This is a genomic window from Nonomuraea sp. NPDC049400 (assembly GCF_044466425.1).
Classification (GTDB): domain Bacteria; phylum Actinomycetota; class Actinomycetes; order Streptosporangiales; family Streptosporangiaceae; genus Nonomuraea.
The window spans coordinates 114,103-156,620 of record NZ_JBITMP010000026.1 but is presented as its reverse complement, the minus strand read 5'-3'; the positions used below and the strand labels follow the sequence as shown (position 1 = coordinate 156,620).

The window sequence follows — 42,518 nt, the reverse complement described above, 5'->3', positions numbered from 1 at the left end:
GCAGGACTCGAAGTCCAGGACGCACAAGTGCTCACCTGCCGGACGGCTACCAACCACCGAGTCTGCCGCAAGGCGACTCGCTAACACTGATTAGGACGACAACGATGAGCCCTGTAGTCGTGGGCGTGGACGACTCCGAGGAAAGCCTGCGAGCTGTGGAGTGGGCCGCCGGCGAGGCCGGGCGCCGCCGGCGGCCGCTGCGGATCCTGCACGCCTTCATCTGGCCCCTCCTGGGAGCACCCCTCGGACCGGCGCCGGGAGCGCCCCCCGAAGGTGGCCTCCGGCACGCCGCCGAACGCGTCCTGGCCACCGCGGTGGATCGTGCGCGGGCGGTCGTACCCGGCATCGAGGTGACCACCGGACTGCCGGAGAGCGAGCCCGCCACCGCGCTGCTGCACCACTCTCACCAAGCGGAACTTCTCGTCGTGGGCAGCCGCGGGCTGGGCGAAATGGGCGGCCTGCTCCTGGGATCGGTGGGCGCCCGGCTCGGCACCGAGGCCGCCTGCCCTGTGGTCGTCGTACGCGGGTCTGTCACGCCGCGCGGACCTGTCGTGGTGGGCATCGCCGACCACGGCGAGAGCGAGGCGTTGCTGCCCTTCGCGTTCGCGCACGCCGCCCGGACGGCGAATACCCTCATGCTGGCGCACGTCAGCGCCGGGGGACCGGCCGATCCGAGCCGCGCGGCCCTGCCGGAGCACTTCCTGGACCGGTGGCAGGAGCGCTTCCCCGCGGTCACGATCGTCCAGGAGCCGCTCACCGGCCGCCCGGGCAAGGCACTGATGCACGCCGCGGCCCAGGCATCCCTGCTCGTTGTCGGCTCGCACCACCGCCACGAGCTCGGCGCGCTGCTGCACGGCTCAGTCAGCCAGAGCGTCCTGCACCATGCCACCTGCCCCGTGGCGATCATCCAGGTCCGGCAGCCGACGGAATCATCGCGATCTTGAGGATCGTCGGCGAGCGGTGAGATGTCCGGGCTGAGCAAAATCTTCACGGCAGCCGTCACGGGACCGGAGCCCGGTCTGTCCCAGCTGGTGGATCGGTTGGCACATGGGTGCCCCGGCGGACAGAAAGGGTTCTGCCATGAAGGTCGTCGTGGTCGGCGGGACGGGCCTGATCGGGTCGAAGCTGGTGGCGAAGCTGGGCGAGCACGGTCACGAGGTGGTGGCGGCGGCGCCGAGCACCGGTGTCAACACCCTCACAGGGGAAGGGCTGGCGGAGGTGCTGGCGGGCGCGCAAGTGGTGATCGACGTGTCGAACTCGCCGTCGTTCGAGCCCGCCGCGGTGATGGAGTTCTTCACGACCTCCACGCGCAATCTGCTGGCGGCGGAGGCGGCGGCGGGGGTCGGTCACCATGTCGCGCTGTCGGTAGTGGGAACGGAGCGGATGCCGGAGAACGGCTACTTCGCGGCGAAGATCGCTCAGGAGCAGCTGATCGAGAAGTCGTCGATCCCGTTCTCGCTCGTGCACGCCACGCAGTTCTTCGAGTTCACCCGCGGCATCGCCGATGCGGCCACGGACGGCGACGCGGTGCGGATCGCGCCCGTGCTCTTCCAGCCCATCGCGGGCGAGGAGGTCGCCCAGGCGGTCGGGCGGGTCGCGGAGGGGCAGCCGCTGAACGGCCGGGTCGAGGTGGCCGGGCCAGAGCAGTCCCGGATGGACGAGTTCTTCCGCGATGCCCTGGCCGCCTGGGGTGACCCGCGCGAGGTGGTCACCGACCCGCAGGCGCGCTACTACGGCAGCGTGCCTGCCGAGCGGACGCTGGTGCCGGGTGAGGGCGCGATCATCGGCAAGATCCGTTACCGCGACTGGCTCGAGCGGAACGCCGCCAAGTGACCGCGCATGTCCCGCGTCAGTGACGGTGGGCCGGCGGCTGGAGCCGGGCGTCGGTTTCGGCCAGGAAGACGTCCAGCACCCCGTCGCCGACCTGGGGCTGGGCCGAGCCCCAGCGGTTGCGCGGCGGGCTGACCCGGATGGCGCGGGCCTGCCGCTGCAGGTCACGCGACTCGGCGAGCAACGCGCCGGCCGTGGCGTCGTCTCCGGCCTCCCGGGCGCGGAGCGCGTCGAGCATCGCCACCATCGCCCGGCCCCACAACGCGGTGGCGTCCAGCCAGGATGCGGCGTCGTCGGTGAAGCCCTTCTGCACCGATCCGCCGCGGATGGTGGCCGGCGCCGTGGCGATGGCCTTCGCGTACGGGCGCATCGCAGCGATCGCGTCGGCGCGCCGCCCGCCGTCCCAGGCCTGCCAGAACGCGGCCACCCGCTTGGCGAGCTCGGGTGCCTGGGGTTGCCAGGGGGTGCCGCCGAAGGTCGGCGCCATGTGCTCCAGGTCGCCGAAGATCAGCAGGGCCTCGGTGGCCGCCTTGTCGCCGCCCGCGAGATAGGCCATCGCGCGCGGCCAGCTCTTCCGCGCGTCGTACGCCTTGTCGTTCCAGGCGAAGTCCGCGGCGCCGAAAACCGCGACCTTGCTCGCGTACGGCTGGTTCATCGGGTTGGCCACGATGCCGGACAGGTGCGCGGCCAGGCCGCCCTCACGCTTGTCGTAGGGCGCCAGCAGCAGCCGGCCGCTGGTCTCGCCGTAGTCGTTGACCGGGTAGTTGTCCCAGACGAAGACCTTGCGCCCGAACAGCTCCGCCGCCTTCTCGGCCTGCGCGTTGGTGATCTCCGGAGGCACGGTGTCGGTGCCGGTCCACATCACCTCGATCGCGGGATCGAGGGATTGCCGCATGGTCTGCTTGTACGTGGTGTCGGTCAGATCGCCGTACTCGGTGGGCACCATCTGCAGCGGCCGGGCGCCTTCGTGGGTGGCGATGAAGTTCCGCTGCAGGTCGTTGAGCAGATCGACCTGGGCCTTCGCCGCGGCGGTGCGTCCCGCCGGGCCGTACGCGGCCTCGTCCGCCGCGCAGTTCCAGCGGGTGTAGCTGATGTCGTCCAGCGGGATGGAGAACGCCCTGGCGCCCAGGTCGTAGAGCGCCTGCAGCTTCCGCGTGAGGCTGTCGCGGTCCGCGCGGTCGGAGTAGCAGATCGACACCCCCGGGGAGAGCGCGGAGGTGAAGCGGACATGGTTCGCGCCGGCCCGTGCCACCAGCTCGCCCAGCTCGGCGAGCTTGTCCGCCGGGTAGGGGTCGCGCCACTTGTCGCGGTGGTAGGGATCGTCCTTGGGCGCGTAGATGTAGGTGTTGGCCTTGACGTCGCCGTAGAAGTCCATCTGGTCGAGGCGTTCGGCGTGCGTCCACGGCGCACCGTAGAAGCCCTCGATGGTTCCGCGCAGCGGCATGGACGGGAAGTCGCTGACCCGTACCCCCGCGACCTTCCAGCCGTCACCGGACGGGACGAACAACTGGCGCAGCGTCTGCACGGCATAGAACTGGCCTGCGGCGTCCGCACCGCCGAGAGCGATCTGGCGCGGCTTGCCGCCCGAGACCCGTAACGCGTACCCCTCGGCCCTGCCCGGCACTGCCGTGTCGCCGAGCGCCTGCGCGATGTCCGGGCGTGCCGCGGGTCCGAGGCGCACCATGAGCCGGTCGGGCGCGGCCGGGGGGATCCTGTCAGGGGCGACTATGTCCACCCGGTCGGCGCCATGCGCCTTGAGCTCCCGTACGAGGCGGTCGCGCGCGGCGGGGTCGGTCCGGTCGTCGGCGATCACGAGCACCCGGCGGGTGACGGCGGCGGCGGCGCCGATGCCGTCCAGGGACTGCGGAGCCGGCGACACCGAGGGTAAGGAGCCGCCCGGGACAGGAGCGGAATGGGCGGCGGGGACGGGCAGGAGCGCCCCGGCACACAGGGTCGCGGCCAGCGCAAGGCAGGTGGTGGCGGTGATCTTGCGTCTTCTCACGAAACTCTCCACTGGATGAGAGGAGGACCTGAAGGGGAGGAGAAGGAGATCTTTACTCTTAAGAGTTGCATTACGGCACTTGCGCAGCAAACTCCAGATTCACCACCACCGGCCTTTTCGATGGTTCGGACGGTGTTACGTCACCAGGTGACCGGCAGCTCGTGCATGCCGTAAACGGTGGCGTCGTCCTTGAACTCGAGCTGCTCGGCGGGGACGGCCAGCCGCAGGCCCGGGATCCGCCGGAACAGGGAGTTGAAGACGATCTCCAGCTCCACGCGGGCGAGGTTCTGGCCCAGGCACTGGTGCGGGCCGTAGCCGAACGCCAGGTGGCTGCGGGCGTCGCGCTCGATGTCGAAGCTCTCGGCGTCCGCGAACACCTCCGGATCGCGGTTGCCGGCGTTCGCGAGCGTGAGCACGCCTTCTCCCGCGGGGATGAGCGTGCCGCCGAGCTCCACGTCCTCGACGGCCACCCGCATGATGGCGAACTCGGCGATGGTGAAGTGCCGCAGGAGCTCCTCGACCGCGCCCGGCGTCTTGCCCGGGTCCTCGCGCAGCGCGGCGAGCGCGTCGGGGTGCCGCAGCAGCATGTACGTGCCCAGCGAGATCATGTTGGCCGTGGTCTCGTGCCCGGCGATCAGCAGCAGGAACGCCAGGCTGAGCAGGGCGCCGTGGTCCAGCTCGCCGCTCTCGCGCTGCTTGAGTATCTGGCGGCCGAGCAGGTCGTCGGTCGGGTCCTCCGCCTTGGCCTTGATCAGCTTGTCCAGGTAAATGGCCAGCTCGAGGGAGGCGTGCTGCCGTTCCTGCGCCGTGACGGTGTGGTTGAGCAACTGCGCCGAGTGCGTCTGGAAGAAGTCGTGCTCCTCGTACGGCACGCCGAGCAACTCGCAGATCACCAGCGAGGGCACCGGAAGGGCCAGCGCCCGCACCAGATCGACCGGGCGCGGGCCGTCCAGCATGGCGTCGAGATGCTCGTCCACGATCTGCTGGATGCGCGGCCGCAGGGCAGCCATGCGCCTGACGGTGAACTCCCCGATCACGGCGCGACGTGCGTGACCGTGCTCGGGCGGGTCCATCTCCAGCATCATCTTGGGCAGCGGCGACTGGCCAGGCTCCATCTCGCCGTTCAGCCTGGGGGCGTTGGGATGGCGGCGGTCGGCGCTGAAGCGCGGGTCGCTCAGGACCGTGCGGATGTCCTGGTAGCGCGCGGCGACCCAGGCGGCCGAGCCACCCGGCAGCCGGACCTTGGCGACCGGCTGCTCGCGCAGGAAGCGAAGGTGCTGTGCGGGCGGCGCGTACGGGCAGGTGCGGGTGATCTGGAGCGTCTCAGCGGAGTCAGCGGTCACGGTTGTCCCCAATCGGCATGCCATTCCAACTTCCCTACACCTGTAGGCTAACCTACGGATGTAGGGCACAGTACACTGAGGCGTGGCCCTCCCCAGAGACAGAAACGGCGAGCTGAGCGATCCGCGGGTGCGCCGCACACAGGCGGCCCTGCAACGCACGCTGATCGACCTCGTCCAGGACCGCGACCTCTCCCGGATCAGCGTCGCCGATGTCGCAGAACGCGCCGGGGTGAGCCGCTCCACGTTCTACGACCACTACCGTGACGTGCACGAACTGGCCGAGGCGGCGTGCACCGCGATGATCGACGACCTGATCGAGGCCATACCCGACCCCGGCGCCCGGGACGTCCCGGACGGGACCACCGACACCCTGCTGACCTTCTTCGCCCACCTCGACGAGCACGCCGGCCTCTACCGCAGCCTGCTCGGACCCCAGGGAAGCGCGCGCGTCATCGACCACGTACGCCGCCGTGCCACCGTCGCGGCCTACGTCGGCGCGCGCCGGGCCGCCACAGGCAAGGACACCCCATCGCCCGCCGACTACACGGCCCAGGTCCCGCATGATGTGCCCGCCGCGTTCACCGCGGGAGCGCTCATCGGCGTCGCCGCCGACTGGCTGCAGCGCGGATGCCCGCGCTCGCCCGCCGAGATGGCCGCCCTGACCTGGCCGCTGCTGACGGCTCCTTACCGTGGGGACGGCCGCGCGCAGGCCTGAAGCCGTGCCCCCTCACACCGGCAAGCCGTGCCCCCTCACACCCGCGCCGGCCACCGGCCGCCGGACGATCAGGTCCGCCCGGAGCAGCGAGAGGTGCTGGACAGACTGGATGATTGCGGGGCTTCGGCGCCGTCCATCGGCGAGCTCATGCGAGCGGACCTGCCTGGATGATCCGCCAGCGGGAGCCGGAGCACGAAACGGGCTCCGCCGCTGGCGGACCTGCCCGCCTCGATGGTGCCGCGATGGGCGTGGGCGATCTCACGGGTGATCGCGAGGCCGAGTCCGGTGCCGTCGCGGTCACGCTTGCAGGAGGCGTCAAGCCGGACGAACCGCTCGAAGATCCGTTTCTGGTCCGCCTCGGCGATCCCGTCGCCGTCGTCGGAGACGATCAGCTCGGCGCCGGCTCCATTGCGGCGAACCTCGATCTCCACCTCGCTCATCGCATGCCGCTGGGCGTTGTCCAGCAGGTTGGCGAGCACCCGGGTGAGCTCGTTGCGGATGCCCATGACCATCACCCCGGGCTCGAGCCGCAGCTTGTTGCTGAGCCGGTCCACCCGTCGGAAGGTCTCCGAGGCCACCAGCTCCGCCAGGTCGACCGCCTCCGGTTTCCTGGCGCCGTTGTGCCTGCTCTCGCTCCCCGTCGCCTCGATCCGTGACAGCAGCAGCAGGTCGGTGACGATCGCCTCCAGCCGGTGGACATCGTCCAGCGCATGCTCGATGAGATCCTCCACGCAGGTCTGGCCCGGGTGCAGTTGCGCCTCCTCCAGGCGGACGCGCAACCCGGCGATGGGGTTGCGCAGCTCATGTGAGACTTCGGCGGCGAACCGGCGCTGCTGCTGGAGCGCCTGTTCCAGCCGCCCCATGCAACGGGTGACGGACCGGGTGAGCCGGGTGACATCGTCCTCGCCGGGAAACGTCAGGAGTTCGTCGTGCACAGGCCATCTGTTCTCGTCGCCGTCCGCGGTTCCCGGGGTGCCGAGTGCGTCGACGTAGTGGCGCAGCTTCATTAGGCGATCCATTTTCGGGGCATCCTCACGTGGCCCAAGCTCTGCTGGTGCCGGAGCTGAGGTACAGGTGCGAGTTCGATTCTTCATCGACGCCCCTGGACTGCACATCACACATCCGTGCAGGTCGTGTGTAGGAATCCGCCCTGGGCCTGCACGCTGACCTCTGGAGTCACAGGAGAGGTGTTGAGCCGCTCTGGGGTGCAGGTCCGGTTCGCCGGGTGGCTACTCTTCGGCGCCGTTCGCATCCAGAAGGTCGCGGGCGATGCCCAGGAGGAGACTGACGTCGGCGGGTTTCTGCACGTACTCGTTGGCGCCGGCCCCTAGCGCCTTTTCCCGCTCACCGGCGATGACCTTGGCGGTCAGGGCGATGATCGGGAGATCGGCGTGACGGGGATCGCTACGGATCGCCCGCATGGCCTCGTAACCATCCACCACCGGCATCATGAGGTCCATCAGGACGAGCGACACCTGCGGGTGGCGGGCGAGCGCCTCGATGCCCTCCTCGCCGTTCGCGGCGTGCAGCACCGACATGCCCACCCGTCCGAGGACATGAGTGAGCGCCGTGACGAGGCGGGTGTCGTCGTCGACGATGAGGACCTGGGCGCCCGACAGCACCTCCGCCGCGCGGTCGGCCTTCCGCTCATCCGCCCGGTCCGGCCGGGTCGCACGGTCTGCGAGCCCGCGATGCACGGACAGGTCGACCGCTGGGCCGCCGGACGCGGCGGCGGGCCGGGGCTCCTCGGGCGCGGGCTGCGGGGGTCCGGGTTCCACCTCCACGGGGGTGAGTGCCGCCGCCTCCCTGTGGTCCGCAGGCAGTTCTCCCAGATCGTCCGTGGGCGGGACCACGGGTACGTACAGCGTGAACTTGCTGCCGCGGCCCAGCGCGCTCTCGGCCACGATCTTGCCGCCGAGCAGGCCGGCGAGCTCGCGGCTGATGGACAGGCCGAGGCCGGTGCCGCTGGTGTGGCCGCCGGGGCCGTGCACCTGCTCGAACGCCTCGAAGATCGTGTTGAGCTTCTCCTGCGGGATGCCGATGCCTGTGTCCTCGACGGTGAAGGCGATGACGTCCTCAGCCGAGCCCAGAACCTCGTCGTCGATGTCGGCGGCTCGCTCCACGCGCAGTTTGACATGGCCTTCGGAGGTGAACTTGAACGCGTTGGAGAGCAGGTTGCGCAGGATCTGCTGGAGCCGCTGCCCGTCGGAGTAAAGGTCGTGCGGCGCGTCCTCGGACACCTCGATGTCGAAGTCGAGCCCGTGATCCGTGGCGATGGGCCGGAAAGTGGTGTTGACGTAGTCGAGCAGCTTGGCCAGCGGCAGGTACTTCGGCCGGATGTCCATCCGGCCCGCCTCGACCTTCGACAGGTCGAGGATGTCATTGATCAGCTGCAGCAGATCGGATCCCGACCAGTAGATGTTGTGCGCGAACTGCTCCTCTTCGGCGGAGAGATGGCGCTCGGCGTTGTCGGACAGCAGCCGGGCGTAGATGAGCAGCGAGCTCAGCGGGGAGCGCAGCTCGTGCGACATGTTCGCCAGGAACTCCGATTTGTACTGCGAGGCGGATGACAGCAGCGCCGCCTTCTCCGCGAGCTGCTCGTTGGAGCGCTGCAACTCGGCCTGCTGCCTCTGCAGCTCCTCGGAGCGTTCCTGGAGCTGGGTCGTCAGCCGTTGCGACTCGCTGAGCAGCGCCTCCGTACGCGAGTTGGCGATGATGGTGTTGATCGCGACCCCGATGGTGTCGACGAACTGGTCGAAGAAGGCCAGGTGCACGTCGGAGAAGCGGCTGAACGAGGCCAGCTCGATGACGCCGAGCACCTTGTCCTCGAAGGGGATCGGGATGATGACGACGCTGGTCGGCGTGCCCTTCCCGAGGCCCGAGCGGATCGTGATGTAGTCGGGCGGGGCGTCCGCCACGAGGATGCGCTTCTTCTCCAGGACGGCCTGCTGCACGAGGCCGTGGCCGGGCATCCCGGTGGTGACGGTCCGGCCCTCCGAGCCGTACCCGGCGATGTAGGCGAGCCCCCTCCCGGGTCCGTCCTCGCAGTCCGTGTCGGCCAGGAAGAACGCGCCGTACTGCGCGTTGACCAGCGGGGTGAGCTCGCGCAGCACCAGGTCGGCGACCTCCGTGAGGTCGCGGTGGCCCTGCATCAGCCCGGCCAGGCGGGTGAGGTTGGACTCCAGCCAGTCCTTGGCCCTGGTGGTCTCCCGGAGGTTGGACACCATCTGGTTGATGTTGTCCTTCAGCTCGGAGACCTCACCGCGGGTCTCAACGGTGATAAGTCGGGACATGTCGCCCTGCGTGACGGCAGAGGTCACCTCGGCGATGGCGCGTACCTGGGTGGTGAGGTTGAGTGCGAGTTCGTTGACGTTGTCGGTGAGGTCTTTCCAGACGCCGGATACGCCGCGGACTTGTGCTTGGCCGCCGAGGTTGCCTTCGGTGCCGACTTCGCGGGCCACGCGGGTGACTTCGGAGGAGAACGAGGAAAGTGTGTCGACCATGGTGTTGATCGTCGACTTCAATTCGAGGATTTCGCCGCGTGCGTCGACGTCGATTTTCTTGCCGAGGTCTCCTTGGGCGACGGCGGTGGCGACTTGGGCGATGTTGCGTACCTGGGAGGTGAGGTTGTCGGCCATGAAGTTGACGTTGTCGGTGAGGTCTTTCCAGACTCCGGATACGCCGCGGACGTGGGCGCGTCCGCCGAGTCGTCCGTCTGTGCCGACTTCGCGGGCCACTCGGGTCACCTCGTCGGCGAATGCCGACAGTTGGTCGACCATGGTGTTGACGGTGTTCTTGAGCTGCAGGATCTCGCCTTGTGCGTCAACGGTGATCTGTTTCGACAGATCGCCGTTGGCCACAGATGTGGTCACCTCGGCGATGTTGCGCACCTGGGTGGTGAGGTTGAGTGCGAGTTCGTTGACGTTGTCGGTGAGGTCTTTCCAGACGCCGGATACGCCGCGGACTTGTGCTTGGCCGCCGAGGTTGCCTTCGGTGCCGACTTCGCGGGCCACGCGGGTGACTTCGGAGGAGAACGAGGAAAGTGTGTCGACCATGGTGTTGATCGTCGACTTCAATTCGAGGATTTCGCCGCGTGCGTCGACGTCGATTTTCTTGCCGAGGTCTCCTTGGGCGACGGCGGTGGCGACTTGGGCGATGTTGCGTACCTGGGAGGTGAGGTTGTCGGCCATGAAGTTGACGTTGTCGGTGAGGTCTTTCCAGACTCCGGATACGCCGCGGACGTGGGCGCGTCCGCCGAGTCGTCCGTCTGTGCCGACTTCGCGGGCCACTCGGGTCACCTCGTCGGCGAATGCCGACAGTTGGTCGACCATGGTGTTGACGGTGTTCTTGAGCTGCAGGATCTCGCCTTGTGCGTCAACGGTGATCTGTTTCGACAGATCGCCGTTGGCCACGGACGTCGTCACCTCGGCGATGTTGCGCACCTGGGTGGTGAGGTTCAGTGCCATGAAGTTGACGTTGTCGGTGAGGTCCTTCCACACTCCGGAAACGCCGCGGACCTGCGCCTGGCCACCCAGTTGTCCTTCGGTGCCGACCTCGCGGGCCACCCGGGTCACCTCGTCGGCGAACGCCGACAGCTGATCGACCATCGTGTTGACGGTGAGCTTCAGCTCCAGCAGCTCACCCGTCGCCTCGACGGTTACCGACCGGGTCAGATCGCCACGGGCCACAGCCGTCGTCACCACCGCGATGTCGCGCACCTGGGCGGTGAGCCTGCTGGCCATCGTGTTGACGGCCTCCGTCACGTCCCGCCAGCTGCCGGACAGCCCGTTCACCTTGGCGCGACCGCCGAGGCGTCCTTCCGCGCCGACCTCGCGGGCCACCCGGGTGACCTCTCCCGTGAACAGCGACAGCTGGTCGACCATCTGGTTGACCGTCTGCCCGAGCCGGCGCAGGCTGCCGCACAGCGGCCGGCTGTCGTCATGCAGGTCCACCCGCTGGGTGAGGTCGCCCCCCGCGACCGCCTCAAGGACGCGCGTCGCGTTGGCGGTCGGTACGACCAGCACGTCGACAAGGGAGTTCGCCGCACCGACCGTCGCCGCCCAGGCACCCTGGCCAGGGCTGGGCGACAGCCGCTCGTCGAGCCGGCCGTGGCGTACGACCTCGCGGCGGACCCGGCTCAGCTCGTCCACGAAGTGCCGGTTGCGGTCGGCGATCTGGTTGAAGACGGCGGCGAGCTCGGCGGGCATGCCGTCATGGTCGGTCGGCAACCGGACCCCGAAATCCCCGTCGCGCAGGGCCTCCATCGCTGCCAGCAGCGGGCGCAACTCGACTGAACGAATCGCATGGGTCGAACCGGTGGCGCTCTGGACACCCATCGACGTGTCCCCCTTCGTCGGTGTCCGGCTATCTGTCGAAGTTCTCCACGTTATCCGTATATCGACGTCTTTTGTCATTCTTTTGTGTTATTTTGGGTTTAAATGACATTGGCCAATATCGATCACCTCATTCTGGTTTTTAGGTGAACCCCGTATATCCCGCAGTCAAGTAATGTGGCGTCGTATGTTTTACGCAGATCGTCGGTCACCGCGGTCACGTGGCGGGCAAATCCGGGAATGTTGCGCGCATACGCGGGCCCGTTGTGTGATGTGCCTATGGGGGTGAACCGGGGGGAAAACGGCTCGTACGCCATCGGCGCGGGCACCGAGCCACCCTTGTCCCGGCCCGGCTGGCGTGGCCGGGGTCGCGAATGGCGCCCCGTCGCCGAGCTGCTGCGGGCCGTCGAGACCGGCCAGGGCGGCATGGTGCTCGTCGAGGGCCCGTCGGGGATGGGCAAGACCCAGTTGCTCCTCAAGGCCTCCGAAGCCGCAGCCCGGACCGAGATCACGGTCGCCCACGGTTCAGCCGACGAGCTCGGACGCCTGGCGCCCCTGGCACCGCTGGCGACGGCGTTCGACGAGCCGGCGCTCGTGCCGCCGGAGCCCACGCCGGTGCCGCCAGCCGATGCGGCTGATCTGCGGCTGTCGCTGGTGGAGCGGCTGCGCGCCCTCCTGGAGGAGCGGGCGGGGCGGGGCCCGATGCTGATCACCCTGGACGACCTGCACTGGGCCGATCCGACCACCCAGCTGGTGCTCCGGTCTCTGCTGCCGGAGCTCGCCTCGTATCCGCTCGGGTGGATTCTGGCCCGCACCAGCGGGATCGGCGATCCCGGCGTGGACGGGCTGTACGAACTGCTGGAGCGGGAGGGCGCCGACCGGGTCGTCCTCGGGCCGCTGGACGACCTGGCGGTGGCCGAGATCGCCGCCGACACCTTCGGCGCGCCGCCCGGGCCGGACATGCTGGAGCTGGCGGCGACCGCGAAGGGCAACCCGTTCCTGCTCGTCGAGCTGCTCAGAACGTGCAAGATCGACGGCGTGGTCGAGATCGCCGCGGGCAGCGCGCGGCTGACCTCGGCAGGCGTTCAGGTGAGCGCGCGAAGCCCCCTGGCCGGCCTGTCCCCGTCGACCCGGCAGTTGCTCCAGGTGGCCGGGATCCTGGGCCGCTCGTTCTCCGTGGACGATCTGGCCGAGATGCTCGGCGAGCCGGTCGACGGACTGCTGCCGGGGCTCGCCGAGGCGGTCCGCGCGGGTATCGTCGTGCCCGCGGTGGACCGGCTGACGTTCCGGCACGATCTGCTGTGGCATGTCGTGACGGACATGATCTCCGAGCCCGTCCGCACGGTGCTGCAGCGACAGGCCGGATGCATGCTGCTGCAGCGCGGCGCGGTCGTGCCCGCCGCCGCCCAGTTCATGCGCTGCGCCAGGGCCGGCGACACGCGGGCGCTCGACGGGCTGGACCGGGCCGCACGCGCGGTGCTGCCCTACTCGCCGCCGTCCGCGGTGGACCTCGCCGTCCGGGCACTCGAGCTCACCGGCCCTGCTGATGCCGAGCTTCTCGCCCGTACGGCGACCGCGGTGGAGGCGCTGACGGCCGCGGGACGGCTCGCTGAGGCGATCGAATCCGCGCGGGCGGCGCTGCGGCGGGCGCCGCCCGGGCCGTGGACCGATCGCATGCGGTGCGAGCTGGCGTCCGTCCTGCTGCAGAGCGGCCGAGCGGCCGAGGCCGTGGCCGAGGCCGAGGGCCTGCTCAAGCAGCGCGACCTCGACGACGAGCTGCGCGGCGCCGCTGAGCTCGCGGTGTTCCACGGGCTGCTGGCGCTGCACGACTTCGGGCGCGGCCGGGCGCGGGCGAACGCGGTCCTCGCGGACCGGGCAGCGCACCAGGACACCGCGCTGGTCGGGGCGCTGCTGCTCAGCGCGCACATCGCCTGGGAGGAGGCACGCGCCGCCGACGCCTTCCGCCACGTCCACGAGGCCATCCGCATCGCGAGCAGCGGATCCGTCGCCGCCCGGCGCGCCCACCCACGGCTGTTCCTGGTCCGCTGCCTCTTCGGGGTGGGACGGCACGCCGAGGCCGAGAGCGTCATCCGGGCCGCCGCCGCGGACTTCGAGGCCTACGGGCCGACCAGCCACGTCGCCAGCCCGGCGTTCTTCCGGGCCTGCCTGTCGCTGGCCACCGGCCGCCCCGACGATGCCGCCGCGGAGGCCGAGGTGGGGTTGAAGGCCGCCGAAGAGGTGGGCGCGTACGCGTACGCGCTGCTCGGGCTGGCCGTGCTGGCCATCGTCGAGTTGCGCCGCGGCAACGTGGAGACGGCCGCGCGGCACGTCGAGCGCATCGAGACCAAGCAGCAGGCGGCGCACGGCCCCATGTACGGGTCGGTCTGGAGCGCCTGGGCCGGCGCGCTGGTCCGTGAGGCCCAGGGCGGCCCGGAGCGGGGGATGGAAGCGCTCGGCAGCTGCTACGCGGACGTCAGGAACCGGCGCTGGATGCTCATGCTCGAACCGAACGCGGCGGCCTGGATGACCCGCACCGCCCTGGCCGCCGGACGCCGCTCGGCCGCCGCGGACATCGTGGAGACGGCCCGGCAGATCGCGCACGACAACCCCGGCTTCCCCGCGCTGGCCGCCGCGGCCGCCCACGCGCACGGCATCCTGCACGGGGACGCCACGGCGCTGGCCCAGGCGACAGCACACTACAGCGACCCGTGGGGCGCCGCCTCCGCCGCGGAGGACCTGGGAGTCCTGCTGATCGCCCCGGACGGTGCCGGCGGCGGTGACAGAAAGGCGGCGATCGCCAGGTTCGAGGAGGCGGCCGACGCCTACCTGAAGATCGGCGCACCGCGGGACGCGGCCAGGACGCGTGCCCGGCTGCGGAACCTGGGTGTACGCCGCCGCCACTGGACCTACGCCGAGCGGCCCGGCACCGGATGGGACAGCCTCACCGACACCGAACGCAGCGTCGCGGACCTCGTCGCCCAAGGGCTCACCAACCGCCAGGTGGCCGGCCAGATGTTCCTGTCCCCGCACACGGTCTCGTTCCACCTGCGCCAGGTCTTCCGCAAACTCGGCATCGCCTCCCGGGTGGAACTGGCCCGCCACGCCGCCGGGCAACCGTCTCAAGAGTCGTCACCGAGCGACGACCTTCGCGACTGACTGATCCGGATATAAGCGGTTCAGGAGCCTTTGCTGGGATTGGCCGTGAAGAAAGGCGTGAGGTCCAGCTCCTCCGGGACCTCCATGAGCTTGCGCACCAGCCTGCCGTCGAACGCCACGACCTGAACCTCGCTGTGCGCGGCGTGGTTGTCCAGCTCCCAGCAGTAGAGGCGCGACTCGTCGTACCAGCCGAGCACCTTGTCGCAGTCGGAGGAGAACCTGCGGACCTGCTTGCCGGTGCCGGTGTCCCAGACGCAGTGGTCGCCGTCGGTGTCGCCCGGGCAGTCGGTCACGAACATCTTGCCCGAGGGTGAGAACATACGACGGGTCCCGGCCTTCAGCACCCCGACATCGGGCAGGTCGCGCGTACGCCTGCCGGAGCTGTCGAAGAAGCGCAGTCCCTTGTCCTCGCCGTAGGCGATGACCACGCCTTGCCCGTCGCCGTCCCAGCCGAAGGAACTGGCCCGGATCGAGGCGTCGGGCACGTCGACCACGCTGGCCTTGGCCTGGGCCACGTCGACGATGGCGAAGCCCAGGGTGATCCAGTCGTCGCCGTTCTTGGCCTTCACCTTCTTCTCGATGTTGAGCAGCACCTTCGAGCCGTCCTTGGACCAGGCGCGGATGGTGCTGATCAGCGGCTTGCGTACGGTCTTGACCCGGAAACTGGAGCCCGCCTCCCTGTCGGTGATGAGCACCGAGTCGTAGTCGTCCGAGGTGTAGTACTGCGGCCTGCCGGCGAGGTGGCGGCCGTCGGGGGAGACCAGCGACTCCCAGTTGGCGGAATGCTTCTCGAACGCGCCGCGCAGCGATTGCCTGGCGTAGTCGACGTCTTCGTCGAGGTTCTTGTTGTAGATCTCGTACGCCGTCAGCGTGACCGGGTCGGACGGGTGCTCGTGGAGGGTGATCGGCCCCCCGGGAAGGGTGGTCTTCGAGGGCGCGGCCGGGGTCGCCGGCTGCGGCGCCTGGATCGTCTCCTTCGGCGCCGGGGTCGCCGGTCCCGCCGCGGGCGGGGTGCTCCGCAGCACCGCGGTCGCGACGGCCCCGGCCAGCACGAGCACCAGAGCGGCCGCGGCCGCGCCGCCGATGACGAGCGGCCGCCTGCCCGTCGTCCGGGTGGCGCCAGGGCGGCCGGCGGGCGAGGCTTCCTTGGCTCCCCACACGAGGAGGCTGGAGTCGGGCACCGGGTACCCCAGCAGCCGCTTGATCACCTGCTCGGCCGTCAGCCGCTGGGCCGGATCCTTGGAAAGACACCTCACCACCACCTCGCGCAGCGGCCCGTCGAGCCGGCCCAGATCGGGCGGGGCATTGAGCACCCGTTCGATCACCAGCTGCAGCGCGTCGTTGTTGAACGGCGCCCGTCCGCTGGACGCGAAGACCATCGTGCCGGCCCAGGAGAACATGTCGGCCGCCGGTCCGACCGTGTGCCCCATGATCTGCTCGGGAGACATGTACGCGGGCGTGCCCACCGGCGTGTTGCTGAACGTCGAGGTGGCGTTGAGCGTACGGGCGATGCCGAAGTCGATCACGCGCGGCCCGTCCGCGGCGAGGATGACGTTGGCCGGCTTGAAATCCCGGTGCACGATCCCGGACTGGTGGATCGCGGCCAGCGCGGTGGCGGTGCCGATGGCCAGCCGATCCAGCGCCGGGCCGGTTCGCGGGCCTTCCTCCTGCACGATCTGCTGCAGGGACGGGCCCTCGACGAACTCGCTGACGATGTACGGCCGGTCCTGCTCGACGCCCGTGCCCAGCACGGCCGCGGTGCAGAACGGCGCCACGCTCTGGGCGACTTCCGCCTCGCGCAGGAAGCGCCCCACGCTGACCGCGTCGCCCGACTGGTCCTGCTGCAGCCACTTGACGGCCACGTGCGCGCCCGCGGGGGTTCTGGCCAGATAGACGACGCCCTGCCCGCCCTCGCCCAGCCTGCCGAGCAGCTCCAGTTCCCCGAACCGCTGAGGGTCGCCGGACGTGAGAGGTGCGGAAGGTGGCAGTTCGCGTTTCTTGGCTCCACGGAGCGGATCCATGGAATTTTCCGGGTGGTCTTTCATGGGGGAACCATGCATTTCTGCTCAAGCGCCGCCAGGGGCCGTCGGAAGGTCGTTGCCTGCGGCACGGTAGCCCCGGCCACGGGGGACCGGTCCCGGGCGGCAGCCGTGGCGGCGTGCGCCTGCCCCGCCGCCAAGGCATACCCCTTGGCGGGCAGGTGGCAGGCGCGTCCGGCGCCTCACTCGCCGGTCATCGCGGCATGCAGGCGCAGGTACGGCTCGGCGTCCTTCGGCCTGTTCTGGCGCTGCAGCGTACGACCGAGCAGCAGGCAGGCGTACCCCTCCGCCGGGTCGCGCTCCAGGACCAGCCGGAGCTCTGCCTCGGCTCGGCGGAGCTGGGCCGAGTGGTAGTAGGCGCGGGCCAGCAGCAGCCGGGCCGCCAGGTTGTCCGGCGCCGCGGCCACCACCCGGGCCAGGATGCGAGCGGCCCCGATGTAGTCCTCCGAGTCGAAGAACAGGCGGCCGCGCTCGTACTCCTCGGCCAGCCTCTCGATCTGCATGTCACTCCTCTCCGGTGTGCGGGACGCGTCCGGCGGGGACGACGCCCAGGCGGCCGGCCTGGTAGTCCTCCATCGCCTGCAGGATCTCGGCGCGGGTGTTCATCACGAAGGGGCCGTAGTGCACGACCGGCTCGCGGATCGGCTGCCCGCCGAGCAGCAGCACCTCCAGGTTCGGCTCGGCCTGGGGCTGAGCCGGGTCGGCGGCGACGGTGAGCGCCCCGCCCGCGCCGAAGACGGCCAGCTGCCCCTTGCGTACCGGCTTGCGCTCGTCACCGGCGTAGCCCTGTCCGGCCAGCACGTAGGCGAGGGCGTTGAAGGCGGGGTTCCACGGCAACTCCAGCCGCGCGCCGGGGCTCACCGTCGCGTGCACCATCGTGATCGGGGTGAACGTGACGCCGGGACCGGGGTGCCCGTCCAGGTCTCCAGCGATCACCCGCAGCAGCGCGCCGCCGTCGGCCGAGGCGAGCAGCGCCGTCTGGCGGCCGCGGATGTCCTGGTAGCGGGGCACGTGGAACTTGTGCGCCCGGGGCAGGTTGACCCAGAGCTGGACGCCGTGGAACAGCCCGCCCGAGACCACCAGGTGCTCCGGCGGCTTCTCGATGTGCAGCAGGCCCGATCCCGCGGTCATCCACTGGGTGTCGCCGTTGGTGATCGTGCCACCGCCGCCGTTGGAGTCCTGGTGCTCGAAGATGCCGTCGATGATGTAGGTGACGGTCTCGAAGCCGCGGTGCGGGTGCCAGGGGGTGCCCTTGGGCTCGCCGGGCGCGTACTCGACCTCACCCATCTGGTCCATGTGGATGAACGGGTCCAGCAGGGACTGCGGCACGCCGGCGAACGCGCGCCGTACCGGGAATCCCTCGCCTTCGAACCCGCTGGGCGCGGTCGTCACGGACCTCACGGGCCGCCGGGTGACGGAGGCCGGATCGGGCACGGCGACGCGCGGCAGCGTGAGGGTATCGGCGGTGATGGCGGGCATGGCCCCTCCAACGTGGTTGAATTTTCAACTTGTGCCCGCCTTAACGCGTGGCCGCCGCCGGGCATTCCCGGGCAGCTGCGGCGCGCCCGGGCGGTCTTGCTCTTTCCTTGATCGCAACTGCAAGACATCCCAACTGTCACGCTGGTAGCTTTTTGTCCTGTCTGTTGATGCATAGTGGGGGTCCAGCGTGAACCAGCCGTTGCTGGAGGACGATCCGCGGCGGTTGGGTCCGTACGACATCGTCGCTCGCATCGGGGAGGGCGGCCAGGGTGTGGTCTACCTCGGGCGGGCGGAGACCGGCGAGCTGGTCGCCGTCAAGCTGCTCCATCGCGGCCTGCTGACCGACCCCGGCGCGCGGAGCAGGTTCCTCCGCGAGGTGGAGATCGCCCGGCGCGTGGCCAGGTTCTCCACCGCGCCCGTGCTCCACGCCGACGTCGAGGGGCAGCGGCCGTACATCGTCAGCGAGTACGTGCCCGGCTCCTCGCTGCAGGACCTCGTCACCGTCGAGGGGCCGCGGCGCGGCGCCGCGCTCGACCGGCTGGCCATCAGCACCGCGACCGCGCTGGCCGCCATCCACCGCGCCGGGATCCGGCACGGGGACTTCAAGCCCGGCAACATCCTGCTGGGACCTGAGGGTCCCGTTGTGATCGACTTCGGGGTCGCCCGCGCTCTGGACGCGCCGGGCACCACCTCGAGCGGATCGGTGATGGGGACGCCGTCCTATCTCGCGCCGGAGCAGCTCGGCGGGGTGCCGGTGACGGTGGCGGCCGACATCTTCGCGTGGGGCGGGACCATGGTGTTCGCCGCCTCGGGCCGGTCCGCGTTCGGCGGCGACTCCACCGCGGCGGTGATCAACCGCATACTCAACCACGAGCCGGAGATCTCCGGGCTCAGCGGAACGCTGCTCGAACTCGTCACCGCCAGCCTGTCCAAGGATCCGGCCGCGCGGCCGAGCGCCGAGGACCTGGTCGTCCGGCTGACCTCGATGGCCACGCAGCCCCCGCCTCCTCCGCCGCGCAGGCGGCGCCGTGCGCTGATCCTGACACTCGCCGGCGGCGCGGCGGCGGCGCTGCTCGTGGCGGGCGGCTTGCTGATCAACTCGACCGGCCAGCCGGTGGGATCACCCCCCGAGGGGAGCTCGACGTCTCAGCCGCTGGTGCAATCCACCACGACCCAGCCCACGCAGCCGTCGAAGACCAAAATCACGGAACGGCGCACGATACCCCCGGCGCCCAGGCAGACGCCCCGCCCCAAGACGTCGGCGCCCACCACCAAGCCGACCCGCGCCAAGGTGCCCCCGAAGACGCCGGTGGGCAACGCGTCGAGGGTGGGCTCCACGCCCGAGCCGAGCTCCGGACCCACCCCGGAACCGACTCCCGAGACCAAGACCAAGACCACCCCTCCGTTCAGTCCGACGTGGTCGCAGCCCACCCTGTCGAACCCCTTCACCTGCTGGCCCCAGACGTGTTGACGGCTACGGTTCACGCCCCGCGCCGCAGACCGCGCTGATCATCGCCGACGGCCGCAGCGTGCAGGGGAAGGCGGCCCGCTACGATGATCACCCGCCGCGCTTTCCCGGCGAGATGGAGAGCAGCGCCTTCCCCTTCTCGATCGACACCAGGCTCACCTCCACCGGAGTGCGCGAGCGGAACCCGAAGCTGGAACGCGAGCCCTCGCCCATCACCTGCTGTGCGCCGCCCCCGTGCGGGTACTCCACCCAGTACGTGAGCGTTTTCGACTTGACGGACACGATCTCGAACTTCGGGTAGTAGAACTTCTTGGCGTTGAGCGGGATCGTGACCGGTCTTGACACCTTCAGCAGGCAGTCTCCGTCGAAGCAGTCCTTGATCCTGGAGGTGGGCTTGCGGGACGGGGTCGCCTCGGGCGTGGGCGTGGGCGTCGATGTCGGCGTGGTCGTGGGAGGCGCGCTCGTGGCGGGAGCGCTCGACGGGGCGGCGCTGGTCGAGGCGGCGGCGCTGGGGGAGGCCGCTCGTGGCGTGGCCTCCGGCGAGCCGCAACCCGCCAGGGCGCACAGGGCGATCACGGGAAGGGCAACCGCGGGGAGCCGGCGCATAGTCGTGTCCCTCCAATCGCTAGGGGAGCCGGCGTCGGGTCAGCGCCGGTGCCACAGGATTACCCCACCGGTCCGGGGAGGGGTCCCAGCGACGCGAAGCGCGCACAGAAAGGACGGAAGATGGCCGCTGGTGAAGTTTCCGAACGTGGTGAGGCCGATCGCGGCATGCCGCCGGCGACCGGAGGGCGGCGCATCCTTTGGGCCGACGTGCCCGCCCAGGTGAGGAGCTCGATCGAGGAACTGCTCGGCAGCAAGGTGATCAGCGCCGCCAGCCAGCCGGGCGGCTTCTCCGAGGGCGTGGCCGCCCGGCTGCGGCTTGCCGGCGGCGGAGGCGCGTTCGTCAAGGCGGTGAGCTCTCCGGTGGCTCCCGGGGTGGCGCAGTTCCACCGCCGGGAGATCGAGATCTCCCGGCGGCTTCCCGACGGGGTGCCGGTGCCTCGCCTGCTCGACGCCTATGACGACGGCACCTGGGTGGCCCTGGTGTTCGAGGACATCGATGGGCGGCTGCCGGCTCAGCCATGGCGGCGTGCGGAGTTCGACCGGGTGCTCGCCGCGGCTTCGGATCTGGCGCAGGCGCTGACCCCGTCCCCGATCGACTCGACGTCGCTGGGGCCACCGCGGCTGGGCGGGTGGCGCGCGCTGGCGGACGAGGGCTTCCTCGGAAAGCCGGCAGGCGGGGGCTCCCTTGGAGAGCTGGCGCCCTGGGCGGCCGATCACATGGAACGGCTGATCGCCCTTGAGGAGGCGGCCCCTTCGACTCTCACCGGCGGGACGCTCCTGCACGGAGATCTCTATCCGTTCAACGTCATGCTCACCCCGGATCGGGTCCTCGTCGTCGACTGGCCGCACGCATGGGTCGGGCCCGCGCACTGCGATGTGCTCACGCTGCTGTCGAGCGCCTCGCTCAGCGGGCTGGACCCGCAGCCGTTCGCCGAGCGGCATCCGCTGACCCGCGACCTCGGCCCGGAACCGGTCAACGTCTTCCTGGCCGTGCACGCCGGCTTCCTGCTGCGGCTGGCCACGAACGCCGGGCCGGACCGCAACCTGGTCGGCATGGCGAACGCGCTCGGGAAGGCGTCGCTGTGCTGGCTGCGGCAGCGCATATGAGCCGCCCGCGCCCCGATGGGCCGGGGCACGGGCGGGTTCGCCTGGATCAGCCGCTGTAAGGAGCGACCGTGATCTTGTCGATCACGGGGGCGTACTGCGAGCGGAGCAGCACTCCAGGGAAGGTCTCCGAGGCGTAGGTGGTGCCGTCGAAGTTGGGCAGTTCCGCCGCGGAGAACTGCACGGTGTTCTCACCCTGCTTCAGCCTGACCGGGACCGTCAGCTCCCAGAAGTTGTTCTCGTGGAACGTGTGGGGGAACATGACGCGCTGCGGGGCGGCGCCGTTCACCGAGATGTCGGCGTGCCTGGCGAGCGGGTCCGGGTTGTAGTGCGTGGCGGCCGACTGCTCCGGGTTGGAGTAGCGGACGCGCATGGCGTACGTGCCGGGGGCGGCCGCCCGCACGTGGAAGGTGAGCGTGTTGGCGTTGCCGGGGGCGCCGCCGACGCCGGTGACCGCGGCCTTGCCGCCGGCCAGGGAGAGCTGCGCCGCCTTGGCCGTCCCGGCGAGCTGCGCGGACTCCGCCTCGTAGGCGGTGGCGGGGAGCGCGCCGGCGACCTGCCGCACCTCGAGGCGGTCGACCAGCGGCGTCCCGTACCTGCCGGTGACCGTGACCTTGTTGATGCCGCCGGACAGCGACACCGTCGCGGCCGAGGCGCCACGCCCCGCGTCCGCCACCGGCACGCCGTTGACGGCCACCGACGCCTTGCCGGAGCCGAGCAGCTTCAGGTCGAGACGGGCGGCGGCGTCCTGGGCGGAGTAGACCCAGAACGTGGCCGACTGGCCGCGGTCGACCGGGACGACCCCGGAGCCCGAGATGCCGCGTTCGTGCCGGTCCTCGTACGACGGGCGGGTTCCGCGCAGGTCGGCCAGCTCCGCCTCGTAGACGGAGGTGGCCGCTGCCGGGTTCGGCAGCGAGAGCCGGATCCGGTCGACGATCGCGTCGCCCTTGGTGGCTTTCGCGCCGTCCAGGCTGCGCGCGGCCAGGGAGATGACGTGCTTGCCCGCCGGCAGCTCCACCGTGGTGTCCGCGTGGTCCCAGACCACCCACTTGTAGCCCAGCGGCAGGAACAGCTCCTGCTCCGCGCCCCCGTCGACGCGGACGAAGACGTTGGTCGGCCCCTGCTCGCGCACCCGGTCGAAGGTGTTGAGCGAGTTGGCGAACACGCTCAGGTCGTACCGGCCGGCCTGCGGGACCTCGACGGTGAAGTCGAGCACGCCGTCCGAGCCGGTACGCAGCCCGCCCACGTCGTAGCGGCCGGAGGTGTAGAACTTCGACACGTCCGCGGGGGAGCCCTCGGGGCCGTTGCGGCTGTAGCCGCCGCCGGTGTACTTCGCGTCCTCCGCCTCGTACGACCGCTCCCACAGCTTGGGCGAGGGCGCCGTCACGGTGCCCGCGCCCCCGGGGGTGAGGACGATCTCGTACGCCGACGACTCCTTGAGCTTCTGCAGGTCGATGACCACGGTGCCGTCCTGGACCGCGATGTCCCGCTCGGCGACGATCTCCGGCTGCGCCGAGTCGCCGATCTGGCCGGTCCATGGGATCTCCCGTACCCAGGCGTGCACCTTGCGGCCGAACACGCCCGCCGGGACGTTCTCGAAGCGGATGTGCCCGGCGGTGTCGGCGCCGCCGAAGATCGCGCGGGCCTGCTTCTTGCCGGGGTCGAGCGTCGCGACGCCCTGCAGGGTGTAGTTCTGCCCCGGGTACGGCGGCGTGACCTGCACGGTGTGCCCGCTCATGCTGCCGTAGGCGTTGAACAGCCACCACTGGCCGTTGCCCCGGTTGGCCTGCACCGCGGAGTCGGACAGGTTGCCGTCGATGTTCCAGTACGCGATGTCCGCGTCGACCTTCGACTCCTCGATGGCCGACACCCATTGGATCATCTGGCCGGGCACCGAGGTGTGGTAGTTGAAGGCGTACTCGTTGACGTTGATGGGCAACTGCCTGCCCGCGTACTTCGTGCCCGCGAAGACCTCGGCCTCCATCTGGCGGTAGCGCCTGACGCTCTCCCTGACCTGCTCGGGGTGGCTGAGCTCGTGCCAGGTCATCACGTCGGGGACGGTGTCCGCCTGGACGACGTGCTGGAGGTAGCCCTTCACCTGGGCGTACAGCACGCTCGTGTTGGGCCCGGCGATCCGGGCGTCCGGCATCCTGGCCTTGATGAGCGCGTGGACGTCGTCCCACGCCTTGAAGTAGTCGCGCGGGTCACTGAGCCAGCTGACCCGGTTGTAGCTCCACTCGCCGGTGCCGAACATGTTGCCCTCGGGCTCGTTGAACGGCACGAAGACGATGTTGTCCCGATATTTCGGGTCTAGCTGGAGGACCTGGGCCACCTGCTTGGCGATCTTCTGCTTGAACAGGTCGAGCTTCTCCTGCGGGGTGCTCCCGGGCCACTGGTACGGGAAGCCGCGGTGGATGTCGGTCATGTAGATGTACACGTCGCCGTCGGTGCTGTCGGCGAGCGGCTTGACCACCTCCAGCGCGTCGGCGCCGGGGTGCTGCGGGCCGTCCTGGGCCTTGGTCGAGACCGTGCGCAGCCGCATGCCCTCGATCAGGTTGTTCGTCGGCAATCCCGGCCCATAGAGGCCGTAGAGCGTGCCGGACGCGCCGCCGTGGAAGGCTCCGGTGTCCTTGGCCAGGTCGATGATGAGCTGGCCCTCGCGGATCACGGTGACGGTGGCGGTGACGGGGCGGTCGCCGGCCGTGCCCCGCACGGTGAAGGTGCCGGCGGCGGCGTAGTCCTCGGGGGCCACAGGCGACCAGGTGATGGGCAGGTCGCGGTCGTAGCCGTCGGTGAAGGTGGCGCGGACCGCGCCCGGCAGAGCCGGCGCGGTGCCGATGGTCGTGCGTACGGCGAAGGCGTCCTGGGCCAGGCCCGTCGGCGTGGGCGTCGTCCCTCCGGCGACGGCGGCCACCTGCTCCGCCGACAGCGCGGCGCCGTAGATGCGGAAATCGTCGATCGCGCCGTCGAACAGCGGATCCTGGTAGAACGAGCGCCCGATGAAGCCGGCGGACGTCGTGGCGGCGTCGATCAGCTGCGCGGCGGTCACCGTGGTGGCGGCGGAGGCGACGGCCGCTCCGTCGAGGTAGGTGGTGACGCGCTTGGCGGCGGTGTCGAGGGTGACCGTCAGTGTCTTCCAGGCGCCGGCCGGCAGCGGGGCATAGCCCGTCACCTTGGCCTCGCCCCCGCCGCCCGAGGTGGTGACCGCCGTGCGCAGGCGGCCGTCACCGTTGTACGGCGTGCTGAACAGGTAGCGGCTGGTGTCCTTGCCGAGGGCGTAGATCCACTGCCAGGAGGAGGCGGTGCCGTCCCACTTCACCCGGGCCGACACCGTCAGGTCGGTCCTGTCCTTGATCGCGGCCAGTGGCAGCCGCACGTAGGCGCCGTCGGAGGTCGGCGCGCCGCCGGGCAGGTTCAGGGCGTGGCCTGCGCCCGCGCCGTCCACTAGTGCGGCGGTGGACCCGTTGACCAGCGTCCCGTCCAGGCCGTTGCCGGAGGAGTCGCTGATCGTGCCGGTGGACAGGTCGTCGGTGTCGAACGCGTAGACGAGCACGGGAGCGGGCGGGTCCGCGGTCGCCGCGTCGGCGACGCTGGTGGTTAACGTCATGGTGAGGGCGGCCGGGAGCAGCCCGGCGCGCATGGCCTTGGTGATGCTCGGGAATGTCATCACGGTCCCTGGGAGGTGTGAGCGTTAACAATTCTCAGGGAGGGCTGGGCAACGCAACTGAGGGTTTCGCGTAGGTTACGTAGCCGCGCCCCGCACGTCAATGGGTCGATCATTTGTGTTTCCGGCATGTCACGATTCGGTATCGCCGACAACCCTCGCTCTTGACGCCTGCTGCCTGCCGGCGCGACAGTCGAGCCACATCGTTGAACCGGTTCGCCGATCCCGGTGACCACAGGTTGAGACCGCCCGGCCCCGGGCCGGATCAATCCTGCCGATTCCCAGGACAAGGCACCATCGGATCGACGATGTGAGGGCATTCGCAACGCAACTGTCGAACCGGTTCAACTACAGGAGGTGAGTGTGGCGACGATCGGAGACGTGGCCCGGGAGGCCGGGGTGAGCCGCAGCACGGCGTCGTACGCGTTGTCGGGCAAGCGGCCCATCTCGGAGGAGGTCCGCCGCCGCGTGCTGGCGGCCGCCGAGGCGCTCGCGTACACGCCGAACGCAGGCGCTCGCGCGCTGGCCACATCCCAGACCAAGGTCCTCGGTCTGCTCGCCCAGTTCCACGAAGACGAGTTCGCGCCCGCGATGATGCAGTACATCCTGGGCGTCACCGACACCGCCCGTGACCTGGGCTACGACACGCTGCTGGTCACCGAGGCCGACGGCGCCCGGGCGCTGCGGCGCATCACCGACTCGCGCATGGTGGACGGCGTCGTCCTCATGAACATCGCGCAGGACGACCCGAGGCTGCCCATCCTGCGGGCGGCCCCGCAGCCGGGCGCCCTGGTCGGCCTGCCGGGTGACTGCTCGGGGCTGGATGTGTTCGACCTCGACTTCGAGGAGGCGGGCCGGGTGATGGTGGACCACCTCCACCGCCTCGGCCACCGCGAGCTCATCCTGATCTCGCAGCCCGAGCACGTGGTCGAGCGGGGCGGCGCGTACGTGTGGCGGCTGCGCGACGCCGCGCTCGAACGAGCCCGCCAGCTCGGCGTCACCCTGCACGCGGTGTACGGCGAGTCCCGGCAGCCGGCCGTCGGCCGCCTGCTCAACGCGCTGCTCGACGCCTACCCGTCGGCGACCGGCCTGATGGTCAACAACGAGGCGGCCACGGCGGCGCTGCCCTCCGTCGCCCACGAACGAGGGCTGCGCGTGCCCGAGGACCTGTCGGTCATCGGGCGCTACTCCGCCGAGTTCGCCGCGACCTTCTCCCTGCCCTATTCGTTCATCGAGAGCGCGCCCGACCGCCTCGGGTCCATGGCGGTGCGCCAGCTCGTACGCCGCGTGGAGTCCCCGGCGGCGCGCGACGAGCCGTTCGTGGTGCGCTTCATCTCTCCCGAACTGGTCTCCCGGGGCAGCACCGCACCCCCGAGAGCACCTCTCCCCAACGCCCGCTAGCGCGCGGGCCCGACCCTCGAACCCTTCTGGCCGCGCTCGTTGTGAGCGCTAACATTGGAGTAGTCGATGAACCGTCCGTCGATGTCCACGAGGGCGACGGTCTTCGGAACCGCCGTCCTGGCGCTGTCCGCTCTGACCGCCTGCGCGTCCGCCCCCCAGGGCGGCGCCACCGCCACCGCCTCCGCAGATGGCGGCGCGGGCGGGAGCGCGTACACGTGGTGGGACCCCTATCCGCAGCACGACGCGTCCTCCGCCTGGGCGAAGCGGGTGGACTCCTGCGGGCAGCAGGCCGGCGTCACCATCAAGCGCACGGCCTACGACACGACCGCGCTGACCAACCAGGCCCTGCTCGCCGGCCAGGAGGGCAACGCGCCGGACGTCATCCTCCTCGACAACCCCGCCGTCTCGACGCTCGCGGACGCCGGGATGCTCAGCACGATGTCCGACTTCGGCCTGGACACGGCCAGGTTCGACAAGAACCTCATCGCCGCCGGCGAGCTGGACGGCAAGACGTACGGCATCCCGATCGGGGCGAACACCCTCGCGCTCTACTACAACAAGAAGATCCTCGACGCGGCCGGTGTCGACCCGAAGTCGATCAAGGACTGGGCCTCGCTCGACGCGGCGCTGAAGAAGGTCAAGGCCGCGGGCAAGAAGCCGATCACCTTCTCGGCCATCGGCACGGAGGAGGGCTCGTTCCAGTTCCTCCCGTGGTTCTGGGGCTCCGGCGCGCAGCTCACCCAGCTCGACTCGCCCCAGGCCGTGGCGGCCCTCGACCTGTGGACGAAGTGGGTCAAGGACAGCACCGCCCCCAACTCGGTCATCAGCAACTCCCAGAACACCACCTGGGAGGAGTTCCTGACCGGGCAGTTCGCGTTCGCCGAGAACGGCACCTGGCAGATCGACAGCGCCAAGAAGGCGGGCTTCCCCACCGGGATCGTGCAGATCCCCGGCAAGGACGGAGGCATCGCCCCAACGCCCACGGGCGGCGAGTTCATCACGGTCCCGGTGCAGAAGGACACCAAGCGCTACGCCGCCACCAAGAAGATCCTCGAGTGCATGACGACGCCCGAGGGCCTGGTGGAGACCGGTACGACGTTCGCGTACTACATCCCCTCCACCGCAGAGGGCCAGCAGGCGATCCTGGCCAAGGAGCCCGAACTGAAGCCGTGGGTCGACGCCGTTCGGTCGGCCAAGGGCCGGACCAGCGACAACCTCGGCACCAAGTACCCGAAGATCTCCGAGGCGCTGTGGACCGGGGTGCAGAAGGCGCTGAGCGGGTCGGCCAGCCCCGCCGACGCGCTCAAGGAGGCACAGGCCCAGGCGAAGCAGGCCACCGGCAGCTGATCCGATGACATCCCTTCGTACCGGAGCGGTCATGGCGCGCGGAGCGGTCCACGCGGCCCCCCGGCGGCGGTCCCGGCAGTGGACGGCCCTCGCCTTCCTCGCCCCGCTCGTGATCTATCTGGCCGTCTTCTACGCCTACCCGCTCTACCGCAACATCGACCTCAGCGTGCACGACTACACGCCGCGGGCGTTCGTGCGGGGCGATCCCGAGTTCACCGGGCTGGCCAACTACGTGGCCATCCTGTCCGACGACACGTTCGCCGCGGCGCTGCGCAACACCGCCCTGTTCACCCTGGTCTCCATCGCCGCCCAGTACGCCATCGGCCTGGCGCTCGCGGTCTTCTTCCACCGCAACTTCCGCCTGTCCGCGGTGCTGCGCGCGATGTTCCTCGTGCCGTGGCTGCTGCCGCTGATCGTCTCCGCCTCGACCTGGTCGTGGATGCTCAACAGCGACAACGGCATCGTCAACGCGGCACTGCAGGCGTTCGGGATCGGCCAGATCAACTGGCTGACGTCTCCCGACACCTCGCTGCTGGCCGTCACCATCGCCAACATCTGGCTCGGCATCCCGTTCAACCTGGTCATCCTGTACGCCGGGCTGCAGAACATCCCGGCCGACCTGTACGAGGCCGCCGGTCTTGACGGGGCGAACGGCCGGCAGCGGTTCTGGCGCATCACCTTCCCGCTGCTGCGCCCGGTGTCGGCGATCACGCTGCTGCTCGGCCTGATCTACACGCTCAAGGTCGTCGACATCATCTGGATCATGACGAAGGGCGGGCCGGCGGACGCCTCGACCACGCTGGCCATCTGGTCGTACCGCGAGGCGTTCGGCACCGGTCAGCCCGACTTCTCACCGGCGGCGGCCGTCGGCAACCTGCTCATCCTCATCGCCCTCGCCGCCGGACTCCTGCACGTGCGCCTGCAGCGCAAGGAGGAACGCGTATGAAGTCCCACTGGAAGACGGTGGTGGGCGTCGTCCTCGTCGGGCTGATGCTCTTCCCGGTCTACTGGATGTTCAACGTCTCGCTCACCAGGACGGGCGACATGCGCGCGGACCCGCCCCACTGGTTCCCCTGGAACCCGACGTTCGAGGGGTACGCCGCGGCGTTCGCCCAGCAGCTGCCGGCCCTTGCCACCAGCCTGTTCATCGGCCTCGGCACCGTCGCGCTCACGCTGGTCGTGGCCCTGCCCGCCGGATACTCGCTGGCCAAGCTGCGGCCGCTCGGCGCGCGCGGGATGGACTTCCTGCTGCTGGTCGCGCAGATGATCCCCGGCGTCGTCATGGCCATGGGCTTCTACGCGATCTACATCAGGCTCGGGATGCTCAACACCGTCCCGGGTCTGATCGTCGCCGACTCGACGCTGGCCGTGCCGTTCGGGGTGCTGCTCTTCCGGGCGTTCATGGCGAGCATCCCCGGTGAGCTCATGGCGGCGGCGCAGATCGACGGGGCGAGCACCTGGCGCACGTTCCGGTCGATCATCCTGCCGCTGAGCCGCAACTCGGTGATCACGGTCTCGCTCTTCGCGTTCCTGTGGGCGTGGTCGGACTTCATCTTCGCCTCGACCCTCAACCGCAACAGCGACGTGATCCCGATCACGCTCGGCATCTTCCGCTACATCGGCAACAACACCACGCAGTGGAACTCGATCATGGCAACCGCCGTGATCGCGTCCATCCCCGCGGCCTTCCTCCTGGTCCTCGCGCAGCGCTACATCGCCGCCGGGGTCACCGCGGGCGCGGTGAAGGACTGAAACACCCATTCGTCGAAAGGTTCACCACATGACCAGCCCCGTGCTGCCGTCGCACGGCCGGGTACGCCCCCTCGGGCTCGCGCAGGTCTCCATCACCGGAGGGTTCTGGGGGAGCCGGCAGGCCGTGAACGCCACGGCCACGCTCTCGCACTGCGAGTCGTGGATGGAGCGCCTCGGCTGGCTGGCGAACTTCGACCGGGTCGCCGACGGGACGACCTCACCCGACCGCCCCGGATGGTCGTTCTCCGACTCTGAGGTCTACAAGCTCCTGGAGGCCCTGTCCTGGGAGTGGGGCCGTACCGGCAGCCCGGAGGCGGAGGCGGCGATCAAGCGGCTCACCGCGCGCGTCGCCCGCGCCCAGGACCCGGACGGGTACCTCAACACCTGCTTCGGGCACGGCGAGCAGCCGCCGCGCTACAGCGACCTCGAGATGGGCCACGAGCTCTACAACACCGGCCACCTCCTGCAGGCGGCGGTGGCCCGGCTGCGCACGCACGGCGAGGACGAGCTGGTACGGATCGCGCGGCGGGCCGCGGACCACGTGTGCCGCACGTTCGGCCCGGACGGCAGGGCCGGGATCTGCGGGCATCCGGAGATCGAGGTCGGCCTCGCCGAGTTCGGCCGGGCACTGGGGGAGGAGCGCTACATCGAGCAGGCACGCCTCTTCCTCGACCGCCGCGGGCACGGCACGCTCAGGGACATCCCGCTGGGACGCGCCTACTTCCAGGACGACATCCCGATCCGGCAGGCCGACGTGTGGCGCGGCCACGCCGTCCGCGCGCTCTACCTCACCGCCGCGGCCGTGGACGTCGCCGTCGAACATGGCGACGACGAGTTGCTGGGCGCCGTGGCACGGCAATGGGAGCGCTCGGTCGCGCGCCGCACCTACATCACCGGCGGCATGGGCTCGCGCCACCAGGACGAGGGCTTCGGCGAGGACTGGGAGCTGCCGCCGGACCGGGCCTACTGCGAGACGTGCGCCGGCGTCGCCTCGATCATGGTCTCCTGGCGCCTCCACCTCGCCACCGGCGACGTCCGCTACGCCGATCTGATCGAGCGCACGCTCTACAACGTCATCGCGACCTCCCCGAGCCCCGACGGCACGGCGTTCTTCTACGCCAACCCCCTCCACCAGCGGGCCCCGGGCAGGCCGGCGGACGCGGACGAGGTGAGCCCGCGGGCCGAGGCCGGCGTCAGGGCCGCCTGGTTCGACGTCTCGTGCTGCCCCACCAACGTCGCCCGTACCCTGGCCGGCCTCCAGGGCTACCTCGCCACCGCCGACGACGACGGACTCCAGATCCACCAGTACGCCCCCTCGACCATCCGCGCCGAGCTGCCGGACGGGCGGGAGCCGGCGGTGGAGGTCGAGACCGCCTACCCCGAAAGCGGAACCATCCGCGTCCGGATCCTGAGCGACGGGCTCTGGACGCTCGCCCTGCGGGTCCCCGCCTGGGCCGCCGGCGCCACGCTCGCCGAGGACGGGCGGGCGCGCCCGGTCGAGCCCGGCATGGCCACGGTGCGGCGGGCCTTCCGGGCGGGCGAGGTCATCACGCTCGAACTGCCGATGGAGCCCCGCTTCACCTGGCCGGACCCCCGCATCGACGCGGTACGCGGCTGCGTCGCCGTCGAGCGGGGCCCCGAGGTCCTGTGCGTCGAGTCCCACGACCTCCCGCACCCCGGCGGGCTCGACGCCCTGGCGATCGACCCCCTGTCCGGGCCGCGGGCCGAGCCCGGCGGCGCCCGGGTCCGTGGCCGCCTGGCCGCACCCCCCGACCGGCCGTGGGCCTACTCCGGTGCCGCGGCTGCCTGCGCGGCGGACGTCGAGTGGATCGACGTGCCGCTGCGGCCGTACCACTCGTGGGCCCATCGCGGCCCGTCGAGCATGCGCGTCTGGTTGCCCATCGAGAAGGAGTGACACCATGCCCCGATTCCGAGTGCTCGCCTTAGCCCTGGTCACCACGGCCACGGCTCTGGTGACCACCGCGCCGCCGGCCGCGGCGGCGGGCGCGACGCTGACCGTCAACGTCGCGCAGCCGTTCAGGCCGGTCACCCACGTCGCCTCCGGCGGCCTGTACGGCCTGGCCGAGAACTCCCGGCCGGCCGACTCCACCCTGCTCCCGATCAAGGTGAACTCCCTGACCCAGCCCGCGCCCGGCGTCGGCCAGCGTCCCAACGGCCAGCCGCCCGGCGGCGACTCCCTGCTGGTGGCCCCGCAGGCCACCCGGGTCGGCGCGGGCGAGTTCATCCGCATGCCCGACATCTACCCCGACTTCCCCTACAGGTGGGTCAGCTGGGACGACTGGCTGGCCAAGGTCAACACCATGGTCAACGCCCGGCTGTCGGCCACCACGGTCACGAACGTCATCGGCTGGGAGCTCTGGAACGAGCCCGACTACACCTGGAACACCGCCGCCGCGGGCAACTTCAACGACGCCTGGGTGCGTACGTACCGGGCGGTGCGCGCGCTCGACACCCTCACGCCGATCGTCGGGCCCAGCACCGCCACCTACAACCGCTCCTGGATGCAGTCGTTCCTCACCAACGCCAAGAACACCGGCACCCTGCCCGACATCATCTGCTGGCACGAGCTGCAGAACCCCACCAGGATCGCCTCCGACATCGCCGACTACCGCAACCTGGAGTCCTCGCTCGGCATCAGCCCGCGCCGCATCTCCATCAACGAGTACGCCGCCACCAGCGAGGTCGACGTGCCCGGCAGGATCGCCAGCTACGTCGCCAAACTGGAGCGGGGCGGCGTCGAGTCCGCGCACCGGGCCTTCTGGTACGAGTACGGCACCATGAACGGCCTGGTCGTCAACAACAACCAGCCCACCGGCACCTGGTGGCTGTACAAGTGGTACGGCGACATGGCCGGAAACATGGTCACGACCACGTCGACCACGACGACAGGGCTGGACGGCTTCGCCTCCTACGACCCCACCCGCAAGATCGTCAACGTGGTGTTCGGCAACGAGGCCGGCACCAACACCGTCAACCTCACGGGCCTCGGCGCGCTCGGCTCCAGCGTCCGCGTCAGCCTGTCGTCCACCCCGTCCAGCGGCCGCTTCACCGCCGTCACCGCCCCCACCACGATCTCCACGACGACCCAGACGGTCAGCGGCGGGCAGCTCAGCGTGTCCGTGCCCAACATGTCGGCCACCAGCGCCTACCAGCTCGTCGTCGAGCCGGTCAGCGGGGTGCCCGCCTTCCAGCAGCGGTACGAGGCCGAGAACGCCTCCGTGTTCCGCGCCCAGCGGCTGAGCGCCTCCAGCGCGTCGGGCGGCGGCTACGTGGGCCGGATCGACAACTCGGGCACGCCGCGCACCGACAGCTACGTCGACTTCGTGGTGAACGTGCCTGCCGCGCGCTCGTACACGATGACCATCGGGTACGCCAACGGCACCGGCGCCACCGCGACCCAGGGGCTGGCCTACAACGGCGGCCCGTGGACCACCGTCAGCTACCCGCCCACCTCGGGCTGGGGGCAGTTCGGCGCCACGATCACCACCACCGTCACCCTCCGGGCCGGTTACAACGTGATCCGCCTGGCCAAGGGCTCGCCGTACTTCGCGGGCGGCACCGGGTACGCCGAACTCGACTACATCCAGGTCACCTGAGGTGAGGCCCGGCGATCCGGCGGGTCCGCGCCGGATCGCCGTGGCTTCCGTGCTTTGGGGGGATCGTGTCAGCGGTGGCAGGGACGGTGAGAATTTCAGGCGCCCGCCGTCATTCGCGGATCGAGGGCGAACCCTAAACTTCGCTGCGTCGCGTTTCGCTGTTAAGGGGTGCTGATGAGAGAAGACGTGCGCATTTCGCTGCCGGACGGCGGTTCGCTGGCGGCGACATTGGCACTGCCTGAGGGGGCCGCGCCCGCGGGCGGGTGGCCGGGGATGGTGGTGGTGCACGAGATTTACGGCATCGAACCGGACATGCTGGATGTGGTGGACCTCTTCGCCGAACGTGGCTACGCGGCGGTGCTGCCGGATCTGTACAGCCACGGCACCAGGATCGGGTGTCTGTCGCGGGCCATGCACCAGTTCGTGACCGGTAAGCCGGGCCGGGCGGCCGCCGACATCGACGCGACCCGGCAATGGCTGGCCGGGCGCGAAGACGTCGACGGCGAGCGGCTCGGGTTGATCGGATTCTGCATGGGCGGCGGGTTCGCCCTCGCGTACGCGGCGAGCGCGCCGCCCGGCGTGCGCGCCGCGTCGGTGAACTACGGCGCGGTTCCCCGTGACCGGGAAGAGCTGCGGTCGGTGTGCCCGGTCGTGGGCTCCTACGGCGGCCGGGACCAAGGCTTCAGGCCGCACGGCAGGCGGCTGCAGGAGCATATGCGAGCGCTCGGCATCGAGCACGACGTCGAGATCTATCCGGGCGCCGGGCATTCCTTCATGACCGACGGCCACCACCCCGTCGCGAAACTCGCGCTGTTCCCGCTGCGTCACGGCCTCGTCCGCGCTGCGGCGGACGACGCGTGGCAGCGCACATTCGACTTCTTCGACAAGCACGTCGCGAACCACGCCTAGCGCCGGGCGGCCGTCCTCGTGTCACAAAATGCCGCACGCCGACTGTCACGCCTCTCGCACGACGCCGCCGATGACCGAGGTCACCGTCTTGTGAACGGCTTCGGCCGCCGGCGTCGGTCCCTTCCGGTCGGCGAACAGCAGGTGCCCGGCCCCGATCAGCATGGGAGCGAGCATGTCGACCTCGGCGTCCGCCGCGATGCGGCCCAGCTCCTGCTCGGCGGTGAGGTAGGAGGCGATCATGATGCAGGCGTCCGTCAGGACCGGGACGCCGGCCGGCCACGTCTCACGCAGCCGGTCGCGCAGCTCGTCCCGGAAGGTGATGAGGGGGACGATCGCCACCGCGACCGACCCGAACACGGCGATCAGCGCGTCGGTGAGGTTGCCGGCGACGGTGCCGGTCCCGGCGGATTCGCGCAGGGCGGCGGCTTGCGGGTCCATCCGATGGATGCGGTCCAGCACGAACTCGGCGAGGAAGGCGTCGAAGTCGGCGAAGTGCCGGTGCAGGACACCCTTGGCGACGCCTGCCTCTGTGGTGACCGCCCGGCTGGTCAGCGCTTCCGGGCCGTCGCGGAGCAGGATGCGCTCGGCGGCGTCGAACAACTGCTCGCGTACGTCACGGATGGCTATCCCGGTCGGCACCCGTCGTCCCCCTGGCTTGCTGAGTGGGCAAGTGCCCACTATGGTGGGCGCATGCCCACTATACCTGAGGCGGGAAAGCCTTCTCCTGCGCAGCCACCCCATCAAGCTCGGCAAGTAGCGGAGTCGTTCGGTGTGGACGCCGAACGCTACGACCGGGCCCGGCCCCGCTACCCCGACGACCTGATAGATCAGATCGTCTCCGCAAGCCCCGGGCCCGACGTCCTCGACGTCGGCTGCGGCACCGGGATCGCGGCCCGGCAGTTCCAGGCGGCCGGCTGCACGGTGCTGGGCGTCGAGCCCGACGCGCGGATGGCCGACTTCGCGCGGCGCGCCGGAGTGGAGACGGAGGTGGCGACGTTCGAGGCATGGGATCCGGCCGGCCGGGCATTCGACGCCGTCGTCGCCGGGACGGCCTGGCACTGGGTGGACCCGGCCGTCGGCGCGGCCAAGGCGGCGCAGGTGCTGCGGCCCGGCGGCCTGCTGGCGGTGTTCGCGCACGTCTTCGAGGCCCCGAGCGCCGTGTCGGAGGCCTTCGCCGAGGTCTACCAGCGGGTGGTGCCCGAAATGCGGTCCTTGATGCAACCGCCGGGGCGGGCCGTGGACCTCTACCAGGCGGGATTCGCCAAGTTCGCCGACGGGATCCGCGAGGTGGGCGGTTTCGGCGACCCGGAGCAGCGGCGATACGACTGGGAACAGGCTTACACCCGCGAGGCGTACCTGGAGTTCCTGCCCACGACCGGTGGCCTCACCCGGCTCTCGCCCGGTCAGCTGGACGAGGTGCTGGAGGGTGTGGGGGCCGCCATCGACGCGATCGGAGGCGGCTTCACCATGCCCATCACCACGCTGGCGGTCACCGCGGTGCGAACCTGACCTCGCGGGCGGGGTCATGTCAGACTGCTGATATGAGCCACACCCATGATGAGGACCCGGCGTGTGAGGTGGCCCATCGCGAGGCTCCTGGCGAGCTGGCCGGGCGGACGCTGGTCGCCGTCTTCGCCTCTCCGGTGGCAGACTGCCTGCTGAGGTTCGGCGCCGAGCTCGGCTTCCGCCCGATCCTGCTCGAGCCGGACCCTGGGCGGCTCGTCGACGGATTCACCGCGGTGACGGATCTCGGCGACTATCTCGACGCCACGGCCGACGTGGTGCTCACCGACCATCACCGCGACGAGATCGGCCCGATCCTGCGCGACCTGCTCAAGTTCCCTGTCCGGTGGGTCGGCATCATGGGCAGTGCCCGCCACACCGCCCCCCATGTGCGGGCGCTGGCCGAGCTCGGCGTGCCGCCGGAGGAGATCGCCCGGGTGCACCGGCCCATCGGGCTCAACATCGGCTCGCGCACTCCTCCCGAGATCGCCGTCGCCACCCTGGCCGGGCTGATCGCCGACCGCAACGGCCGCCCCGGCGGCTTCGCCTTCTAGCGCGTACCGCCCTGTGGCTCCGGGTCGTCGGGGTCACGTGTCGCCGCGATCACCCGCATCAACACCTGATGCAGGTCTTGCAACTCGTCGAGGTCCATGCCGAGCCGGGCCACGATGGCGGGCGGGATCTTCTCCGCCTCCGCTCTCAGCTCCCGCCCGGCGGGAGTCAGGGTCACGGCCAGGGCGCGTTCGTCCTTGCTGTTGCGGTCGCGGTGGATGTAGCCGAGGGCCTGGAGCCGCTTGAGCAGGGGGGACAGGGTGCCGGGGTCGAGCCGCAGCAGCTCGCCCAGCTCCTTGACCGACAGGGGCTCGTGCTGCCAGAGCGCGAGCATGGCCAGGTATTGCGGATGGGTCAGCCCCATGGGCTGGAGCAGCGGCCGGTAGAGGCCGATCACGCTGCGCGAGGCGATGCTGAGGGCGAAGCACACCTGCCGGTCCAGCGCCAGGAGATCTGTTGCCTCTGTCACAGGCTCCATCCGTAGGCACCTCCCCATGTCCCTGGTAAATTGCTTTGCGTACAAACTAATAGCCTACAAACAGTTGCCAGGCAAATCACCTGGGAGCCGGGCCTGGGAGGACGTCCCCGTGTTTCACCGCAAGCCGTTGGAGGAGCGCATCGCCGAGCGCCAGGCCAAGCTGCCGCCGTTGAAGGAGGGCAAGCACTTCGAGCACGGCCCGGCCAAGTTCGTGTTCATCTCGCTGATCGTGGTGGTGGTGGTCACGCACGTGGTCGGGCTGGCCGTCGTCATGCACTTCTACTCCTGACGGCGGCGCGTACGGACGTCAGAAGGCGTTGACGAGGACGACGTAGGCGGCGGTGCCGATCCCGACGCTCAGGATCGTGCGGCGGCCGAAGGCGAGGTGGACGCCCGCGGTGACGGCGACCGCGAGCAGCGCGTACAGCGTCGCGTGCGGTTCGGCGGCGATGGTGCCGTGCAGGGCGGTCACGGCCAGGATCGCCAGAATGCCCACCGGCATCCACACCGACAGTTGCCGCACGATCGGCGAGGTGCGCAGCGTACGCAGCACCGCGAAGGGGAGGGCGCGCAGGGCCATCGTGATGATGAAGACGATCGCGAGGACGGCGATCAGGTAGCCGGTGCTAGGCATCGGCGGCCTCCGCGGCGGACCACCGGACGGCGAGCGCGTGGCGGGCCAGCAGCAGGGCTACGAACAGCAGCAGCGCGGTGAACAAGGCGACGCCCGGGGTGAGAACGAGGGCGACCGCCACGCTCGCCCCGGCCAGCAGCGCCGAGGGGATCTCCCGGCGGGAGCGGAACGCGTCCAGGGTGAGCACGGTGAACAGGGCACACAGGGCGAACTCCAGGCCCTTGACCGGCGCGGGCAGGGCCGCGCCGATGGCGACGCCCACCAGGCCGCCGCCGACCCAGTAGCTCTGGCAGGCGATCTGCATCGCCAGCAGCCGGGGCGCCGAGCGCTCCGCCGCCGGCAGCGAGGCGTTGACGGCGTACGCCTCGTCGATCATCGCGTAGACGGCGTACGCCTTGGCCAGCGGGTTCTTGACCAGGTGGAGCGGGAACGAGAAGGCGTAGAAGACGTGCCGGAAGTTGACCACCAGGACGGTCATCGCGACCGCGGCGAGCGGTGTGACGGTGGCGATCATGCCCACCAGTAGCAGCTCCAGGGAGCCGGCGAACGTGGCCAGGGACAGGGCCGGGGTGAGCCACCAGGGCAGGCCGGCCTGGAGCATCAGCAGGCCGAGGGCGATGCCCAGCGGGAAGATCCCCAGTCCGGCGGAGAAGGAGTCGCGCACTCCCGCGGCGATCTGCGGGTGCCGGGTGGCCCGGACCGGCGCGGGCGCCGGTGCGGTCATCAGGGTCGGAACGTCTTGTCGCACCCCTCAATGTTCTCGCAGAACACGCGCCATGTGGTTGCGAATGTTGCTCACCCGGCAGCCTGTGGTGCAATCTTATTTCATGGACGGGATCGACAGAGCAATCATCGCCGAGTTGCAGCGGGACGGGCGGCTGACGAACGTCGAGCTGGCCAACCGGGTCGGGCTCACCACCGGGCCCTGCCTGCGGCGCGTCCAGCGGCTGGAGGCCGAGGGCGTCATCCGCGGCTACCGGGCCGTCATCGATCCCGCCGCCGTGGGCCGGTCCTGCGAGGTCCTGGTCGACCTCACCCTCGACGCCCAGGACGCGGAGACGGTCGAGCGTTTCGAGCAGAGCCTGGCGCAGGCCGAGGAGGTCATCGAGCTGCGGCGGCTGTTCGGCAGCCCCGACTACTTCGTGCGCGTGGCCGTCGCCGACCTGGCCGCCTACGAGACCTTCCTCAGCCAGCACGTCATGACCATCCCGCGGGTCAGGAGCATCAGCTCGCGCTTCACGATGAAGAACGTCAAGCCGGCCCCGTAGCTCCGGCGCCTTCGGATGGGTCAAGGCTGAGGGATGAGCTGGATGCGGATGCTGTTGTCGTACGGGACCACGATCGTCTGGTCGCGGCCGAGCTGCCACTTCGGGCTCACCAGGAAGAGCCGGCCGCCGGAGGCGAGGAGCAGCCGGAAGCCGCGGTAGCGGTGCGCGAAGTTCGGGTCCTTGCCGGTGGTGTTCAGCGGGGCATGGGTGACGCCGGTGGGGACGCCCTGCAGCGGCTCCTTCACGTCGAGGATGACCTCGGCCCGCTTCTGCAGTCTCTGCGCGTCCTCCTCGCCGAGGCCGTTGCCGTAGGCCCAGGCGATCTGGGTCGAGGCCCAGAACAGGCCGGCGACGGCCAGGCCCAGCGCGCTCAGCGCGCCGTTCCTGGCCAGGCGTGGTGACATGAGCGGGCGGCCGCGGTTCTTGCCGAGGACGTGGATCCCGTACGCCACGGTCGCCGGGCCGAACGCCAGCGCGAACGGGGTGGGGTTGATGAGGATGCTGGTGCTTGAGTCGTGGAGGAACATGCCGATCATCGCACGGCCGACCAGGAGCGCACCGGCGAGCACGAGGCCGGCGGCCAGGAAGGTGTTGGTCACGTCGCCGGGGCGGCGGGCGAGCTGCCAGGAAACGACGGCGTGGAGGCCGACGACCAGCAGCGTGCCGAGGCCGATCAGCGCTGCCGGGACGTACACGACCTCGAGGCCGTCGAGGAGCAGGCTCTGGTTGGACAGGCCGGTCATCTCCAGGGAGATGCCGAAGTAGTCGTATCGGGCGCGGGTCGCCACGTAGCCGAAGTAGATCAGCAGCGCGGTCGCCAGCGTGGTGGGGCCTATGGCCTCGGCGAGCTTCCTGACCCGTGCCGAAATCGCCTCCTGCCCGCTCGCCGCCTCCTCCCCGTCGGCAGCCTCCTGCCCGTCCGCCGTCTCCCGCCCACGAGGGGTCTCTTGCTCACGAGGGGTCTCTTGCTCACGAGGGGTCTCTTGCTCACGAGGGGTCTCTTGCTCAGGGGGCGCCTTTTGACCAGGAGCCACCGCCTGCCCGCGAGAAGTCTCCTTTCCGCCATGCGTCTCGTGGCCACCAGACGTATCCAGCCCGGCTGCGGTTTCGGCTGCGGGCTGCGGCGCTCGCGCCGGCGTGGCCGGAGGTGCGCTCGCCCTTTGCCGGTCGGGCGGTCCGGGGGACTGTCGGGTCTCGCCGGTCATCAGCCCTCCGGAGTAGTGGCCGTGTCTTCGCTGCTCGTGCCGTCATCCGACGTTCCGGAGCCGTCATCCGACGTTGCGGACCCGTCGTTCTCCGTGCCTGAGTCGTCATCCGAGGTGCCCGGTTCCTCCGTGGAGGAAGTGGTGTCGTCCGGCGTCGGCTCGGGGGAGGTGCTCGATTCGTCCTCGCCGTCCGGTGTGCCGGAACCGCCGATGTAGAACTCGAACTGCGGGACGTTGTTGGCAGTCGTGCCGGTCACCTCCACCGGTGCCTGCGCCGTCGGCGGCCGGCCGCCCCAGTTGCGGACCTCGTCGCAGGGCGCGTCCTCGACGTTGACGCACATGTACCGGAAGCGCACCACCGCCTGGATGACGTACGGGCTGTCAGAGGCGTCGCCCGTGATGATCGCTCCCGCGAGGCACTGGGAGCCGGGCCTCAACCGGACCCCCTGGCACAGAGGGTCGCCGGTGGGTTCGCAGTGCCCGGGGGCCGTCCGGGCGGTGGCACGGCCGGGGCCCGAGCGCACGGTGAAGGAGACGGACTCGATCGTCCCGACGGTGGAGGTCTTGTTGATGATGGTGACGCACCCGTCGTCGCCGGGAGAGCCGTCGAGGCGCACGCCGTTCCAGCGGATGCTGCGGCGGTTGTTGCGCGACTCCTCCGGCGTGGACCCGCCGCCCGGCGGCTGCCCGGCATCAGTGGTCGTGCCCTGGCCGGGCGCGTCGCCGGTCGAGCCGTCAGGTGCGCCGGTCGAGCCGTCGGGCGCGTCCGTCGAGCCGTCCTGGGCGTCCACACCGCTCGCGGGGGCGTTCGTACCGCTGCCGGCCTGCGGCTCCACTCCGTTGCTCGTGGCGACGCCGACCAGCCAGGCGATCCCGAGTACCGCCACGAGAGCGAGGACGCCGGCCATGATGAGGACGCGTGACCGCGATGACGCCATGGAATCCCCCCGGGGCTGGGTGCTTTCCGGAGCCTCAGAATCAGCTCCCCCGGCGGGGAGCACAAGAGTACCCCCCTACTCAGTGCCGTACCGGACGAGGACGCTTGAGGCCCGCGGGGACGCGTCGGGCGGAGAACGGTACATTACGCGCATGCCCTCCGCTCCGCGCCCGGACGACCGCGTCGCGTCCGCGTTCCGGTTCGCCACCGAATTGCTCGCCTGGGTCGCGACCCCGTGGGCACTCGCCCCGCATTCCGTGCTGCTCGCCGTGCTGTCGGTCGTGGTGCTGATCGGGCTGCCGACGCTGTTCTCCACTCCGGGTGACAAGCGGAACGTGATCGTAGCGGTGCCGGGACCGGTGACGATCGCGCTGGTTCTGTTGCAGCTCGTGGCCGCGGTGGCGGCGGCGTGGGTGGCCTGGCACGTGTTCGCCGCCGTGCTGGTGTCCGTGCTGGCCTTGGTCACCCTGGTCCTGGAGCTGCCCCGCTGGCGGTGGCTGGTCTCCAGGTAAGGGACAAGGCAGTCGGCGCCGGTGAACGCCTGGTCTAAAGGTTGTGCACGGTTGACGACCATTCTGACAGGTTGCGATCTTCGCCTGGAAAGCCGTCATTAAGGGTGCTAGTCTCCCCTACCAGTCAGTGCAGATCCTCGTCCGTTCGCAAGCCTCGCAAACTCTGGAGAAATGGAGTTGTTCGCGAAAGAAAGCGCGACGGACAAAAGAACAGGATGTCATGAAGAAGATCGCTGTGGGCATGGCGCTCACTGGGCTTGTCCTCGCGTGCCTGCCGGGTTCCTCCGCCGCCCAGGCCGTCTCTGCCGCAACCTTCTGTCTCTACGAGCACGACGACTTCAAGGGGGGAAAGTGGTGCACCACTCCTAATTACGATCGAGACCTGTCGAACAACTACTGGGCGGGAACGAGACGCCCGGTCAATGACGGGGCGAGCTCAATGGTCAACAACACGAACTGCCCGGTCGTCCTTTGGTCAGGGAAATCATGGACGGGCGACGACTATCGGGCTCAGCGGAGAAGCTCGGACAAGGATTTCACGAATAACGGCTTCGACAACCGGATCAGTTCGCTTTATTTCGACTGTCCCGACTAGGCGGCTCGGGTCCGGGACGCGCGCGCGACGACAGTCGCCCGAGGGTGAGATTCCCTCGGGCGACCCGGATTCTCAGCAGGTACGGGATGCGGCCGTCACTTGCCGAAACCGGCGGTCAGACCGGCCAGCAGCTGGCGGCGGCCCACCACGTACAGGATCAGGATGGGCAGCGTGGTCAGGACGACGGAGGCGAGCACCGCGGGCACGTTGATGCTGTACTGGCCCTGGAAGGTCCACAGGGCCAGCGGCAGTGTGCGCTGCTCCGGGCTCTGCGTGAGGATCAGCGGCAGCAGGAAGCCGTTCCAGATCGTCAGCGCGTTGTAGATGGTCACCGTCACCACGGCCGGCCTGGTCAGCGGCAGCGCCAGATTCCAGAGCGTGCCCATCTCGCTCGCGCCGTCCAGCCGCATCGACTCGAACAGCTCCTTGGGCACGTCCCTGATGAAGTTCGACAGGACCAGCACCGACAGCGGGATCGCGAACGCGATCGACGGCAGGATCAGCGCCAGCAGCGAGTCGTAGAGGTGCAGCTTGATGATGATCAGATAGATCGGGATGATCGTGGCCTGGTGCGGGATGGCCAGGCCCATGAGGAACGCCGAGTTCGTCCAGCGCAGGAACCGGCCCCTGCCGCTGCGGACGATCGCGTACGCCGCCATGAACGACACCGCCACGGCGGGCACGACCGCGCCGAGCGTGACGACGACGCTGTTCATGAAATATCGGATGAAGTCCGACTCGATGACCATCTGATAGTTGGCCAGCGTGGGCTCGGACGGCGGCACGAGAGGGTTCTCGGCGTAGTAGTTGCTCTGCGACTTGAAGCTGGTGATGACGATCCAGTAGATCGGCACGATCACGACCGCCAGCCAGAGCCAGGCGATCGTGCCGCCCAGCCAGTTGGGGCGGCGGGTCACTCCCTTGGGGTGGGTGGTGGCGTGCTCCGTCGCGGCCTGTGCGGAGTCCTTCGCGAGGGTCGTCGCCATGTCAGGCCCCTTCCAGCTGGCTGCTGCTCGAGTCCCGGCCGCCGAGCCGGCGCAGCAGCAAGGCCAGCACCAGGCCCACCAGG

36 protein-coding genes (1 of these 36 running past the window's edge) are annotated in these 42,518 nt (G+C 70.1%); 19 read left to right on the top strand and 17 right to left on the bottom strand.

Annotated features, from left to right (window positions below; all coding sequences use genetic code 11):
* Positions 1–104 precede the first annotated feature (104 nt).
* Both ACIBVN_RS34795 and ACIBVN_RS34790 read left to right on the top strand, forming a co-directional pair.
* Positions 105–944, top strand: coding sequence for a universal stress protein (locus ACIBVN_RS34795; protein WP_397143777.1), 840 nt, complete (start codon positions 105–107; stop codon positions 942–944).
* Between the two features lie 136 nt (positions 945–1,080).
* Positions 1,081–1,833 carry an SDR family oxidoreductase gene (locus ACIBVN_RS34790; RefSeq protein WP_397143775.1) on the top strand — a complete coding sequence of 251 codons (753 nt, stop codon included), beginning with the start codon at positions 1,081–1,083 and terminating at the stop codon, positions 1,831–1,833.
* A gap of 16 nt (positions 1,834–1,849) precedes the next feature.
* Here ACIBVN_RS34790 and ACIBVN_RS34785 read toward each other — a convergent pair whose 3' ends face one another.
* Both ACIBVN_RS34785 and ACIBVN_RS34780 read right to left on the bottom strand, forming a co-directional pair.
* Positions 1,850–3,832: a beta-N-acetylglucosaminidase domain-containing protein gene (locus ACIBVN_RS34785; RefSeq protein WP_397143773.1), complete on the bottom strand. Its 1,983-nt coding sequence runs from the start codon at positions 3,830–3,832 to the stop codon at positions 1,850–1,852.
* Between the two features lie 140 nt (positions 3,833–3,972).
* Complete coding sequence (locus ACIBVN_RS34780) at positions 3,973–5,175, bottom strand: cytochrome P450 (RefSeq protein WP_397143771.1); 1,203 nt, start codon at positions 5,173–5,175, stop codon at positions 3,973–3,975.
* A gap of 82 nt (positions 5,176–5,257) precedes the next feature.
* On the opposite strand from ACIBVN_RS34780, the gene ACIBVN_RS34775 reads away from it, so the two are divergent.
* Entirely contained in the window at positions 5,258–5,890 is a 633-nt protein-coding gene (locus ACIBVN_RS34775; protein WP_397143769.1) for a TetR/AcrR family transcriptional regulator, read from the top strand.
* 68 nt (positions 5,891–5,958) lie between these two features.
* On the opposite strand, the gene ACIBVN_RS34770 is transcribed toward ACIBVN_RS34775, so the two are convergent.
* Together ACIBVN_RS34770 and ACIBVN_RS34765 are read right to left on the bottom strand one after the other, a co-directional pair.
* Positions 5,959–6,909: a sensor histidine kinase gene (locus ACIBVN_RS34770; RefSeq protein WP_397143767.1), complete on the bottom strand. Its 951-nt coding sequence runs from the start codon at positions 6,907–6,909 to the stop codon at positions 5,959–5,961.
* A 210-nt stretch (positions 6,910–7,119) separates the two neighbouring features.
* Positions 7,120–11,226: a HAMP domain-containing protein gene (locus ACIBVN_RS34765; protein WP_397143765.1), complete on the bottom strand. Its 4,107-nt coding sequence runs from the start codon at positions 11,224–11,226 to the stop codon at positions 7,120–7,122.
* 276 nt (positions 11,227–11,502) lie between these two features.
* Between ACIBVN_RS34765 and ACIBVN_RS34760 the strand changes: the two genes are divergently transcribed.
* Positions 11,503–14,379, top strand: a complete 2,877-nt coding sequence (locus ACIBVN_RS34760) for an AAA family ATPase (RefSeq protein ID WP_397143763.1) — start codon at positions 11,503–11,505, stop codon at positions 14,377–14,379.
* Positions 14,380–14,399: 20 nt separating this feature from the next.
* On the opposite strand, the gene ACIBVN_RS34755 is transcribed toward ACIBVN_RS34760, so the two are convergent.
* From ACIBVN_RS34755 to ACIBVN_RS34745, 3 genes are all read right to left on the bottom strand, one after another.
* A complete protein-coding gene (locus ACIBVN_RS34755; RefSeq protein ID WP_397143761.1) occupies positions 14,400–16,400 on the bottom strand; it encodes a protein kinase in 2,001 nt (666 codons plus the stop codon).
* A gap of 200 nt (positions 16,401–16,600) precedes the next feature.
* On the bottom strand, positions 16,601–16,921 hold the full coding sequence (locus tag ACIBVN_RS34750; RefSeq protein ID WP_397143759.1) for a tetratricopeptide repeat protein: 321 nt from the start codon (positions 16,919–16,921) through the stop codon (positions 16,601–16,603).
* A gap of 1 nt (position 16,922) precedes the next feature.
* Positions 16,923–17,897 carry a pirin family protein gene (locus ACIBVN_RS34745; RefSeq protein WP_397143757.1) on the bottom strand — a complete coding sequence of 325 codons (975 nt, stop codon included), beginning with the start codon at positions 17,895–17,897 and terminating at the stop codon, positions 16,923–16,925.
* Positions 17,898–18,084: 187 nt separating this feature from the next.
* On the opposite strand from ACIBVN_RS34745, the gene ACIBVN_RS34740 reads away from it, so the two are divergent.
* Positions 18,085–19,368, top strand: coding sequence for a protein kinase (locus ACIBVN_RS34740; protein WP_397143755.1), 1,284 nt, complete (start codon positions 18,085–18,087; stop codon positions 19,366–19,368).
* 87 nt (positions 19,369–19,455) lie between these two features.
* Here ACIBVN_RS34740 and ACIBVN_RS34735 read toward each other — a convergent pair whose 3' ends face one another.
* Complete coding sequence (locus tag ACIBVN_RS34735) at positions 19,456–19,971, bottom strand: hypothetical protein (protein ID WP_397143753.1); 516 nt, start codon at positions 19,969–19,971, stop codon at positions 19,456–19,458.
* A gap of 120 nt (positions 19,972–20,091) precedes the next feature.
* Here ACIBVN_RS34735 and ACIBVN_RS34730 point away from each other — a divergent pair, with 120 nt between their 5' ends.
* Positions 20,092–21,078, top strand: coding sequence for an aminoglycoside phosphotransferase family protein (locus ACIBVN_RS34730; protein WP_397143751.1), 987 nt, complete (start codon positions 20,092–20,094; stop codon positions 21,076–21,078).
* Positions 21,079–21,124: 46 nt separating this feature from the next.
* Here the strand turns inward: ACIBVN_RS34730 and ACIBVN_RS34725 are convergent, their stop codons facing one another.
* Complete coding sequence (locus ACIBVN_RS34725; RefSeq protein WP_397143749.1) at positions 21,125–24,742, bottom strand: LamG-like jellyroll fold domain-containing protein; 3,618 nt, start codon at positions 24,740–24,742, stop codon at positions 21,125–21,127.
* A 360-nt stretch (positions 24,743–25,102) separates the two neighbouring features.
* On the opposite strand from ACIBVN_RS34725, the gene ACIBVN_RS34720 reads away from it, so the two are divergent.
* The 7 genes from ACIBVN_RS34720 (at position 25,103) to ACIBVN_RS34690 (ending at position 33,765) form a co-directional block, all read left to right on the top strand.
* Positions 25,103–26,140, top strand: coding sequence for a LacI family DNA-binding transcriptional regulator (locus tag ACIBVN_RS34720; RefSeq protein ID WP_397143747.1), 1,038 nt, complete (start codon positions 25,103–25,105; stop codon positions 26,138–26,140).
* 66 nt (positions 26,141–26,206) lie between these two features.
* On the top strand, positions 26,207–27,487 hold the full coding sequence (locus ACIBVN_RS34715) for an extracellular solute-binding protein (protein WP_397143745.1): 1,281 nt from the start codon (positions 26,207–26,209) through the stop codon (positions 27,485–27,487).
* Between the two features lie 31 nt (positions 27,488–27,518).
* Positions 27,519–28,433: a carbohydrate ABC transporter permease gene (locus ACIBVN_RS34710; protein ID WP_397143743.1), complete on the top strand. Its 915-nt coding sequence runs from the start codon at positions 27,519–27,521 to the stop codon at positions 28,431–28,433.
* Positions 28,430–29,239, top strand: a complete 810-nt coding sequence (locus ACIBVN_RS34705; protein ID WP_397143741.1) for a carbohydrate ABC transporter permease — start codon at positions 28,430–28,432, stop codon at positions 29,237–29,239. Before ACIBVN_RS34710 ends, ACIBVN_RS34705 begins: the two co-directional genes overlap by 4 nt.
* A gap of 28 nt (positions 29,240–29,267) precedes the next feature.
* Positions 29,268–31,154, top strand: coding sequence for a glycoside hydrolase family 127 protein (locus tag ACIBVN_RS34700; protein WP_397143739.1), 1,887 nt, complete (start codon positions 29,268–29,270; stop codon positions 31,152–31,154).
* Positions 31,155–31,158: 4 nt separating this feature from the next.
* The gene (locus tag ACIBVN_RS34695; RefSeq protein ID WP_397143737.1) at positions 31,159–32,856 is read left to right on the top strand and encodes a hypothetical protein; all 1,698 of its coding nucleotides are present in this window, start codon (positions 31,159–31,161) and stop codon (positions 32,854–32,856) included.
* Positions 32,857–33,030: 174 nt separating this feature from the next.
* Complete coding sequence (locus ACIBVN_RS34690; RefSeq protein ID WP_397143735.1) at positions 33,031–33,765, top strand: dienelactone hydrolase family protein; 735 nt, start codon at positions 33,031–33,033, stop codon at positions 33,763–33,765.
* A 45-nt stretch (positions 33,766–33,810) separates the two neighbouring features.
* Here the strand turns inward: ACIBVN_RS34690 and ACIBVN_RS34685 are convergent, their stop codons facing one another.
* Positions 33,811–34,404: a TetR/AcrR family transcriptional regulator gene (locus tag ACIBVN_RS34685; RefSeq protein WP_397143733.1), complete on the bottom strand. Its 594-nt coding sequence runs from the start codon at positions 34,402–34,404 to the stop codon at positions 33,811–33,813.
* A gap of 51 nt (positions 34,405–34,455) precedes the next feature.
* Here ACIBVN_RS34685 and ACIBVN_RS34680 point away from each other — a divergent pair, with 51 nt between their 5' ends.
* On the top strand, positions 34,456–35,274 hold the full coding sequence (locus tag ACIBVN_RS34680) for a class I SAM-dependent methyltransferase (RefSeq protein ID WP_397143731.1): 819 nt from the start codon (positions 34,456–34,458) through the stop codon (positions 35,272–35,274).
* A gap of 32 nt (positions 35,275–35,306) precedes the next feature.
* Positions 35,307–35,822, top strand: coding sequence for an XdhC family protein (locus ACIBVN_RS34675; RefSeq protein WP_397143729.1), 516 nt, complete (start codon positions 35,307–35,309; stop codon positions 35,820–35,822).
* On the opposite strand, the gene ACIBVN_RS34670 is transcribed toward ACIBVN_RS34675, so the two are convergent.
* Entirely contained in the window at positions 35,819–36,298 is a 480-nt protein-coding gene (locus tag ACIBVN_RS34670; protein ID WP_397143727.1) for a MarR family winged helix-turn-helix transcriptional regulator, read from the bottom strand. The two genes, ACIBVN_RS34675 and ACIBVN_RS34670, sit on opposite strands and share 4 nt — an antisense overlap.
* 109 nt (positions 36,299–36,407) lie before the next feature.
* On the opposite strand from ACIBVN_RS34670, the gene ACIBVN_RS34665 reads away from it, so the two are divergent.
* Positions 36,408–36,587 (top strand): hypothetical protein, encoded by a 180-nt coding sequence (locus ACIBVN_RS34665; protein ID WP_397143725.1) that lies wholly within the window; start codon positions 36,408–36,410, stop codon positions 36,585–36,587.
* 18 nt (positions 36,588–36,605) lie between these two features.
* On the opposite strand, the gene ACIBVN_RS34660 is transcribed toward ACIBVN_RS34665, so the two are convergent.
* Positions 36,606–36,932, bottom strand: coding sequence for a branched-chain amino acid transporter permease (locus tag ACIBVN_RS34660; RefSeq protein ID WP_397143723.1), 327 nt, complete (start codon positions 36,930–36,932; stop codon positions 36,606–36,608).
* Positions 36,925–37,680, bottom strand: coding sequence for an AzlC family ABC transporter permease (locus ACIBVN_RS34655; RefSeq protein WP_397143721.1), 756 nt, complete (start codon positions 37,678–37,680; stop codon positions 36,925–36,927). The genes ACIBVN_RS34660 and ACIBVN_RS34655 overlap by 8 nt, the downstream gene beginning before the upstream one ends.
* A 79-nt stretch (positions 37,681–37,759) precedes the next feature.
* On the opposite strand from ACIBVN_RS34655, the gene ACIBVN_RS34650 reads away from it, so the two are divergent.
* Entirely contained in the window at positions 37,760–38,200 is a 441-nt protein-coding gene (locus ACIBVN_RS34650; RefSeq protein WP_397143719.1) for an Lrp/AsnC family transcriptional regulator, read from the top strand.
* A 20-nt stretch (positions 38,201–38,220) separates the two neighbouring features.
* Here ACIBVN_RS34650 and ACIBVN_RS34645 read toward each other — a convergent pair whose 3' ends face one another.
* Together ACIBVN_RS34645 and ACIBVN_RS34640 are read right to left on the bottom strand one after the other, a co-directional pair.
* A complete protein-coding gene (locus ACIBVN_RS34645) occupies positions 38,221–39,234 on the bottom strand; it encodes a hypothetical protein (protein WP_397143717.1) in 1,014 nt (337 codons plus the stop codon).
* Between the two features lie 170 nt (positions 39,235–39,404).
* Positions 39,405–40,343 carry a hypothetical protein gene (locus tag ACIBVN_RS34640; RefSeq protein WP_397143715.1) on the bottom strand — a complete coding sequence of 313 codons (939 nt, stop codon included), beginning with the start codon at positions 40,341–40,343 and terminating at the stop codon, positions 39,405–39,407.
* A 151-nt stretch (positions 40,344–40,494) separates the two neighbouring features.
* Here ACIBVN_RS34640 and ACIBVN_RS34635 point away from each other — a divergent pair, with 151 nt between their 5' ends.
* Positions 40,495–40,854: a hypothetical protein gene (locus tag ACIBVN_RS34635; protein WP_397143713.1), complete on the top strand. Its 360-nt coding sequence runs from the start codon at positions 40,495–40,497 to the stop codon at positions 40,852–40,854.
* Between the two features lie 220 nt (positions 40,855–41,074).
* Complete coding sequence (locus ACIBVN_RS34630; protein ID WP_397143711.1) at positions 41,075–41,449, top strand: peptidase inhibitor family I36 protein; 375 nt, start codon at positions 41,075–41,077, stop codon at positions 41,447–41,449.
* Positions 41,450–41,544: 95 nt separating this feature from the next.
* Here ACIBVN_RS34630 and ACIBVN_RS34625 read toward each other — a convergent pair whose 3' ends face one another.
* The gene (locus ACIBVN_RS34625) at positions 41,545–42,435 is read right to left on the bottom strand and encodes a carbohydrate ABC transporter permease (RefSeq protein ID WP_397143709.1); all 891 of its coding nucleotides are present in this window, start codon (positions 42,433–42,435) and stop codon (positions 41,545–41,547) included.
* A 1-nt stretch (position 42,436) separates the two neighbouring features.
* Positions 42,437–42,518: the end of a carbohydrate ABC transporter permease gene (locus tag ACIBVN_RS34620; protein ID WP_397143707.1), read on the bottom strand. 845 nt of this gene lie beyond the right edge of the window; only the last 82 of its 927 coding nucleotides appear in the window; its start codon lies off the right edge, out of view — the gene reads right to left on this strand; it ends in the stop codon at positions 42,437–42,439.

Coding starts and splice junctions, on each gene's coding strand:
- ACIBVN_RS34795 (WP_397143777.1), top strand. CDS start 105: ATGAGCCCTGTAGTCGTGGGCGTGGACGACTCCGAGGAAAGCCTGCGA.
- ACIBVN_RS34790 (WP_397143775.1), top strand. CDS start 1,081: ATGAAGGTCGTCGTGGTCGGCGGGACGGGCCTGATCGGGTCGAAGCTG.
- ACIBVN_RS34770 (WP_397143767.1), bottom strand. CDS start 6,909: ATGGATCGCCTAATGAAGCTGCGCCACTACGTCGACGCACTCGGCACC.
- ACIBVN_RS34765 (WP_397143765.1), bottom strand. CDS start 11,226: ATGGGTGTCCAGAGCGCCACCGGTTCGACCCATGCGATTCGTTCAGTC.
- ACIBVN_RS34760 (WP_397143763.1), top strand. CDS start 11,503: ATGGGGGTGAACCGGGGGGAAAACGGCTCGTACGCCATCGGCGCGGGC.
- ACIBVN_RS34755 (WP_397143761.1), bottom strand. CDS start 16,400: ATGGATCCGCTCCGTGGAGCCAAGAAACGCGAACTGCCACCTTCCGCA.
- ACIBVN_RS34750 (WP_397143759.1), bottom strand. CDS start 16,921: ATGCAGATCGAGAGGCTGGCCGAGGAGTACGAGCGCGGCCGCCTGTTC.
- ACIBVN_RS34745 (WP_397143757.1), bottom strand. CDS start 17,897: ATGCCCGCCATCACCGCCGATACCCTCACGCTGCCGCGCGTCGCCGTG.
- ACIBVN_RS34735 (WP_397143753.1), bottom strand. CDS start 19,971: ATGCGCCGGCTCCCCGCGGTTGCCCTTCCCGTGATCGCCCTGTGCGCC.
- ACIBVN_RS34730 (WP_397143751.1), top strand. CDS start 20,092: ATGGCCGCTGGTGAAGTTTCCGAACGTGGTGAGGCCGATCGCGGCATG.
- ACIBVN_RS34725 (WP_397143749.1), bottom strand. CDS start 24,742: ATGACATTCCCGAGCATCACCAAGGCCATGCGCGCCGGGCTGCTCCCG.
- ACIBVN_RS34715 (WP_397143745.1), top strand. CDS start 26,207: ATGAACCGTCCGTCGATGTCCACGAGGGCGACGGTCTTCGGAACCGCC.
- ACIBVN_RS34710 (WP_397143743.1), top strand. CDS start 27,519: ATGGCGCGCGGAGCGGTCCACGCGGCCCCCCGGCGGCGGTCCCGGCAG.
- ACIBVN_RS34705 (WP_397143741.1), top strand. CDS start 28,430: ATGAAGTCCCACTGGAAGACGGTGGTGGGCGTCGTCCTCGTCGGGCTG.
- ACIBVN_RS34700 (WP_397143739.1), top strand. CDS start 29,268: ATGACCAGCCCCGTGCTGCCGTCGCACGGCCGGGTACGCCCCCTCGGG.
- ACIBVN_RS34695 (WP_397143737.1), top strand. CDS start 31,159: ATGCCCCGATTCCGAGTGCTCGCCTTAGCCCTGGTCACCACGGCCACG.
- ACIBVN_RS34690 (WP_397143735.1), top strand. CDS start 33,031: ATGAGAGAAGACGTGCGCATTTCGCTGCCGGACGGCGGTTCGCTGGCG.
- ACIBVN_RS34680 (WP_397143731.1), top strand. CDS start 34,456: ATGCCCACTATACCTGAGGCGGGAAAGCCTTCTCCTGCGCAGCCACCC.
- ACIBVN_RS34675 (WP_397143729.1), top strand. CDS start 35,307: ATGAGCCACACCCATGATGAGGACCCGGCGTGTGAGGTGGCCCATCGC.
- ACIBVN_RS34670 (WP_397143727.1), bottom strand. CDS start 36,298: ATGGAGCCTGTGACAGAGGCAACAGATCTCCTGGCGCTGGACCGGCAG.
- ACIBVN_RS34660 (WP_397143723.1), bottom strand. CDS start 36,932: ATGCCTAGCACCGGCTACCTGATCGCCGTCCTCGCGATCGTCTTCATC.
- ACIBVN_RS34650 (WP_397143719.1), top strand. CDS start 37,760: ATGGACGGGATCGACAGAGCAATCATCGCCGAGTTGCAGCGGGACGGG.
- ACIBVN_RS34640 (WP_397143715.1), bottom strand. CDS start 40,343: ATGGCGTCATCGCGGTCACGCGTCCTCATCATGGCCGGCGTCCTCGCT.
- ACIBVN_RS34635 (WP_397143713.1), top strand. CDS start 40,495: ATGCCCTCCGCTCCGCGCCCGGACGACCGCGTCGCGTCCGCGTTCCGG.
- ACIBVN_RS34630 (WP_397143711.1), top strand. CDS start 41,075: ATGAAGAAGATCGCTGTGGGCATGGCGCTCACTGGGCTTGTCCTCGCG.
- ACIBVN_RS34625 (WP_397143709.1), bottom strand. CDS start 42,435: ATGGCGACGACCCTCGCGAAGGACTCCGCACAGGCCGCGACGGAGCAC.